Source organism: Paenarthrobacter sp. E2MeOHC11, assembly GCF_058744955.1.
This window is the reverse complement of sequence record NZ_CP196673.1, coordinates 3996506-4052474: the sequence shown is the minus strand read 5'-3', so window position 1 is coordinate 4052474 and position 55969 is coordinate 3996506. Positions and strand designations below refer to the sequence as shown.

Sequence of the window (55969 nt, the reverse complement as noted above, 5' to 3'; positions counted from 1 at the left end):
CAATCCGCGCTCGATGCCGTGGAAGCACACGAACGTTCCGAGCTCCTCCGGCGCGCGCAGAACTACCCGGGCACCAGGCATGACCTCCGTGGGAAGACCGTAGTGCTGGCGGATGACGGACTTGCCACTGGTGCCACCATGCGGGCCGCCGTGGAAGCAGTTCGTTCTGCCGGCGCACGCACCGTAATAGCCGCAGTACCGGTTGCCTCGCTGGAAGCCTCGACGTCGCTGGCACGGGTGAGCGATTTCGTCATGGCCCTGCACACGCCGGGTAAGTTCCATGCCGTGGGCGCCTTCTACGAACACTTCGGTCAATTGTCCGATGCCGACGTGGTGAGCCAGTTGGAAGGCGCCACAGCCGGCGGGCGCAAGTAAGCGCCGTCGTTCTCCAATGCAAAGGCGGGTGCGGTCCGCTGTGGACCGCACCCGCCTTTCCTATGCCCCGATCTAGTGATGGACGCTGTAGCCCAGGGGCCGGCCGCGGGTCTCCTTGGCGAGGATCACGCCAATTGCGGAGATTACGCAGAGGACCATGATGTAGATGCCAACAGAGCCTGACCACTTGGTGGTGTCCAGGAGCGCCTGGGCGATGAGCGGTGCGAAGGCGCCGCCCAGGATTGCTCCCAAGGCGTACCCAATGGAGATTCCGGAGTAGCGGACCTGGGCGGGGAACATCTCCGCATACATCGCGGACATCGGGCCGTAGGACAGGCCCAGGCCGATCGTCAAGACGAACAGGGCGGTTCCGTAGAGCACGATGTCCTTGGAATCGATCAGTACGAACATGGGAATCATCCAGGCGAAGACCAAGCCGTACCCGATCAGGAACGTCTTGACGCGCCCGATCTTGTCGGAGAGCCAGCCGCCCACCATGGTGAAAATGAGCCAGCCAAATGAGGCGACGGTCGTGGCCAACAGCACCTGCGGAGTGGGCATCTTCAATGTCCTGGTGGCGTAGGAGATGAAGAAGGCAATCAGCAGGTAACCGGCTGCGTTGTTGGCGATGAAGATCAGTGCAGCGAGGACAACTTCCTTCTTATTCTTGCGGAAGAGGTCTCCAAGGGGCGCCTTGCTTTCGGCCTTGCGCAGGGCAATTTCCTTGAACACAGGGCTTTCGCCAACGGCACGCCGGATGAGGTAGCCCACCACAATAAGGACCACCGACAGCAGGAACGGCACCCGCCAGCCCCAAGCCGCAAAGTCTTCCTTGGACATGCCCGACTGGAGGAGGAACAGCAGGCCGGTGGCCAGGATCATGCCGATCGGCACACCGATCTGCGGGTAGGCGCCGAAGAGTCCGCGCTTCTTGATGGGCGCGTGCTCCACTGCCATGAGTGCGGCACCGCCCCACTCACCGCCCGCCGAGAAGCCCTGGACCACACGCAGGGTGATCAGCAGGACCGGAGCCCAAACACCGATGGTTGCGTACGTGGGCAGCAAGCCAATGAGCGCCGTAGCTGCGCCCATCATGACCAGCGTCATGACCAGGACGGCCTTGCGGCCCATCCTGTCGCCGAGGTGCCCGGCAACAAAGGCCCCGAGAGGACGGAACAAGAAGCTGATACCGATCGTGGCGAACGACAAGAGCTGCGCAACGCCCGGGTTGGACTTCTCCAAGGGAGATAGGAACAGCGGCGCCAAGAGCGTGGCCGTGAGCTGGGCAAAGATGAAGAAGTCGTACCACTCAATGGTGGTGCCCACCAGTGTCCCGGCCAAAACCCGGCGCTCTTCACGCTTGCTGCTGGGTCCTGACGGAGAGTCGACAGTGGAAGTTGCGGTCATTGGAACTCCATGGGGTGAGAGTGACTGGTCGGCGCTTGACGTGCATTAACCGACAGAACGGTCAGTTAGGAAATAATACTACAGCCTGTGACCCAAAGCACAGACCCTTGGAAGGTTCCTTCAACATAGGATGGTTCGCATGAATCCCCGCAGCGACGTCAAGGGTCCACCGGAACCAACAACCCAGGTACCGCCGTCGCAAACGCTCTCACGGGGAATCCGCGCGCTGGAAATCCTCGCCGCGGCCGAGCGGCCCCTCACCATCGCAGAGCTCACGGAGGCGTTGGGGGTGCACAGGTCCGTCGCCTATCGGATCCTCAGGACCCTGGAGGACCATTCCCTGCTGGTGCGTGACGACTCCGGACGCGTGCAGCCCGGCCCCGGCCTGGCGGTCCTGGCCAGCGGCGTCTCACGGAACCTTCAAACCGCGGCCCTTCCCGAACTGACGCAACTTGCCAACACCCTCCACATGACGGCCTTCGTCGCCGTGTGGGACCACCAGGAATGCGTCACCCTGGTCACCGTCGAGCCGCGGCACTCCGGCGCCGCCCTCGCCCAACACCCCGGCAGCCGCCACCCAGTCAGTACCGGCGCTCCCGGAATAGCCATCCAGTCAACCATGACCGAGGAGCGCTGGCAGCAGGTGGGCGCCGGCAACCCTTACCGCCCCGAAGCCGACGAAGCCCGCCGCCTCGGCTACGCCACCAGCCATGACGAGGTCATCGCCGGACTGTCCTCCATTGCCGCCCCCATCAAGGTTCCGGGCGGACGGCCGGCAGCGATCGCCGTCGTCTATATCCGCCTGGACCAGGACGCCGACGCCGTAGGCAAGGCACTGGCTGCCAGCGCCGCCCGCATCGAAGGCCAGCTCGCCTGAACCTTTCCTTACGGGTCAAACAACGTGCTTCACAGCACAAGACCGGCAGCAACGGGAACTGAATACTCAAGTAAGGGCAGGACACCCGTCCTGTCCCTCTTCGAGTACGAGAAGGAACCCATGAGCCTGAATCTTCTTGACACCTCCAACTGGTTGCCCCTGGAAGGACTTGCGCCTGGCTTCGATGCCAACAAGGCCCCAACAGTGCACGACCTCGCGGGACAACAATTCCGGGTCCGCGGCGATGGCGGCCCCATGACGTTCAGCTTCGACGACGAAGAAGTGCAATGGGCAGCTGCCGGGCAGGCAGGAACAGCTCCCTACGAGGCTTTCCTCGTGGCCGGGCAGCTCTACTACGCCCAGTGGCACAGCGTCGTGGAGCCGGACCTCGCCATTTCCCTGGTCCTGGACCTCACGAATGGAACGGCGATGTATATCGGCGCAACGCTTGGAAAGCCGGCCCCGTCCAGCGTGGCAGTCCAGCACGATTTCCGGCCTGGCACCCTGGACGGTTTCGCCGCCGGAGCAGCCATTGCCGAGAGCACCGGACTCATTGGACGGCGTGTTGAGTGGGTTTACAGCGAGTCGCACGCCTACGAGCACATCTACCTCAGCCCCACCTGGTACACGTGGCAGTGCCTCGCCGGGCCTGAGCGGGGCCTGGCAGATACCGATTCAAACACTGTGTTCCAGGTCCGCCCGGGAATTTTCGTCTTCACCTGGCGCGAAAAGGTTATTCCCTGCGGTTCCGTCACGATTGCCGACCACCGCGATGTCAATGCCATCCGTTCCCACGGCAGCTTGTTCGGCTGGGACGAGTCAGGCACGCAACCAGTGCACTTCACGTTCGGCGCCCACGGAAGGTTGATCAGCATGACCCACCACCGGCCGGAACTGGACCCGGCCCTCTAGCCCTGGAGCACGAAAGGCTGCCCCGGCGGACTCTCTGTCGAGTCCGCCGGGGCAGCCTTTTCCTTGGGGGCTCAGTCTTCCGAGCCGTGGCCGATCCGTGCGTACAGGGCCGGCTGCGAGCGCCGAAGCCGCAAACCCCAGACGACCCCCACCACTCCGGGCAGCAGTACCACTGCAGGGAGAACGAACGATGCGGCGGTGGATTCAGTTTGTCCAAGCAGGACATTGAAGTTGGCCAGGATGAGCACGAAGACAATTGCCAGGAGGACGAATCCCAGGACAGGTGCAATGACCCTGACCCAGAGGCTGGCCCCGTGCTGGTTTCGGCGGAAGAAGCCGATGACAGCCACCGATACCACCGTCATCAGCAAGACCAGGCCCATGGCACCACTGTTGGTCAGCCAGGTGAACATCGTCAGTACGGGGTACAGCTCGCCGAGTTCGGAACCCGCCCCGGCAATGGCGAAGGCTACGGTCACGACGACGGCAATCACCGTCTGCGCGAGGGAACCGGCGAAGGGCGCACCGCTCCCCCGCCTGACCTTGGCAAGCACCGGGGGCAGGACCCGCTCGCGGCCCAGCGAGAAGAAGTACCGTGCCACTGCGTTGTGGAAGCTGACGAGTGCAGCAAAGAGGCTGGTGACGAAAAGGACCTGCGCGATGTCGCTGAGCAGCACTCCGCCGTTGGCGCCAAGGAATGCGAACATCATGTCCGGGCCGTTTGCGGCCGCTGAATCAATGACCGCCGAGGGCCCTGCGCCCACGGTCATGGCCCATGCGGAAACCGCATAGAACACGGCGATGATCCCCACGGCAGCGAACGTTGCCCGTGCGACCGTTCGCTGGGGATCCTTTGATTCCTCGCCGTAGATGGCTGCGGACTCGAAGCCCATGAAGGCAGCGATGCCAAAGGAGAGTACGGCACCGATTCCCGGCACGAACAAGCTCTCCGGGCTGAAGGCCACAGCACTGACCCCCTCGGGAGCGACGGCCAGGCTGATGACGTCGTAAACGATGACGACCAGGAACTCGAGGGCGACCAGGACGCCCAGTACCTTGGCAGACAGGTCCACCCGGTTCACGCCCAGCCACCCGACGATGGCGATGCATACCAGGACGGGGATCCACCACGGAACAGTGACGCCGAGCCGCGCCGACAGGAGCGAGGACACCGTGAAACCGAACAAGCCGTAAATGCCAACCTGCATCAGGTTGTAGGCCATCAGGGCCACAAGGGAAGCGCCAACTCCAGCCGGCCTGGAAATGCCTTGCGCAATGTAGGCGTAGAAAGCTCCTGCGTTGGTGACATAGCGGCTCATGGCGGCATATCCCACAGCGAACAGCGCCAGAATGCCGCCCAACAGCAGGAAGGACAGGGGCACACCCATCACTCCGGTGACAGCGAACGTCGTAGTCACACCGCCCGCCAGCACGGTCAGCGGCGCCGAGGCCGCGATAATCATGAAAGTCACAGCCGGTACCCCAAGAAGCCTCTTGGTGTTTGCGGGCCCGGCGGTCCTGCCCTTAACTGGGTTGTCCACGCTCATAGTGTGCTCCTGCCTCGGTGCCGCGGGAGATGTACGCGGCACGGTGTCGGTCATTCCGCAATCTTCCACCGCGGAAGCACCGAGTGACTTGTCTCACACGGCAGGGTGTTTGTCGGTGGACGCACGCACGTCGCGGCACGGAGGCCCGGTGTAGAATCGTGGGCAAGCTCACGTCCTCTCCGATGGCCCACTGGTCGACAAATAAGTCGAAAGACATGAGGCGGCGCGGGCCATTGAAAGGGAGTTTAATGACTGTCGCGGCTGATACAGGCCCCACAACCGTGGAAACAATCGTGGCGGAGTCCTTTCAGGAATGGAGTCGGGCCATCTCCACCTCCTTCGTGCCACTGCTGGCAACGGGGCCCCGCGATTCAACATTCCACGGAACCATGCGGGCACGGGTGCTGGGACAAATTTCAGTCGTGGAGATCAAGGCCGGCCCCCACACCGTCCTCCGCACACTGGAGCTGATTGCAAAATCCACAGGACGCTTTTTCAAGCTCAGCATCCAGCTCAGCGGTTCCGGACGCTTGGTCCAGGATGAACGCGAAGCGGTGCTTCGGCCCGGCGACCTCTCCATCTATGACACCTCCCGTCCCTACCAACTCACGTTCGACGACGACTTCCGCACCTTGGTGCTGATGTTCCCCCACGTTCTGCTCGACTTGCCCGCCGAGGCCATGGGGCACGTGACGGCACTGCGGATTCCGGGAGACGAAGGCCTGGGCGAGCTCATCAGCCCCTTCCTGGTGAAGCTCGCTGACAACCTCGAAGCGCTCTCCGGGACCAACGGGCTCAGGCTGGTCCATAACGCATTGGACCTTGTCACCACGCTCTTCAATGGCGAACTGGACCAGCTCATCGACACTGGACGCGACCCGCACCTGCTGCTGCTGGGGCGGATCCACGACTACATAGAGGCCAACCTTGGCGACCCCGGGCTCTCCCCGGGAACCATCGCTTCAGCCCACTACATCTCCACGCGGCACCTCCACGATCTCTTCCAGGAAATCGGAACAACGGTGGCCTCCTCCATCCGGCAACGGCGACTGGAACGATGCCGCCGCGACCTCCGGGATCCCGTCCTGGCTGACCGACCAGTGACGGCGATCGCGGCACGGTGGGGGTTCACCGACGCCGCCCACTTCAGCAGAATCTTCAGGGCAGCGTTCGGGAACTCCCCCACGGGGTACCGCAACGAGGCTTAGCGGTTCCAGTGACGGAACGGCAGGATGCCGGCCTCGTGTCCTACGCGGCCGCCGTCGGCGCTGTTCCTTGGTCGGCCAGCGCGGCCATCTCCTCCAGCATTGCCCGCGTGAGGCGGTCCTCCAATTCCGTAAAAGCAGGATCACCCGCACGGTTATGGAGCTCTCCGGGATCGCTGCAGTGATCGTACAGTTCACAGGTTTCCGTCCCGAAATACCGCGTCAACCGGCCCTCGGCAGTGATGACGGTCCTGATCCTGACTGGACCGGGGAGTCCATCGAGGCCGAACGGCTGTTCTTCCTCCACCAATACAGCGTCCCTGTGATGCCCCGCGATCCCCCGGAGTACCGGCACAAGCGAGCGACCTTGGATACCCCGGTAGCCTTCGGATCCCGTGAGTTCGAGCAAGGTGGGTGCCAGGTCGGCGCTGGAAACCAGCGCATCGGTGCGGCACGGTGAACCACCGGGAACATGCAGTATCAACGGAACATTCGTCACGGCACGGTAGTGGACAAAGTGCTTGAGCATCAGGCCGTGGTCGCCAAAAAGGTCTCCATGGTCGCTGGTAAAGACCACGATGGTGTCTTCAGCCAGGCCCTGCCTGGCCAATTCGTCCAGTATGCGGCCTATGTGTTCATCCATCATGGTGATCAAGCCGTATTGGGCTGCCGCCGCGTACCTGTATTGTTCCTCGGTGGCCGCCCAGGTCATGGTCGGGTCGGGGTTCGGCTCGCCACGATGTTCGATCATGGCCCGGACATGCGGGGGCGATGCTGAATGGTCTTGTTCGAACCCGAGAGGCAGCGGCAACGCATCGGGATCGTAGAGGTCCGAATAGCCCGCTGGAGGTGAGAACGGATGGTGGGGGTCCGGGAAGGAGACAAACATGAAGAACGGTTGGTCCTGGCCCGCTGCGTCCTTCAGGTGCTCTATGGCCTTCTCGCTGATGTAGCTGGTGGGATGCACTTCGGCCGGAATCGCCGTCTGATATACCTGTTCCCAACCGACATATGGCCTGGAGGAGTTTTCCGCCCCGCCCAGCGTCCCGGGGTCAACGCCCCGCTCCCGTGCCCAATGCACGTAATGGCCCCCGGGGCGGTCCCCATGCCCGATCACCAGGTCCACATGCTGATAGCCGTAGTAGTCGGCGGGGAGTCCAATAAAGCGCTCGTCGTGGGCGTCACGGTTTTCCCATTGGTCCCAGCCGGGCGCGTGCCCCTGACGCCGGGCATCACCTGATTCCGGGTCCAGGAGCATGGGATCCGTTGCCCGGATCTCGTCGGCCTGATGCGGCTCGAACTCCCAGCCCATGTTTTGGTGGTGCAGTTTTCCGACGCCCACTGTCCGATAGCCACCGGCCGCCAAGGAACCGGGAACTGTCCGGGTCTGGGGATCGAGGGTGATGCCGTTGCAACGGGTTCCATGCGCTGAAGGCCACCGGCCAGTCATCAAACTGGCGCGGTTGGGCATGCAAGTGGGGTTGGCGACCGTCGCATTGTCGAAGACAACACTTCTGGCTGCGAGCGCATCGAGGTTCGGCGTTTTTACGGTGTTGTTGCCAGCGAAACCCAGATGATCTGCCCGAAGTTGGTCGGCAATGAAGAACAGGACGTTTGGCCGGCGTTTGGCCCCTGCACGCATTCCGCCCGTCACGCCGGCCTCTTAATGAGTGACAGCACTTCGGTGCGTTGCCGGGCGAACTCCGGCAGCGATCGCGTACTGATCTGTTCACGCGGAGCCGGAAGGTCCACGTCAACCACCTTCAGGACCCGTGCCGGCCTGGATCCCAGCACCACAACGCGGTCAGCCAGGTACACGGCCTCGTCGATGTCGTGGGTAACCACCAGGATGGTCATGTTGAAGTCGCGCCTGATCTTGAGGCACAGGTCCTCGAGATCGAAGCGCGTCTGTGCGTCCACGGAGGCGAAGGGCTCGTCCATGATGAGGATCTCGGGACGGTAGGCCAGCGCGCGTGCGATCGCCACCCGCTGCTGCATGCCCCCTGACAACTGCCACGGGTACTGGTTGCCGGCGTGGGAAAGCCCGACGGCGGCCAGTGCACTGTCGCACCGTTCCTTCAATTCCGCTGCAGGGAGCCGGAGATGGCGCAGTGGCAGGATGAGGTTCTTCCGGACAGTCAGCCACGGCATGAGCGAGCGGTTGTAGTCCTGGAACACCAATGCCATCTCGGGAGGTGGACCGCTGATGGACCGCCCGTCAATGGACGCCTGTCCGCTGCTTGCCGGATGGAGGCCCGCCAAGCACTTCAGGAGGGTCGTCTTGCCAACGCCGGAAGGGCCAACGATGCAGACAATCTCGCCCGCATTCACCGTAAAGGTGAGGTCTTCGATGACTGTGTGGGCTTTCTCTCCGCTGCCATAGGTTTTGGCGAGATGTGCCACGTCCAGCCGTGGCGTGGTGGTACTGATACGGGTTTCCGGTTGCTGTGCCATGGCGGACTTTCTTGGTCGAGGGGAAAGAGTCGGGAGTTGCCGGATGCTCATGCTGCACGCGCCATGCGCCGTGAGCCGATGTACCAGGACAGGACCCTGTGTTTGAGCAGGCCGAACAGGACGTTGACCAGGAACCCGATGACGCCCAAGAGCAGGATCCCCGCCCACATATCAGCGGTCATGAAGCTCTGCTGTGCGAGCAGCGTCATCGCGCCGATGCCCTGTGAACTGCCCAGCATCTCGCTGGCGATCATCACGATGAAGGCCACCTGGAGGCTCACCTGCAGCCCGGAAAAGATCTGGGGAGTGGCCGCGGGCAGGAGAACATTGAGCAACCGTTCCTTTCGGCTCAGCCGGTAGACCCTGGCGACGTCCATGAGGTCGTTGCTGACGCTCCGGATGCCGTCCACTGTGGCGATCATGGTGGGAAACAAGGCCGCCAGCGCGATGCTGGCCACGCGCATCTCCGGACCGAACCCAATAAGCGAGATGAAGATCGGCACCAAGGCAACAGGAGGAATTCCACGGAGGAAATGGATCAATGGGTCCACCATCCAACGGACCGTGGGAACCAGGGCAGTCGCAAACCCGATCCCAACACCCGCCACCGCTGCGATCGCAAAGCCCACGAACAGGTTGCCCAGGCTCAACAAGACGTCGGACTGGAAGTGTTCAAAGAGCCACAGCTCCTGGAAGCGGACCAGGATAGTCCGCAACGGGGGGAAGAACGGATCCGTGGAATTCTCCGACAAGAGCCACCATGCCGTCAGGAGCAGCACAGGTGTGCCGGCACCAATCAGCCAGTTTCGAATTTTGACGTTCATCATCAGGGCACCACTTCCCGGTAGGACTCATGCCAGTGCAGAACCCGGCGCTCCGCGACCCGGGTGGCACCTTGGAACAACAGACCCAGCAGGCCAAGGACAATCACCAATCCATAGAGACCGGCGTAGTCGCCGGCTGCTTGGGCCTGGTAGATGCTCTGGCCCAGGCCCGGACCACCCCCGAGGAGCCCGGCTACGACCGTGACCACCAAGGCTGCGGGCGCTGCAACGCGCAGGGCAGTGCCGATGTACGGCATGGCGCTGGGAAGCACTACGCGTGCCAGGATTTCGCCCTCCCCCATTCCGTATGACCGCGCCGTGTCCCGCGCTACGGGATCAGTACTCTGAACGCCGTCGACGGTCTGCATGACGATGGGCAGCAAGCAACCAAACACCACCAGGAAGAGCGACATCTCAACTGTTGGACCCAGCACCAAAACGGCCAGCGGAAGAATGACGATGGGCGGTACCGGCTTGAGGAATTCCAGCACCGCCAACGTGGCGTAACGAACGGATTCGAAGCTGCCCACCAGCAGGCCAATCACTATCCCCGCCACGGCCGAAAGGGCCAGGGCAAGCAGTGCGATCCCAATGGTGGAAGCCAACGAAGACCAAAACCAACCCAATCCCAGGGTTGTTGCCAGGTTGGCGAAGACAGTGGTGGCTGACGGCAAGGCATTTCCGGCCACCCTGGCTTCGGCAAGGACCTGCCAAATGACCAGGGCTGCCACGATCCCCAGGACGCTGAACGCCACCGGACGGATGGACGGTTTCATGATGACTCTCCCATGCCCGGTCCGCGCCTAGTTCCCGAAAACGAGGTCGCCGGGAAGCTTCACTGGTGCGCTCAGGAAACCAAGGTCGGCAAGGTTGTTGTTGGCTCGTTCAATGTCCTCGACGCGGACTTCCTCCGGCCAGTAGTTCACGGCGCCGGATTTAACCACGTCGAGCGAAGTCTTGGTGATCTCGGCGCTGAGCTGCTGCGCTTCGTCGGTGTTGCCATTGGCGTAGGCGTTTGCCTTATAGATAGCGGTCTTGAAACCCTCCAACGCCTTCTGCTTCGACTTCACTGTGTTGGCGCCGGAGACCCAGAGCCCGATCGCACCTTGTTCAAAGAACTCGACGCCGGGTGAAGCCAGGAGCCGGTTTCCCTCCGCCACCGCCTTGGACGTGAACGGCGCGACAAGTGAGGCTGCGTCCACGCGTCCTGAATTCAGTGATTGGAGTGCCGACGAAGGATCCAGGACCATCCAGTTCACTTTGGCGGGATCACCGCCGTCGTCCTTGATGAGTTTGCTGACTGTCACTTCCAGCTGGGCCTTGCGTGCCGGGACACTGACGTTCTTGCCCTCAAGGTCTTTCGGCCGGGAGATGGCGGACGCTTTCTGGACCAGCAGGCCCGTGTCATCGACGCGGTTGAGATCGGACTCCTCGCCGGCACCGTCTTTATAGCCGTCGGCAGCTGCCACGATCTTGAGGGGGACGTTCTGGTTCAGGGCATTCAAGAGTGGGATGGAAGGGGTGTAAGTGACATCGATCTGGCCGCTCTGTGCCGCTGCGATGCCGGCTGGAGGGTTGGCGATGACAGATATCTCGACGTTGAGGCCCTGTTCCTTGAAATAGCCCTTGTCGACGGCCAGCCGGATGCCGGCGTCGGACCCGATGCCGATGGTGCCTACCTTGAGGGTGGTGGTCCCGTCCGCGGCGGGAGTGGTTGCCGGGCTTGAACCGCCTCCGCAGGCTGCAAGGGTCATGGACAGGACTGCGGCCAGTGCCAAAGGAATACTGCGTCGCATGTGGTGCTCCTTGATGTACGAATGGTTGGAACGGGTGGGGAGGGTCTAGTTGGTTGTTCGATGGACTACCCGGCCGCCGCTCAGCGTGAGCGTGATGTCCAGGTCGAGAAGCTTTTCGATCTCTTCGTCTTCCGGCCACGGGCCTGAAAGCACACAAAGGTCAGCGGCCATCCCTGGTGTGAGTGCACCCTTGAGATGCTCGGCGTGGTCCTGCCAGGCAGCGTCGATGGTCATCGCAGCGAGGGCCTGAAGTCCGGCGATCCGTTCGGGATCGCCGGGGTCGCCCGGAGTTGAACGCGTACCTCGCCGAACTGCCGCCACCACCGTGCGACGCCAGTCCGAACTGGTGACGGGTGCGTCTGAGGCAAGGTTGAACCGCACACCGGCGTCGGCGGCCGAACGAAGGGGTTGGTGGACAGAGAACCGACCTTCGCCAAGTACCTGGCGCATCATGTCCCCTGCTTCGGCGCGGATCAGTGGATTGGTGCTGTAGCCAATGCCGTGGGCGGCCATGGTGGCCAAAGTGCTGGTATCGGTGAAGGCTCCATGGATGATGTAGTGGCGGTTCCCCGCACCCATGGCACCGCGGCTGACCGCCGTTGCAAGGATGGCCTCCACTGCTGCGGCAGTAGCGGCGTCACCCGTGGCGTGGATGCCGGCCTGCAACCCGGCATCCGTGATGAGTTCAAGGATCGTGTGGAGCTCGGCAACCCGTTCTGCGTCATCGGAGCCTTGGATCACAAGGCGGCCGTGGGTACACGCTTTGCCGTAGGGTTCGCTCATCCAGGCGGTACCGCTGCGAGGGATGCCGTCTGCAAAGATCTTTACGCCCGCGATCCGCAACTGCTGCGGATCGATGCCGCGGTTGGCAAAGGCCTCCGCCAGTCCGGTTCCCAGTCCCTCGCCAATTGCCGTGGCATTCGCGCCGCCAGTTCCGGCGAACAGCATCAGGACGTTCACGCGCAACGTCAGTTCCCCCGCTTCGGCGAGGTCGCCCAGCAGCTCAAGTGCCGCCGTCGAACCTGCGCCATCCATGAGTCCGGCGCTGGCGGGACCCAATCCGGGATCGGTGAGTGATGTGATCCCCAGGGCATGCAGGTGCTCCTGGAATTTCAGCAGGGCCGGACGCAGCGTGGATACGGGCACGGGTGGCATTGCCCGCGAGAGGAGTTCCATGGCGCCGTCCTGGAAGAGGCCCGTTGGGGTGCCGTCCTCCGCCCTCGCTATGACCCCGCCGTCGAGGTCTGCTGTTTCAGCGTTGATCCCTGCCCTCTTCAGCGCTTCCCGATTGGCCAGTAACTGGTGGCCGGTCGAGTCGAAGGCCACTACGGGAATGCCCGGGCGGCATTCGAGCAGGTTGTCCCATGCCGGGCCCATGACGACTTCGTCCCAGCCATGGGCCCGGACCCAGCCATCCCCACCCGCAGGGGCTGCGTTGATGACGTCGACGACCGCCGCCCAGTCCGGCGCGATGCCCGGGTCCACGCGGACGTATCCGAAGGCCGACATGGCTGCCGAGACAAAATGCAGGTGGGCGTCGTTGATTCCGGGAATGACCGCGCCACCGGCGGCATCCACGACGTTGGTATGTGGTCCAATCGCCCGGCGGACATCCTTCCGGCCAAGGGCAGCGATGCGGCCGCCCTTGACTGCAACTGCGTCGGTCATACGGTGTGGCCGTGCCGGGTCCATGGTGTGGACCGAGGCATTGACGATCACTAGATCGGCGAATTCCTGCATCGGTTCTCCTCAGGTCACTGCACACGAATGTGATGCAGACAACGTTCCTGAAAGAAGTATGTCGCTTGACTGGGTCACTTGACTAGGTTTTGGCGTAAAATTTCTTGAAAGGTCTTTTCCGGGCCCACACGGCACGGCCAAGACAAGTCCCGAACGGATACCGCCTACGATCAATGGGACCGCCGGTCGGTGACCCGATCACGGGAATACAAAACAGAAGGGGTGTACGGATGGCCAGGGTTCCCGCTGAAGAACGGCGGCTCCAGTTCGTGGAAGCTGCGGCGAGGGTGATTGCCCAGGACGGCCTCGCCTCGGCAACAACGCGGCGCATCGCCAGTGAAGCCGACGCCCCGTTGGCCGCGCTGCACTACTGCTTCCGCAGCAAGGACGAACTCCTTGAAGAGGTGTACAACTTCCTCAGCAGGGACTACGCGAAGGCGCTCGAACCCGTTGCCGATCCTGGCATGGGGCTGCGCCATATGATTGGCGCCCACGCCCGCCGCATCTGGATGCGCATGCTGGAGAACCCCCACGAACAGGTCACCACGTTTGAACTGCTGCTGCGCCGGTTCCGGGTAGAGGCTGACGACCAGCCACAAGCCCAGCTCATGAACCGCTCCATGTACGACGGCTGGGTCAGCTCTACCTTAAAGCTGTTCCGGGAAGCGGCTGATGCAGCAAACGAGCCCGTTCCCGACAACCTCGAAGACATCACGCGGCTGTTCATCTCGGGCATCGACGGCATCAGCATGCAGCATCTGGCAGACCCCGACGAAGAACGGTCATCGCGGCTGGTGGAACTTATGGCCCGCTCGCTGGCCGCCGGACTGGACTAACCCTGGGGCTGGCGCTTCATGACCAACGAGGTGAGGACGCCCAGCAGCAACAGACCGGCAGCGGCCGCCATGGAAACCACGAATGCAGCGCCGGGGCCCTGCGCTTCGGCAAGCTGACCCGCCAGGTAGGCGCCCAACGCCGTGCCCGCGACGATGCCGCTGGCAAGAGCCGTCATCACCGTAGCCATGCGGCCTGCCGGGGCCACCACGCCGCCGATGCTGAAGACGGTGACCATGACCGGCCCCACGGGAATACCCAGTACCAGCAGGACAAAGATCATCGGCCAAATACCGGCCGGCAATAGCAGCAAGAGCGACAATCCGGACATCGCCAAGGCCGCCGCAACCCACCGCGAAGCCAAGCTGAAGCGCTGCGGCCAGAACGCGACGGACAATGCGGCTACGGCTGAACTAAGGCCCATCACCGCGTAGAGGAGCCCCGCGATCTCGGCCGTGGCATACTCCGCGGAAAAGGCACTCAACGCGTTTTGCGTTGCACCAAAGAAGGTACCCATGCAGACCATCGCCACTACGGGGACGGCCACCACTGCGCCCGCCCAACGCTTGGCGCGTTGCGGACCCGCCTGAGGACCTTGCCCGCCGGCAGGTACGACGCCGGCGCTCACGTTCCGGGGTGCCGGCACCACGGCCTGTTGGCTGGGGTGAACTGCGAACGCGGGCACCAGCGTGATCGTCATGACGGCCGCCAGTGCCAGCGGCAACCACGGCGCCACCATGCTGGCGAGGACGCCGACCAATGCAGGCCCAAGGACAAAAGTGACCTCGTCCGCGGTGCCCTCATAGGACAACGCGGTATCGAGGTCGGCGCGGTTGGCAGCGACGCTTTTGCTGCCGCTGGCTGTGGCAGGGGAAAGATTGCGGGTCGTCAAGGCCATCCAGCGAACCCTGGCCATCGGGCCAACCTGGGGGCAGCTGGCCCCGGCGAGGAACGCGGTGATGAGCACGGCAAGAGCGTCGTTCACTGACCCGTAGCCCGGAGTGAAGTAGGCCGCCGCAAGGAGTCCCAGCACAGCAAGGGTGTTGATGACCGACGCGACCAGGAGAACGATGCGTTGCCCGGCACGATCTGCCAACGAGCCCAGCACGGGGGCACCCAGGGCCGAACCGATACCAACGGCGCCGGCGGCCATACCGCCGATTGCGTACGACTGGCTGACTGCCGTCACGAGCGTCAAGGTCCCGACGGTCAGCATGGCAAGGGGAAGCCTGGCGAAAAGGCCCAACGGGAGGAACCCGGGCCCCGCCAGTTCGGGAAGCCGCGCGAAACGGCCTGGTAGTCGTGAGGGGCGGCGTGCGGGCGCCGATGACAAGGCCTGGGAGGCCACTGAAGAGTTTTCCATTAATCCGGGTTCGCTAAAGTATGCGCATCGTCCCTCCTCCCGATGCGCGCGACCCGGTGTAACGGGTTAAGTCTATCGGATATGTCTCAGACCGGAACTGCTTCGGCAATTCGCACGTTTGATCCGTGGCGTCCCTTGACCACCTGAAGCTGACTGGTAATGCGCTGCTTCATCTCCCCAACGTGGCTGACAAGGCCAACCACCCTGCCGCCGTCGCGAAGTCCTTCCAGGGCGTCCATCACCTGCTCCAGCGCCTGCTCGTCGAGGCTGCCGAAGCCTTCGTCGACGAAAAGCGTCTCGATGTCCACGCCGCCGGCCTCTTGTTGAACGACGTCCGCGAGACCGAGGGCCAGGGACAACGACGCCATGAAGGACTCGCCGCCGGAAAGGGTGGATGTGTCGCGCCGCTGGCCCGTCCATTCGTCCACTACCTCGAGCCCGAGCCCTGACTTTGCCCCGCGCGCTGCCTTGGCATCTGTATATTGCAAGGTATAGCGGCCGTCGCTCATGGCGACGAGCCTTTCCGAGGCGGCTATGGCGACTTGCTCCAGGCGTGCTGCCAGAACATAGGTATTCAGGCTCATGCGATAGCTGTTGTCACCGGAGCCCCTTGCTGTGTCCGCCAAATCAGCCAACAGGCGGGCCTTGTTCCGTGGCTCCATCCCGGCTGCTGCAAGGTCCTGGTACTCCTTCCGGCAGCGAGCAATGGCTTCCACCGAATTAGCAGCCAGCCCTGACTGCAAGGATGCGGCCCGGGCACTGTCCGTTGCACCAGCAGCAGCGAGCTTCGCTTCGGCAAGTTCGGCCTCAAGCAACGGCATTTCGCCAATACTGGCTTCCTTGGCCGCCAGCACCAGGTCCTCGCTGGCAAACAACTCGTCCAAGCGGGACGATTCGGCGTCGAAATCGGCCAAGTCCTTTTCAAGGCCCACAACATCAGCCGGCGGGAGGAGTTCCCCACGTGCTTCCTCGGCCGACTCGAATCCGGATTCCGGCAGGACCTTTCCCAGGGACGCGACAGCGTCATCCCGGGCCTGTCCGGCAACTTCCAGTTGTTGGCCGGCATCGGTGGCTGCTTGCAGAAGTGCGCGCTCAGCCGAGAGCGCCTCCAACCGTTCACGCAGGCTCGTGAAGCCGCCCCTTAAGCCAGCGAGATCCGCTTCAAGGGAAACGTATTGCTCCTGCAGCAGCAGCACAGCCGAGGACGCCTGTGCTTCTGCGCTTACTGACCCGGTAAGTTCTTCCTGTACGCGGACGATGCGTTGGGTGAGGGCATCGTGCTCGACGCGAAGCTTCTCCAGCGAACCTGCTGCCTTGCGTGCCACCGAGGCGGCCGCTTGGGCAGAAGCACGCTTGGAATCGGCTTCGGCGGCGTCCGTTGAGCCTCCCTGCGCCACCAATCCGGCAAGAACCTGGGCTGCCGAGGAGACCTGCCCGGCGAGGAGTCCCGCAGCTTCCTCGCTTACATCAAAGCGCTCCTTCGCTTCCTCCTCTTCCTGGGCGAGGGAAAGCGCCGATCGCACGGCTGCGGCAGGATGAGGGTGGTCTTCGCTGCCGCAAACGGCGCAGGGCTTCCCGCTTTCCAACGACGCCGCCAGCTCCCCTGCCGCGTTGGCAAGGCGGAGCTCACGGATATCGAGCCACCGCTGCCTGAGGTCCTGCGATGCCGACCGGGCGTGGAGATGCTTCGAGGTGATCTCATCCAACTCGTCAGCGGCAGCAGAGTGGCGTGCCACTATTCCCACCAGTTCGACGGCCGCCGCAGCATCGCGTTCCAGTTCTGCCAACTGTTCAGCCAGGGGCTCAAGGGGCTCAATCTGTGACTCCATGGTGGCCACATCGTCACGAAGCTGCTCAAGTGCGGTACCGGCCGCTTGCGCAGCAGCTTGATGTTCAGCCAGTTCATCGCGTTTGGCGGCCAGCCGGGCCGCGATCCCGTCCATACGCTGTTCGTCCGGGAGACGGGCCTCAAGAACCGCGCAGCTTGCTTTGACACCTTCAAGGAGAGCAGCCGGGTCTTCTGCGTTCATTCCCGCCGAAACCAGCTTTTCCCGAAGGTTTGATGCCAGCGCTGCTGCGTCCTGGACCTTGCGCACGGCCGAATCAACGGCTTGGAGTTGGCCGCTGAGAACGGCAGCACGGCGGTGCTTTCCCAGTGTTTCCTTGTTCTCAAGCGCCCGCGGTGCTGCCAGTTCAAGAAGGACACGCCTCTGCATCGCGGCCCCGAGCCGTCCGTGCCGTATCGACTTCTCCTGGGCCGCCTGGAAATTTTCCGCAAGGCGGGCAGCCATCGATTCAGCCTCAGCGGCCTCATCCCGACGCCGCTCCCACTCCTTGTTCGCTTGGGCTTCCACTCCGGCAAGCCACGCCTCGGGCTCTTGCCCGGCGGCTGGAGCGTCGGCGGTATCTCCGGCAGTCCTGGAATCCCCGGATCCGAAATCCCCAGGCCCGAAGTCCTCAGACCCGTCAGGATGAAGACCAAGCTGCCGGCTCTCTGAGGCAACCTTGTCCAGAAGCACCTTGAGTTCGGCAGAGTTCTCCTGCACTGCGCGTGCGGCCACTGCTGCTTGTTGGGCGAGCTGGCGTTCAACGGCTTCAAAACGGTGGGTGCCGAACAGCTTCTGGAGGAGATCCAGACGGTCGCTGGCCTTGGATCTGAGGAACGCGGCAAAGTCGCCCTGCGGCAGCATGACCACCCTGGTGAACTGGTCCCGGTCCATCCCAAGGACGTCGGAAAGCTCGGCCCCTGCCTCGTCATTCCTGGACGACTTCTCTTCCCAGCTCCCGCCTACGCGTTCCCGAAGGAGGGTTTTGGCCTGCTGCGTCGTGAATCCATTGCGGCCCCGGGCACTGGGGCGATCCCATGCCGGTGACCTGGTGACTTCAAAACGCCGTCCGCGTGCAGAGAACTCACACACCACTCGCGGTTCCGCACTGGGTGCCGCGTGGTCGCTCCGAAGCCGCTTACTTTCCTGGCGTGCGCCAGGGACGGATCCGTACAAGGCGAAACAGATGGCATCCAAAATGCTGGTCTTGCCTGCCCCGGTGGCGCCGTTGAGGAGGAACAAGCCCTGCGCGCTCAATTGGTCGAAATCTATGTGCTGGGGCGTCGCAAATGGACCGAATGCTTCGATGTCCAAGCGATGGATTCTCACAGCTCCACCTCCTCCAACCGGACTGCTTCAAGGGCTTCCCGCAAGGCGGCCTCTTCGGCATCGCCTGACCTCCGGTCCCGAACATGTTCCAGGAATCCGCAGCAGACCTCGAGGTCGTCTTTCGCCTCGGCCAGCCGGTTGCTGTAGCTGGTCCTGGTCCGGACCTCGGCTCCCTGAGGATCGAACGAGAGAACCAAAGTGTCGGGGAATCGGGTGCGCACTTTCTCCATCGCCTGTGCAGGCCGCTGCGCATCCGTCAAAGTGACCTGGCAGTAGGCACCTTCCGCCCATGCGTGGTCCGGCGATCCCAGGAGGTCATCCAACTGCCCACGCAACGTGGCAAGGGCCCTGGGTGCGTCCCAACGGACTTCCTCAATTTCAACTGCCCCGCTGGCGTCAATGTCCACCAGCCAGGCGCCCTTATGGTGCTTGGCTTCCGAGAATGAATAAGCAAGGGGTGAGCCGGAGTATCGGACATTCGGGGCCAATTCCTGACGACCATGAAGGTGGCCCAGTGCGGTATAGGCAAAGTCCTCAAAGAGATCCAGCGGCACTGCACCCAATCCGCCGATGCTCAGGTCCCGTTCGCTGTCGGAAGTAATACCTCCGCTGGCAAAAGTGTGCGCCAACACCACAGGGTGGACCGGTCCGGATTCCCTGCGGCGCTGGACATCACTCCGGATCCGATCCACCGCCGCCAATGTGACATCGAAGTGGTTGGCGCTCGCGGCGCCGAGTCGTTCGGCGACGAGCCTGGGTTCGAGATACGGAATGCCGTAGATGGCGACCTCGCCGGCGCTGTTCTTGTCCCCCGTGTTGGCGTCCGTTTCCAACGGGAACACCACTGGTACGTCCAACTCCTCCACCCGTGTCCGCAGGTGTACTCCCCCACGCTCCAGCAGGCGGGAGGCAAATCCCAACCTGATGGCGGAGTCGTGGTTGCCACTGGTCAAGACGACAGAGGCACCAGCGTGCGTGATACGCACAAGCGCGTCATCGAGAAGCTTGACCACGTCCAGCCCAGGCAACGCGCGATCGTAGACGTCGCCTGCTATCAAAACGACATCAACGGCCCTTGTTTCGACGAGGAACACAAGCTGGTCCACAAAGTCGCGCTGGGCATCAAGCATGCCAACGCCGTGGAATGACCGGCCAAGGTGCCAATCGGAGGTATGGAGTAACCGCATATTCCCAAGTTAACCGGGGGCACCGACAATAAAGCGCAGGCAAGCCGCCCGCCGTCGATGCTGTCCGGCTTTTAGCCCTTTTTCCCGTCAAAGAAGTCCCGTGCGTCATCGCCGGCAGGAGCCTGTGGAGACGGTCGCGAAGATGCTGCGTCCGTTGTTGCCGGAGCCGGCACGCTGTTGTCGGCCGCGCTTTCAGCAGCGTCCTCCGTGAGGTCATGGTCAGCGTCGAACGCGTCGTTGACTCCGGCATCGGTGCTTGCCTGGAAATCGCCAGCCTCGGCAGTGTTACCACCCGAGAGTCCCTGGAAGCCACGGAACACGAGTCCGGCAAGGGCCGCGCCCATCAGTGGCGCCACCCAGAAGAGCCACAATCCTTCAATGGCCCATGACGAGCTGAAGAACGCCTGGGCCGTTGCGCGTGCAGGGTTGAAGGGAAGGTTGCCCAGGACCTGGCCGAGCTGAAGCAGCACAGCCATCGCAAGGCCCACGGCGAAGGGAGTCATCGCAGGAACAGCCCGGCGACCGGCCGACGCCCCCAGGAATACTGCAACCAGCAGGGCGGAACCAAGGATTTCGACCAGCAGGACTCCGGCCATCTGCGTTTGTGCCGCAGCATGCTCGCCATACCCCGGCGCCACCACATCGAAGGCAGCTCGGGCGTCCGTCAGCACAGGCACAGTGGTCACCACGAAGTAGATCAGCGCAGCACCAACAACGCTTCCAATGAGCTGCGCAGCCAGGTAAGCGACGGCGGCGACGGCCCGGATCCGGCCGGCAATCACGTTGCCCAACGTGATGACCGGGTTGAAGTGTCCGCCGGAGACGTGCCCGAAGGCCAGCATGGCCACAGTCACCGTGAGGCCGGTGGCCAAGGCGACGGGCACGGGTGCCCCGCTGGGATTTGAAAAGATTCCCACGCCTACCGCTACGACCACGACGAACATCGATCCCAACGCTTCAGCCGACAGCCGGGCAAGAAGCCCCGGCTGGTCTTCGTGAGTTGCCTGTACAGGAGAGGTCATGTCGAATGTGTCCTTAGGGTTGGTATGGAAGCCGGCGTGGGCGGCAGGCAGCGCACTGCACGATGATGTGGACGGCGTAGTTCTCCGACGCAAAGTGGTGGAGCCCTAGAGCATCTTGCCAGCCGAGTCTGGGCAGTTGCTGAATCCCGCCTCCGAGCCTAGCCGCCCAATGCTATGGCCGCGATGGCCGTACCACCAAGGCCCATCACGGCCAGCGTGCTGACCAGGACCAGCCGGGCCGATGCTGCCCCGTTACCAAGGTGCAGCTGGCGTGAGCGAATCCACACGACGGAGGCCAGGACGATGGTGGCCGCAGCCGCCATGAGCGCACAGATCCCCTGGTAATCAAGTCCGGGAAGGCCGGCGACGAGGTTGCCCGTGGAGGGCTCGGACGTCAGCCAACTCCGCCAAATGAACAGGTCAACGACCACAAGGGAGATCAGGGTCCGCCGCCATGCCAAGGTAGTGCGCTCGGGCTGGAGGCCGGGATCGCGGGTTTCCATGCTTACCGGGCAACCCTTTTCATCGGGCCACCAGGATCAGCACGGCAAAGGCGAATGCCGCCACGGCCACCACGATCGTCATGAACAGCATGACGCGGGAGAAAGGCAGTGCTTGGTCGTTGCGCATGGCCGCTTCCATCTGGCCCCACCTGCGATAGGACAAGGCGGCCAAGCCAGCCCCAACCAAAGCCAAAAGTACGCAAAGGACCAGCCGGACGGGCGTCGGCGCGATATTCGGGGCAAGCTGGTCAACGGCAACCGCACCGGCGAGCAAGGCCAGGGAGGTGCGGATCCATGCGAGGAAAGTGCGTTCGTTGGCAAGCGAAAACCTGTAGTCAGGTGTCTTGCCTGTCCGTCGCCAAGCAGGTTCGCGCACGTTGTCTCTCCAAGGTTTCATAGGTGCCGGGCAGCTTCCCCACCATACCAGCGGGGGTTCCCGGGCACGGTAAGTTACTGGCATGAGTGTTGAACCTTCCTCCGCCGCCGCGCCGTCCTTCGAATCCCGTGTCCATGGCTCACTCTTGGGTGGCGCGCTGGGTGATTCCCTTGGCTACGCAGTGGAGTTCGATTCCGTTGCCGCTATTCGCGGGCGCTACGGTTCTGCCGGTCTTACCACTTTTGCGCAGCTCGAGGGCGCAAGCCACTTTTCGGACGACACCCAGATGACGCTCTACACGGTTGACGGACTGGTGGAAGCCCTCGAATGGGCGAACGACGGCGTTGCGGCCGACGAAATCGCCTGCCTGTGGCTCGCGTACCTGCGGTGGCTCAACACCCAGGATGTCGTTGCTGGAGCCTCCGCTCCCGTCCCGCAGCCGCGATGGATCGACGCCCAGGAAGTCCTGCGGCACCGCCGCGCACCGGGCAACGCCTGCCTCAGCGGCTTGGCAACGGGCGCCATGGGTACTGTGGCGCGGCCCGTCAATCCCGATTCCAAGGGTTGCGGAACAGTGATGCGCTCGGCACCCTTCGGGCTCATCCCCCACATTTCCCGGGAGGCCGTTTACAAACTCAGTTCCGACGCCGCCTCGCTCACGCACGGTCACCCCTCGGCTCGACTCAGTGCAGCTGCTTTCAGCCTGCTCATCCATAACATCGTGGCCGGCAGCGATGTCCGCGACGCTGCCAACGAGGCACTCGACTACGTGAACGGGGTTCCCACAAAGGCCCCCGAACTGGGGGAAAGGCTTGAAGTTGCACTGCAGTTGTCACTTCGGCCAACGGTGGTGAGTCCCGAAGAACTGACCACAGCGCTGGGCGAGGGGTGGATAGCCGAGGAAGCACTCGCCGTCGGGCTCTATGCGGTGCTGGCCACCAGCGGCACCTCACCGGCGGAGCATTTCCGCAACGCCATTGCCCTTGCCATCAACCACAGCGGCGACAGTGACTCGACAGGATCCGTCGCGGGCAACATCCTCGGGGCCCACTACGGCGAAGAATGCCTGCCCGGCGACTGGCTGGAGGCTTTGGAGGCACCGGAGGTCATCCGCGGCATGGCAGACAGGCTGCTCGCCGTCACCACCGGCTAGTCAGGCCTACGTCCGGCGAAGCGCGATGTTGTTGCACGCTTCGCAAATATCAGCCGGAATGAGGCCACGGCGCTGCAGGAAGCCGAAAATCGCGCACCCGAGGCAGAAACCAACAAACGCTTCCAACGAGGCAGCCACAATGAGGAGCGCCAGCAGGACCCAGGCCGCCGGCTGGTAGCCGATGAAGAAGAGCACGACGGCGGCACTCGTCAAGGCAGCACCCATGCCTTGGGCGAAGCGCTTCGGAGGTCCGGCCACCAACTTGGCGTGCCCAATCCTGGGCGCCAGCACCTTGACCGAAAGCAGCGCGAGCGGGGATATCCGGGGACCAAAAAGCACACGAAGCCAGAAGCCGACCGCAAGGACCACGAAACCCCAGCCCCAGCCGGTCAGCAGCGTTGCGACAGCCAGCACCACGACCAGTCCCGCAGTGATCCGGGCGGCGTATTCGTTCACGGGGTTGGGGAAAGCGAAAACAGCCCGCCAATCCACCCCGCCGATTGTGGCGGCGCTGGCAGGCCGGCGCTCGGCTGGTGCGGAAAGGGTTGGTTTGGTCATGCCCCAAGGCTAGGAGCGCTGCTGTTGAAGCGGGAAGCATTGTTGCGCAGTATGACCATCTCAGCTGCTGGTTGCAGCTAGGCCCCGCCCACCATTTGCAGGAACTCGCCCTCGGAGACCACTTCGATCTGTTGGCCCTTGGCGTGAAGTTCCAGGACCCGTTTGGCCTTGCCCGTGAGTCGTCCGGCGCGAAGGTCCCCTGCCACGAACCCGTCGCCCACAATGAGCACAGTGGTCCGTGCGGTCACCCGGCTTTCGGGCCGTGCCCCCATGTCGGCCGCCCGTGATTTTGCTTCCGGGCGCGTGATCGCGAGGTCGCCCGTGAACACCACAGTCTGTCCAAAGAGCGGATGTCCAGGCTCCGCCGCGGGGTTGGGCAAAGGGTTGGGGCCTTCCTCCGGCCAGGCAGACCAACCGCTGGGGCCACCGAGGGCTCGTTCGAGGGAGGGTTCGGCAGTGCTTCCAGTCCTGGCCGCGAGCGCCGACATTGTCGCTTTGGAGAGGCCCTGCGCGGGATCGAAGGCCGGCTGCTGGGGCAGGTTCAGGCCAAGGGACAAATAGAGTTCGGCGATGCTGTTGGCGTTGTTCCGCCGGGCGATGTCCACCAAAATACCGGCGCAGGCACGGGCGTCCTCTGCGGCGTCGTGGTGGTTGACCAGGGGTACGCCGGCCTCTTCCGCCGCGTAAGGCAAGGAGTTGGACACCAGTGAGTAGCAGCGGCGGGACAGCATCACCGTGCACACATAGTCATAGGCGGGTCCGGCAAGCCCTGATACTTCCAAGCCTGACCGGATGACGCCGAGGTCGAAGGCTGCGTTGTGTGCGGCGAGTACGTCGCCCCCGATGAAGGCGCCGATCTCAGGGAAGAGTTCACCGAACCGCGGGCGACCTGCAACGTCTTCGGCCCGGATGCCATGGATACGCGTGTTGTGGAATTCGAAGTGGTCATGGTTCTCCGGTGGCCGCATGAGCCAGGAGGCTTCTTCCACCACAACACCGCCGCGGACTTTACTGAGGCCCACCGAACACGGCGACCCCCGGAAGCCGTTGGCTGTTTCAAAGTCGATCGCCGTAAAGTCCAATGCCACTGGACAAGATTACAGCCGGAAAAGGCCGCCCCAGCCGATTTCCCCGGCGGGGCGGCCCTTCCGGCCTGCTTTGTGGTGAACACTACATTCGAGGCTTACGGCGTCGCCCTGCGAAGGGTTGTGTAGGATCCGGCTGCGAGCACAACGCACAGCAGGGCTGCCCATCCACTGACGCTCAACGGGGTCTGTTGGGCGAACCAGCTTCCAACGTGTCCCCACCATTCGAGCCAGGTGGCGAGGGCGGCAAGGCCAATCAGGGCCACTGCCGATCCCAGTGTGGAGACCAACGTTCCGCTTGTCCCCCAGCGCTTGAAAATGGTGGCGAACCAGAATCCGATGATGAACATGAACATCATCACAACGAAGAAGAACGCTGCGGTGGAGTACCAAGGCCCGTCTGTTACCCACGGGATCTTGAAGAAGTAGCCGTAGACACCCCACCCGTTGGTCGCCCCTTCAATCACACCGCCCAACAGGTAAAGGCCCGTCATGCCGAGTGCGATCAGGGAGAACAGTCCCAGGGTGCCGAGATAGAACGCCCTGCGGCTGATGCTCAGGCCCTGCGAGAACGGGAAGACCAGGGTCATGCTCTGGATTCCGAGGACCAGGAAGTACCACATTGGCGCCTGGCTGCCCCCTCCGTACTTGCCTTCCTGAACGGGGATCAGGGCGAAGATGGCGAGCGACATCAAGAAGGACGCCGCCAGGATGGTCAGGGGCCATCCAATGTATGTCCACTTGTTGATCAGCTGCATCCGGGCAACTGCCATAGTCCTGCTCATCGCTTTGCCTCCAACGTGTCATCGGCGAATTCGCCGGGGGTGGGTCCTGGGCCGGCAGCTCCATCACCGCCTGCCCGGATCATGGTTTTACGGACCACCAACTGCTGCAGGGAAACGGGCGACAATTCAAGGCCCAGCTCCTGCGCCTCGGCTCGCTCACTGCCTCCGAGGACCTCGTCCACTGTCACCGATGCCAGCGACCCGAGAGTCTCACGGTGGAGAATCTTCTTGCCCGCCAGGAAGGCATCCACCTTGTCAGCGGAACCGGAGACTGTGACGGCAGAACCCCGGATGTCCTCGGCATCTGCGTCCATGATGATCCGCCCCCTGTCGATCACCACCACGTGTTCCAACAGGTTGGCCACTTCATCGATCAGGTGCGAGGACAGGATGATGGTGCGCGGGTGTTCCGCATAGTCCTCAACGAGGCGGTCGTAGAACAACTGGCGGGCAACGGCGTCGAGTCCCAAATATGGTTCGTCAAAGAAGGTCAGCTCGGCCCGTGAGGCGAGGCCAATGATGACTCCGACGGCTGAGAGCTGGCCCCGGGAGAGTTTCTTGATACGCCGTTTGACGGGGAGCTGGAAGTCTTCAGCCAGACGGTCGGCGAACTCCTGGTCCCAGTTCTTGTAGAACAGCGCTGCGGATCGGAAAGCGTGGCGCGGCTGGAAGTCGTCAGGGTATTTCTGCGATTCGCGGATGAAGCAGATCCGCGACAGCACGGCCTCGTTTTCATAGGCGCTGGCGCCGAAGACAAGGGCTTGGCCGGATGTGGCGAAGGCCTGTGCGGTCAAGATGGACATCAACGTGGTCTTGCCTGCGCCGTTTCGCCCGAGCAGCCCGTAGATGCGGTTCGCGGAGAGGCTCAGGTTGACGTTGTCCAGTGCGTTGACGTCTTTGTAGCGCTTGATCAGGTTACGGGCCTCGACGATGGTTTCGTTCACAGGGCCGCGCTCCTTTCCTTGTCTGTCCCTGGTTCCGGGGCAAGCCCGGAGCTGCGTTCAATCATGGTGTTCAGCTGCTCTGCCGAGATGCCCAGCTTCCGGGCCTCCAGTGCCAGCGGCTTGACGTACTGTTCGAAGAATTCCTCGGTCCGACGCGCTATCAACTGGGCACGCGCTCCCGTTGCAACGAACATCCCTATCCCCCTGCGTTTGTAGAGAATCCCTGAGTCCACCAGCACATTGACGCCTTTGGCAGCCGTTGCCGGGTTGATGCGGTGGAAGGCTGCGAACTCATTGGTGGAGGGCACTTGGGATTCCTCGGCCATGCTGCCGTCCACAATTCCGTTCTCGATGAGTTCGGCGATCTGCATGAAGATCGGCTTGCTGTCATCGATCATGAGCACCACCGCCTCACTGGTTCATTACTCATGTAACTAACCATACAAGCAACGAGGCAACTGTCAAGGCTTCTACGGAAAATCGCGACGACGGCCGTCAAGTAGGCTTGTTGGGTGATCTTTTCTGCGATAAGCGACCTTGCCGTATCCACTTTCGGGGGCGCGGGACCGGTGCAGCCTTCCATGGCTTCGTTCCTGCCGGACTGGTTGAACCCCCAGATCTTCCTGGCCGACCCCGCCCTGGCACCTTGGGTTGTGCTGCTGGTGTGCGGCATTGTCTTTGCGGAGACCGGCTTGCTGGTGGGCTTCTTCCTGCCCGGCGACTCCATGCTGTTCACGGCGGGCCTACTGGTTGCCACAGACACGATCAAATTCAACGTCTGGGCGTTGGCAGGCCTGATCATCGTCTCGGCAATCATCGGGAACCAGACCGGCTACCTCATCGGCTCCAAGGCCGGCCCAGCCATCTTCAACCGCCCCGACTCAAAGCTCTTCAAGAAAGAGAACGTCGAGAGCGCCCACGCCTTCTTTGAAAAGCATGGCGGCAAGGCGTTGATCCTGGCGAGGTTCGTGCCCATCATCCGTACCTTTGTGCCGGTAATCGTCGGCGTTGCCCAGATGGACAAGCGGAAATTCTTCCTCTTCAACGTCATTGGAGCCGTCCTCTGGGGCGGCGGAGTTACCCTGCTGGGCTACGTCCTCGGCGATCGTGTTCCGTGGGTCAGCGACAACCTGGACATCATTTTCATCGTCATTGTCCTGATCTCCGTTATCCCGGTCATTATTGAGGTTGCCCGGGGTTTCATGGCCAAGCGCAAGGCTGCAGCCCAGGGCACCGATCCCGTGGAGGAATTCATCGAGGAACACGAGGGCGGCAAGCACAGCGAGCCCTGAGGCTCCTCCAACGCTCACCTCAGATGAAAAAGGCACCCCGCATGGCGGGGTGCCTTTTTGCTTGCAGTCAGAGGCTACGGGGCTTTGGCCCCGGTCAGCGCAGACACGATCGCGGGAAGCAGGGCACGGAACGCCTGGCCACGATGGCTGATGGCATTCTTCTCCTCGGAGCTCAGCTCCGCACAGCTGCGGTCCATCCCTGCCGGCTGAAGCACGGGGTCATAGCCGAAGCCACCATCACCGCGGGGTTCACGCAGGAGTGTTCCTTCCAGCTGGCCATACTCCACGGTCTCGTGGGCGATGCCCTCGGTACCGGGCACAGCCAAGGCCGCAGCACAGACAAACGCTGCTCCCCGGAACGAATCGGGTACATCGGAGAGCTGGGCCAACAGCAGCCTCAAGTTGGCAGCGTCGTCGCCGTGGGTTCCTGCCCATCGGGCGGAGAAAATGCCCGGAGCCCCACCCAGGACATCCACAGCCAAGCCGGAGTCATCCGCGATGGCCACCAAGCCCGTCGCCTCTGCCACAGCGCGGGCTTTGAGGAGCGAGTTCTCGGCAAACGTCACGCCAGTTTCCGCAACGTCCGGGCCGCCTGCCGCAGCGGCATCCACTACTTGGGTGTCGACGTCGAGCCCTGGGACCTGGCCCCGCAGCAGCTCGCGGAGTTCCTTTAGCTTCCCCTTGTTGTGAGTGGCAAGGACGAGGCGGGGAGCCCCGGATTCCAGTGCGCCGCTCACGGGGCTTCGGCCAAGGTCTCGCGCTGGATAGCGGACAATTGGCTGGTGCCCAGGAGGGCAAGGTCCAGCAATGCGTTCAGTTCGTCCCGGTCGAACGGTGCGCCCTCTGCGGTTCCCTGGACTTCGACGAACTTGCCGGAACCGGTGACCACCACGTTCATGTCCGTCTCCGCACGGACATCCTCCACGTACGGCAGGTCAAGCATGGGGACCCCGTCGATGATGCCAACGGAGACAGCTGCAATCGTGTCTACGAGCGGCTCGGCGTTGCGGGCGATGAGCTTGTTTTCCCGAGCGAAACGGATTGCTTCTGCCAGCGCCACGTAGGCGCCGGTGATCGCAGCCGTGCGGGTACCGCCGTCGGCTTGCAGGACATCGCAGTCAAGGACGATGGTGTTTTCACCGAGCGCCTTGGTGTCGATGATCGAGCGCAGCGAGCGGCCGATCAGGCGCGAGATCTCATGCGTGCGTCCGCCGATCTTGCCCTTGACGGACTCGCGGTCCGAACGGGTGTTGGTGGCACGGGGAAGCATCGCGTACTCGGCAGTGACCCAGCCGCGGCCTTCGCCCTTGAGCCAGCGCGGCACACCCTCGGTCAGAGAAGCCGTGCACAGGACCCGGGTGTTGCCGAACTCGATCAGCGCCGATCCTTCGGCCTGCTTGGACCAGCCGCGGGTAATGCTGATGGGTCGCAGTTGGTCGGGTGTACGGCCGTCAGCACGAATGACGGGTGTGGCTGTAGCTTCAGAAGTCATGGTTCAAGCTTAGCCAAGCTGATGGCACTGCCCGACGCCGGTAAAGCTAGATCGTGTAGTGGACTCCGGCCACGGCAACGGCGACATCGCCGGCGAACACTGGTTTGGCCTCGGAGAGCACCTTGGTTTGTGATGTCCACACAGGGATGTGGGTGAGGAGGAGGCGCCTTGCCCCCGCGTTCGTTGCGGCCTCGCCAGCGCGCTTGCCGGTCAGGTGGACGTCCTTGATGTCGTCGTCCCTGCCTTCCTCGAAGGCCGCCTCGCAGAGGAACAAATCGGATCCCTTGGCCGCGTCTTCGAGCCCTTGGCAGGAATCGGTGTCACCCGAGTACGTCAGGATCTTGGTCACCGGGACGCCGTCCTTCCCGGGCTCCGTAGCCGTCACGCGCAGAGCGTAAGCCTCTTCAACAGGGTGATTAACGGCGTAGGGAGTCACAGTGAACGGACCCACGGTGACAGGCTTGAGTTCGGCCCAGTTGGTGAAGTCGAATTCCTCGTGCATGCCGGGATCCAGTTCCAAGCCATAGGCGGTGGCCATCCGGTCCGCTGTTGCAGCAGGGCCCCACACCGGCAGCCTGTCCCGGCCCCATCCCCCGGGCTTCCAGCGAACAGCCACGTGGAGCCCGCACAGGTCCATGCAGTGATCCGGGTGCAGGTGGGTGAGGAAGATCGCATCGATGTCCTCGAGGTCGGTGTAGCGCTGGATCGCTCCCAAGGCTCCGCTGCCCAGGTCCATGACGATCTTCCACTCGCGCTCACCGTCGTGCGCTGTTACCAAATAGCACGACGCCGGTGATCCGGGGCCTGGGAAGGAACCGGTGCACCCAACAATGGTCAGTTTCACAGTCCACGCCCCAAGGTTGCGCCCGCTCCGGCGTTGAGGGTGTCGCCGGGTTGCACGAAATACGAACGGCGGGACAGGCCGGAACCGGAACGTGCCGCTTCCAGCATCTCGGGAGTAATGCGGGCGAGGCTGCCTGTCGGGTACTGGGCAGCTACGTGATCCACGTGCTTCACGGAGAGGACTTCAGGTCCCAGGAAGCGCCGGGCCAGGGTCTCGAACTGGTCGGCATCGCCGGTGGCGATGAATTCGTGGCTGGGCGTGCTGGACTCTGTCCGCTGGATCCCATGGTTGGCCAAAGCCCGGTAGACGTCCTTGGCGGTCTCCTCGGCGCTGGAAACGAGCGTGACGTCCTCTCCCATGACGAAGGAGATAACACCTGTCAGCAGCGGGTAGTGCGTACATCCCAGGACAACGGTGTCCACACCGGCGCGTTTGAGCGGCTCCAGGTACTCATGTGCAGCGGCGAGCAGGTCCGGGCCGGTAGTGATTCCGGCCTCCACAAAGTTCACGAAGGCGGGGCACGCCACAGATGTGATGGTGAGGTCCGGAGCGGCCGCAAAGGTGTCCTCGTAGGCACGCGATCCCACGGTGGCCGACGTTCCGATGACCCCGATCTTGCCCGAGCGCGTAGCGGAGACCGCACGACGCACTGCCGGCTGGATGACCTCGATGACCGGAATGCCATAGCGGGCCGTATAGCGTTCGCGGGCGTCCCGCAGCACGGCCGCTGACGCCGAATTACACGCAATGGTCAGCAATTTCACGCCCGAGTCCACCAACTCGTCCATCACGCCCAAGGCATTGGCACGCACTTCGGCGATGGGAAGCGGACCGTAGGGGCCGTTGGCGGTGTCGCCGACGTAGAGGATTGATTCATTGGGGAGTTGATCGATGATGGACCGCGCTACGGTCAATCCGCCCACGCCGGAGTCGAAAATGCCGATCGGGCGGGCGCTTACCAGTTCCCCCGCGCTGATGGAGGCCCCACTGTCCGGCGCGATGCCTGGTGAACCCGATGCTGAAGTCATAATTATTCGAGAATAAGGCTTCCCATGGTGTGCGGCCATTACCTGTGGTCTCCGCCTCGTGTCTGATTTGTCACAGGGCAGGAGCACCAACGGGCCGTCGTGATCAGGATTTCCCCTGCCTTGCGGCCATCATGGCTTGAACCAAGGACTCCTGGAGCCACGTAGTGAAGTTGTAGACCAAGGCCAGGTAACTCTCTACGTCCTCCGCCTGGCTCCAGTCCTGCATGCTGTGAATGTGCTCGGCGTCCGCTTCGTCCCGGATATCCAGTCGTTCAGCCAGGACCAGCCGGACGTCGTTCAGCGCCATGGACCAACGAGTAGCATCTTCCGGCGACAGGACGAGGTCGTCCTTGTCCAGTCCCAAGGCGGCAGCCTTCAGGGCCCCGATCTTGTTTTCCCGCACGGAGCGTTCGGTGAGTTGCCGGAACTCCAGCGAGCCGCCGTCGTCGTCCTTCATGACGTTGGGCAAGAGCCGCAGGAGGGCGCGGTCGCTCGGCTGCTTGACGTCCATGTCCAGGCCGATGAGCGCCGCCAGTGGGTCTTCGTTCTCCCGCACGTCCTGCTCCAGCATGGAGATGACGTCGTCCAGCAATCCGCGCAGGAGATCGCGTTCGGCGGGTTCTAGGTATCCGGAGATGCCCTTGAGTCCGTACTTAAATGCCTTAGCCACGCTGCCGGCCGCCCTTTCCGGGTGTTTCATTGCCGCTTGCAGCTTTCTCCACAGTGGCCCACAGACCAAAACCGTGCATGGCCACCGCGTGCTGCTCCACTTGTTCCTTGCTGCCGTGCGCCACAATCGAGCGGCCCTTCTTGTGGACCTCCATCATGAGCTTGTGCGCTTTGGAGTCGGAATAGCCGAAGTAACTCTGGAAAACAAAGCTCACATAGCTCATGAGATTCACGGGATCATTCCAGATCACAAGGTTCCACGGGATATCAGGGGCTGTCAGGACATCGGTGGAGGACTGCTCCGCGGCTTTGGTCCGCTCATCGATGTCCGTGCCATACGCAACGCTAGGGCTCATCTGTCCATTCTATGGCGGCTCGCACTAGAGTGAATTCGTGAGTAGAGCCACGTCCTGGGACCATCCCGCAACTTCCTTGTATACAGACCACTATGAACTGACGATGCTTCAGGCCGCCTTGCACTCGGGTGCAGCGCATCGCCGGTCGGTGTTCGAAGCCTTTGCCCGGCGTTTGCCCGATGGCCGGCGTTATGGCGTGGTGGGGGGCACCGGGCGCCTCTTGGAAGGCATCGCCGACTTCCGGTTCGGCGATGCTGAACTGGCATTCCTTGAACAGAACAAGGTGGTCAACCAGGAGACCCTGGACTTCCTTGCCGGCTACAAGTTCAGCGGCGACATCTGGGGCTACGCCGAAGGTGACGCCTATTTCCCCAACTCCCCCATCCTCATCGTGGAATCCACGTTTGCCGAGGCCTGCATCCTGGAAACCTTCATCCTGTCAGTCCTCAACCATGACAGCGCCATAGCATCCGCTGCCTCGCGGATGACCTCCGCGGCCGGCACCCGCCCCTGCATCGAGATGGGCTCCCGGCGCACCCAGGAGGAATCGGCGACGGCGGCAGCCCGCGCCGCCGTGATTGCCGGCTTCGCCAGCACCTCCAACCTGGAGGCCGGGCGGCGCTACGGCATCAAGACCGTCGGTACGGCCGCCCACTCCTTCACGCTGCTCCATGACACCGAGCGCGAAGCGTTCGAAGCACAGATCGCGGCCTTCGGACCCGGGACGTCGCTGCTGGTGGACACCTACGACGTCGAAACCGCTGTGCGCACCGCCGTCGAACTCGCCGGCGACAAACTCGGGGCAGTCCGCCTCGATTCCGGCGATCTGATTGCGCAGGCACAGTGGGTCCGCCAATTGCTCGATGACCTTGGCAACGTCAACACCCGCATCGTGGTGACATCGGACCTCGACGAGTTCGCGATCGCGGCCCTGCAGTCCGCCCCGGTGGACTCCTATGGTGTTGGCACATCGCTGGTCACCGGTTCCGGCGCCCCGACCGCCAGCATGGTCTACAAGCTGGTCAGCCGCACCAACGACGCCGGGGAATTCATCTCGGTGGCCAAGGCCGCCAAGAACAAGGCGAGTGTTGGCGGACGCAAATACGCCCTTCGCAAACTCAATGACCGAGGCCGGGCCACCCAGGAAGTCGTGGGGATCGGCCACCGTCCCGAAGACGACGGCAACGACCGTGCCCTGCTTCACCAGTTCGTGAAGAACGGCGAGGTATTGCCGGGCTGGACAGGGCCCGAAGGCGTGGTTCGCGCCAAGGAGAGGCACGCCGCAACCATGGCCGAGCTTCCCGCCGTCGTCAATCGGCTGCAGCGCGGCGAGGCCGCCATTCCCACAATCTACGAGGAGAACTGATGTCCCGCGCCCTGATCATCGTCGACGTCCAAAACGACTTCTGCGAGGGCGGCACCCTGGCCGTCGAAGGTGGTGCGGCCATCGCCGGAGCCATCACGGAATATGTAGACGCCAACCAGCAACACTTCGACCACATCGTGGCAACCCAGGATTGGCACATCGAACCGGGCGACCATTTTTCCGATGACCCCGACATGGTGGATTCCTGGCCTCCGCACTGCCGGGCCCGGACCAAGGGCGCGGAGCTGCACGAGGACCTGGACCCCGAGTACATCCAGGCATATTTCCGCAAGGGCCAGTACACGGCGGCCTACTCCGGATTCGAGGGCGTCCTGGCGCCCGAGGATGACGTTCCGTCAGGAGACATCAAGGCAGGTGCAGCCGTAGCCGAAGTCTTCGACGAAGACGCTATTGGCCTGGACGACTGGCTGCAAAGCCACGACGTCGAGGAGGTCGTCGTGGTTGGCCTGACGACGGACTACTGCGTCAAGTCGACAGCGCTCGACGCAGTCCAGGCCGGATATGGCACGACGGTCATTGCCGGGCTTACCGCAGGAATCGCCGGGGACCTCGATGGGGTGTTCGACGAAATGGAAGCGGCCGGCGTCGAAGTTGAACGCGACTGAGACAGCGTAATGACAGCAAAGGGCGCCGCAACCGCGGCGCCCTTTGGCGTATCTGACTGGGTCTGGAGGCGGCTATTTCCGGCCGATGAACCAGTCCTGGAGCTTGCGCAGGCGGGCCTGCAATTGCTCCTCATTGGCTTGGGCGACTGCAGGGCCGCCACACACTTCACGAAGTTTGGTGTGCACAACTCCGTGCGGGGTGCCGGTACGGGCAGCCCAGGCAGCGACGTTCTTGGCCAGCTCGTTCCGAAGATCCATAAGCATCCGGTGGTCAGGCACAGCCGGTGCGGCCGCAGCCGCCAGCGGTGACTGGCGTTTCTTGCGCGACTGCTGATCGTGCTGGCGTTGACGCAGCAGCGTCCCCACCTGCTCGGCGTCGAGGAGCCCGGGAATGCCCAGGAAGTCCAGTTCATCATCGGAACCGATGTCCGCTCCCGTGCCGAACTCGCCACCATCAAAGAGGACGCGGTCAAACGACGCTTGGGAGTCCAGTGCTTCGAACTTGCCCTTGGTGAGCTCGTCCGATGCTTTGTCCTCCCGGTTGGCCTCGGCCATGAGGTTCTCTTCGGGATTGAAAAGGCCGTCCTCGTCCTTCTCCGGGCGGTCCAAAGCGTGGTCGCGCTCTGCCTCCATGGTGTTGGCGAGAATCATCAACGGCGGCACGGACGGCAGGAAGACCGACGCCGTCTCGCCCCTCTTGCGGGCACGCACAAAACGTCCCACGGCCTGGGCGAAGAACAACGGTGTGGAGGTGGAGGTGGCATAGACGCCGACAGAAAGGCGCGGCACGTCAACACCTTCGGACACCATCCGGACAGCCACCATCCAGCGCTGTTCACCCGCGGAGAAGTCCTCGATCTTGCTCGAAGCCTTGGAGTCGTCCGAAAGGATCACCGTGGGCGACTGGCCCGTGATTTTCTTCAACTGGCCCGCATAGGCGCGGGCGTCGTCGTGGTCCGTGGCAATGACCAGCCCACCGGCGTCCGGTACCGTCCGCCGGACCTCGCTGAGGCGCTTGTCCGCCGCTGCAAGGACAGCGGGGATCCACTCACCGGTGGGGTTCAACGCCGTGCGCCACGCCTGTGAGGTGATGTCCTTGGTGACGGCAGCTTCACCCAGCGAGGCAGCCATTTCGTCACCGGCACTGGTACGCCACCGCATCTGCCCCGAATAAGCCATGAAGAGCACGGGGCGGACCACGTGGTCCCGCAGCGCATTGCCGTAACCGTAGGTGTAATCGGCTTTCGAACGCCGGATACCGTCACGGTCCTCGGCGTATTCGACGAACGGAATAGGCGAGGTATCCGAACGGAACGGGGTACCTGTCAGGGACAAGCGCCTCGCAGCCGGATCAAATGCCTCACGCAGGCCGTCTCCCCAGGACAGGGCTTCGCCGCCGTGGTGGATTTCGTCCAGGATCACCAAGGTGCGCGCCGCTTCAGTCTTGGCGCGGTGCAGCATTGGCTTGCTGGCTACCTGCGCATAGGTGACGGCCACGCCCACGAAACCGCGACCGTGCTGGCCATCGGAGTTCTTGAAGTTGGGATCTATCGCGATCCCGACCTTGGCTGCGGCATCTGCCCATTGCCTCTTCAAGTGGTCCGTGGGAGCAACGATGGTAATCCGGTTGACCACGCCGCTGTCCAGCAGCGTGGTGGCGATACGCAGGGCGAAGGTGGTCTTGCCGGCGCCCGGCGTTGCCACGGCGAGGAAGTCCTTCGGGTTGCGGGTCATGTAGAGGTCAAGGGCCTCCTGCTGCCAAGCGCGAAGCTTGGGCGCGGTGCCCCAGGCGGCCCGTTCAGGGTACGCCGGAGGCAGGGATGGACCACCAAAAAGTGTCTCTGTCATGCTGACTCCCCCGGCCTGATGGCAACGACCATTAACCCCGGCTCCTTGGGCACACCAAAGCGCACAATAAAGCGGTGACGATCAGAAGGGACCCGTGTTCTCTTCCCACCCACTACTTGGAGTTGCCCGGGCCGCCGTTTTTTCCACCGTCGTTGCCGGGGCGGAGGCCTTCGTAGATCTCCTTGCACTCCGGGCAGACAGGGAACTTCTGCGGATCGCGGCCCGGGGTCCAGACCTTGCCGCATAAGGCAATGACGGGCTCGCCGGTCAAAGCCGACTCCATGATCTTTTCCTTGCGGACATAGTGGGAAAACCGCTCACGGTCGCCGGGTTCCACTTCCTGGCGCGTTTCCTCGCGCTCAATGGTGGCAGTGGACGTTCCGGCTCCGGAAAGCTCGCGCATGGGGTCGTTTTCGAATGGATCCGGAGGAAGCGTAGTCATGCCAAACATCTTACCGTCTACAGCCCCTGCCACTCCGGCTTGTTGTCGTAGGTGTGCCGATAGTAATCAGCCAGTTTCAGCGAGGACGCGGCTGCCTCGTCCACCAAAATAGTGGCGTGGGGGTGCATCTGGAGGACGGAGGCCGCGCAAATGGCGGCTACCGGCCCCTCTACGAAGTCGCGCACAGCCTGCGCCTTTTGGGCGCCCGTTGCGACCAGGACCACATGCCGGGCATCCATGATGGTCCCCAGGCCCTGCGTCACCACGTGGTGGGGAACATCGTCAATGGTGTCGAAGAAACGGGCATTGTCCTTGCGCGTCTGCTCAATCAAGGTCTTGATGCGCGTCCGGGAGGCCAGGGAAGAACCGGGTTCGTTGAAGCCGATGTGCCCGTCGGTCCCGACACCCAGGATCTGGAGATCCACGCCGCCCACGGCCTTGATGGCGTCCTCATAGGCCTGGCATGCAGCCTCAAGGTCCTCGGCCGCACCGTCCGGTCCATGGACATTCTCCGGCTTGATGTTCACGCGATTGGTAAATTCGCGCCGGATCACCTCGCGGTAGGACTCCGGGTGACCGGCTTCAAGGCCTACGTACTCGTCCAAGGCGAAGCCGTGGGCTTCACTGAAGTCCAGTCCCCCGGCGTCGTAACGGCGTGCCAGTTCGTCATAGACAGGCAGCGGAGAGGATCCCGTAGCCAAGCCCAGCACTGCATTCGGCTTGCGGCGCACCAACGCTTCAATGGCATCGGCTGCAAGTGCACCGATCTGCTTGGTGCCAGGGAGAATGACAACTTCCATCGTCACGGCCTTTCTAAGTAGGGTCTAAGAGCTTTCTGACACAGACGTTATCCCATGTCCCACCTATGGGCATGGTTGTTACGGAGCTAGCGGTTCACGCTGAGCTGGGCGAACATTTCCGGACCCCGCGCATCCAACCATTTTCCCCCGAGACGGACGCCGACGACGAACAGGATGACGCCCAACAACGGACCTGCCACCAGGTTGATCCAGCCGGCTTGAGTACCCCCAGTGAAAGCCTGGACGGCCACCAATGCAAGTTCCGGCACCAACAGCAGGGCCAGGACGCCCATGCCCACAAACTGAACGGCCAAGGTCTGGGCGACGTTGCCCGGCGGTTTCTTGAAAGGGCTGTCGCCCGGCAGTGGTACGGCGATGTTGTAGCGGGCCGAAATGACCGATGAAAGTCCCAACCCGGTGAACAAGGTTCCGATGGACAACCCCAGCAGGTTGGGCAGCCACTGCCAATCGCCGGTGACAAACAGCGGCCCCACGGTGAAGATCAACACTATTGGAAGCGATATGGCCAAGCAGGCCAAGGCGCGGCCCAACCTGTCGTCGACTCCCCGAACCCCCGCAGCGAGGTGGAGGGCGAACGCGGTGTTGTCGTAGGAGACATCAGCGCAAATGGACCAGGCCATGACGAAAGCCGTCAGGGGTCCCAGAATCATCAGCAAGCCATAATTACCGCTCTGGGAGCCGCTGAAAAAGAAGAGCACCGGGAACAAAGGAACAATCACCAAGGACGCGGCGTACCTGGGATCCTTCAACCAGTAGATCAATGCCCTGGCGGCAACAGCCCCGGACGGCGTTCCGGGAAGCAGGCCGAACAGACCGAGTTTCCCGCCCTTCCGGGCAGATCCTCCGGAGTACGGCGGGGTCACCAAGGCCCGCTTCAGAAGCACATGCCAGCACAGGAGCAGACCGGCAATTGTGGCCACCGAGATGAGGAGCTTCAACCCCGCTGCGGCCACGCTGCCTGAGTCAAGGTCGCCACCGAGGGACCATGCAGCACCAAGGGGTGTCCACGATACTGTCCTGGCAAGCACCGGAAGGTAATCGGCACTGCCACGCACGCCGTCCACAACTCCCAGCATGATGGGACCCAGCAAGACCAAGGGTATGAAGACGATGATGCTGCTGACATCCTTGAAGCGGCGTGACGCTGCCAAGCCGGCTGTCGCCGTCGTCACCACTTTGGACAACACTATGCACGTCAGCGCGCCAAGGATTGCACCCAGCAAAGCGCCGGCCACGGCCGGAACACTCCGCCACCAGGTTCCTACTGTCCCCAGGGCGGCCAGCAAGGTGGCCATGCCGGGGATGCCGATGAACCCTGCAAGGGCCAGGCCGGTCAGGAGTTGTTTGGCCGGTATGGCGAACGTGGTGAACCTCGCGGGGTCCAAGGTCATGTCCGCTGCGGAAGCAACGAGCGGGATGATCGCCCAGCCCAGGACCGTGGCTGCTCCACCCAATACCACCACGGTGTGGGCGATCTCCGGATCAGCCCACCGCAGCGCTATGAGGCCTCCAATCAGGAGCACCAGCAATCCCAACGCGTAAAGCAGTCCTAAAGCCATGCCAACCAACTGCCACGGACTGCGTTTGAATCCATTAAGCAGCAGACGCCACTTCAGGCTCAGAAGGTGCGCAACCATTCCAATCCCTCCGTCCGGTGTCCGCCGCCTACCAACTGAACGAAGCGGTCTTCCAGGGTTGAACCGTTGCGGACCTCGTCAACCGATCCCGCTGCCAGAACCCGGCCACCGGCCACAACCGCCACGTGACTGCACATGCGCTGGACCAGGTCCATGACGTGGCTGGACACGATGACAGTACCTCCGGATGACACATAGCCCTCCAGAATTCCCCGGATATTGGCAGCCGAGACAGGGTCGACGGACTCAAAAGGCTCATCAAGAACAAGGAGACGGGGCGCATGGATCAGTGCAGAGGCCAGGGCGATCTTCTTGGTCATGCCGGCGGAGTAATCAACCACCAACGAACCGGCATCGGCCTCAAGGTCCAGGGCGGCCAGCAACTCAGGAACCCGCGAACCAACAACGTCGCGGTCCATGCCGCGGAGAAGTCCGGAGTAGGTCACCAATTGCTCGCCCGTCAGCCTGTCAAAAAGGCGCACACCATCAGGCAGGACGCCCATGAGCTTCTTGGCCTCCAACGGCCGCGCCCATACGTCGACGCCGTGGATCAAGGCCGTGCCGAAATCCGGTCGAAGAAGACCTGTAGCCATGGACAATGTTGTGGTCTTGCCAGCGCCGTTGGGGCCGACCATTCCGTAGAAGGAACCCGCAGGCACTTCGAGGCTCACACCATCCACGGCGATCTTGTCGCCGAAGCGCTTGGCCAGGCCCCGGATGGACAGCGCGGCCAGCGGCGCACCCTCGCCGGAAGCCTCAGGAGGCAAGGGCGCACCAGTTGGCTGTGGCGGTAGTGCTGCAGGGGCTTGTGGCGGCGCGGAGCCTTGTGGCGGTGCGGACGTGGGCGTGGGTTCATGGCGTGATTCCGTCATGTGACCAGCCTAACCTCGCTCACGGAACCCGAACCCGGTTCTAGAAGCCGTGGCGGGGGACGGCACGTTGGTACTGCGGAACCCAGGGGATGTCGTGGCCCAGCTCATAGGCTGCCCTCAGCCACCAGTGGGGATCGCGCAAGGCCGCCCGGGCCATGAACACGGCATCCGCCCTGCCATTGGCAACAATGTCCTCGGCCTGGGTTGCACTCGTCAGCAGCCCCACCGCTCCGGTGGGGACGCCGGCGTCGCGCTTTACCAGTTCCGCAAACCCTGCCTGGTAGCCGGGCACCGCCCGGATCTTCTGGTGCGCAACGGCGCCGCCGCTGGAGACATCCACCAGGTCAACACCGCGCTCAGCCGCAGAACGGGCCAGACGGACTGACGCCTCACCATCCACTCCCCCGTCAGCCCAGTCCGAAGCCGAGATCCTCAGCAGGAGGGGCATGGAATCGGGAATGACTTCCCGCACAGCGTCCACCACGCTGAGCATGAGCTTGTTACGCCCCTCCTCGCTTCCACCCCAAGTGTCGGTTCGAGTGTTGATGAGCGGGCTTTGGAACTGGTGAAGCAGGTACCCGTGGGCGCCGTGGATCTCCACGGTGTCAAACCCCGCGGCAACGGCGCGGGAGGCAGCTGCCGCAAAGTCGGCCACAACGCCCTGGATGTCTTCCTCGCTCATTGCTGCAGGCGCTGCATAGCCGTCGAACGGCAGGTTCGTCGGCCCAACGGTGACCCATCCGCCGTCGGACGCCGGAACGGAACCAGAGCGGCCGGAAAAGGGCCAATAGGTTGAGGCCTTGCGCCCGGCATGGGCCAACTGGGCCCCGATCTTACAATCCACGGCCCCATGCCGGTGGACGAAGTCAACAACGCGTTCCCAGCCGGCAGCCTGCTCATCGGAGTACAGGCCGGCGTCCAAGGGGCTGATTCGCCCAACGGGGTTTACTGCTGCGGCCTCGCTCATGATCAGCGCGGCACCACCGGTCGCGAACGAGCCCAGGTGCATCAAGTGCCAGTCGTTGGGGACGCCTTCGCCGGTCTCAGGGTGGCAACTGTATTGGCACATCGGCGAGACCCACCCACGGTGCGGGATGGTGAGTGATCGCAGCTGAAGCGGAGAGAACAGCGCGGACGGCACTAGAAGAGAACCCTCGCGAGTCCCTGGCGGGCCTTGGCCACCCTTTCGTCCTGGGTTCCAACGACCTCGAAAAGCTCAAGAAGCCGCACACGCGCAGTCTCGCGCTCCGGGCCGAAATTCCTGCCAATGAACGTGATGATGCGGTTGAAGGCGTCCTCGATGTGCCCGCCGGACACGTCGAGGTCTGCAACACCCAGCTGCGCGTCGATATCATCCGGTTGCTGGGCGGCAAGGTCGCGGAGGTTTTCTGCCTCGGGAGCAGAGAGGTTCTCCAACCTGGCCATCAATTCAACCTGGGCCAGGCCGGCTTTGGCGTCAGCGTCAGCCGGCTGCTCAAGGAGGGCTTGCTTGTACGACGCTGCTGCTCCGGAGTAGTCACCGGCCTCGATCGCGTCAATGGCAGCCTGGTGCAGTGGCGGAAGGGGCTCCGGTTCGGCTTCTTCACCCTGCGCAGCGGCGTCACCGATGCTCCCGGTGACCCCGTTCGCGGCAGCTACTTTCAGGAGTTCCTCCACCAGGTCCCTGATCTGCGCGTCATCTGCGGGACCTTGGAAAAGGGGAACGGGCTGGCCCTTGACCACGGCAACGGCCGTGGGGACTGCCTGCACCTGGAAGGCCTGCGCCAACTGCGGGAAGGCGTCAACGTCGGCGGCCGCGAGAACCAGCCGTCCGCCGTAGCTTTCAACCACCCGTTCAGCAGCATCCAGGACTGCGGGAGATTCCGGCGCGTAACGCGACCAGAGAAGGAAAAGCACCGGAATCTGCGCAGACAGCTGCACCAGATCCTGGAAATTCGTTTCGGTGGCATCCACACGAAGGGGCGCCGTGCCGGCGTCGCCGTTGGGCGTTCCACCGCCGTCCGCGCCGCCATCCGCCGACGCGGCGGCCGGAGGCGCCTGGGGCGCGGCTGGACGGCGCAGAGACGAGAGGTCTACGGCGCCGCGAAGGTTGAGCTGGCTGGCAGCGGCTGGAGTGGGTCGGTATCCGGGCGAACTCATACCGTCCACTCTAGCCGCTGCCCTGCTGCGGCAATGCCTACTTGAAGCTGGCTCCCACCAGGCCGCGGGTAGCCGCAACGAGCTTCATGGGGTCGGCCGATCCTGCCGGCGGAATGTAGACGGCAACGGATTCGGCGAAGTTCAGGACCATGCCCGTGGTGGTTTCCTTGCCACCGGCGAAGACGGCGGAGTCGTCTTCAAGCAAGAGCTTGTCGCCCGCTGCCTTGGGCGTGCCCTCGAAAGCGAAGTCCAGCCGCCCAACCACCAGCGCGCCGCCGTCGGCTGTACGCAGCACCACGGTCTGGTTGGTCACGGGAGTGTGGGTGAACTTGAAGTTGGCGCTGGTCCCGTTCTTCACGGTGTCCGCCTGGTAGGTGAGGGCACCTGCGATGTACGGCGATGCCTGGCCATCGGCAAGCTTGCTCCGGTTCGGGGAGTCAGGCGTGGTCAACATTTCGGCCAGGATGCCCAGTGCCTCGTTGCCGCTGTAGGCCAAGCCGGTGTTGTCGCCGGCCGGCACAGGTTCGGTCCCCTCGCGGGGAACCGGGAACGACGGGAAGTTGGTGCCTGGCTGCAGCGGCGCGCTGCCCCAGAGCTTGTAGTTCTCGCGGGGCGACAGCTGGACCAGCGTGAGGACCTGCGGGACCACGTTGCCCTCGCCCTGGGTCAGGGCGAAGACCGTACGGGGCCACTCGCGCTTGGTGCTGATGACACTGCTCTGAAGCTTCGTGGCCCGGACAGGCATACGCGCTTCGTAGGCGGACACAGCAGTGCGGATCTTGTAGTTCTGCGTACGGATCTGCAGTTCCATCTTGTCCACGCGGGGAGCCAGTTTGGCCGCATCCTTGGCGGCATCAGCGGCGTCGACGGTGCTGGCGACCTGTTCAAGGATCCGCTGCAACTGGGATTCCAGCAGGACGGGAGTGCCACCTTCACCTTCGGCAGGAGCTGCGGCGGAAGAAGTGGATGTTGCCTCGGGTGTTGTGGTTGCCTGTGCAGCCACGGCCGTACCGCCGACCATGACCGCCGCGAGTGCCGCAGCAATTGCCGTAACCCGGAGCGCTGGACCTTCCGTTTCGGAACCACGACGCCGACCCGCGTCACCCGAAGGTGACTGGACGGGCAAGGTAGTGGTTTCCCCGCCGTCATGCGGTCCCTCATCCTGGCCGTCCTTGCGGCGGTTGCTGAGGGCCTTGGCGATGAACGGCAGGGCCGCTCCTGCGAGGATGATGATGATGCCCAGAACAATCAGCGGCACAGCCCAGGGGGTGGTGGCGTTGTTCGGGAAAGTCATGGAAATCGACGACGGCGCAGGCTTGGTTCCGTCGCTGGCCACCAGCAGGGACCACTCGCCATCGGCAGGAGGGTTCCAGGTGTAATCCAGCTCGCCGCTGGCGTCTTCAGTGCTGACCCACAGATCGGATCCGGCCGGTGATGGCGCGGCGGCTTCACCATCGGCAGAGGTCACCTCCAGGGACTTCTGGTCTGCCGACACGCCCGTCAGCGTAGTGTGGGCAGTTTCACCCACCCAGGCTTCGACGTCGTCCGGGCGTCCAGTAGCAACCATGAAGTTGCCTTCACCTTGGATCTTGATCTTCACCGGCCCGTCGTGGAGGGCAATCAACTTTTGGTCGATCACGGTCAGCGGGGCAGCTTTGGTATCGCCGGGAACCGAGGCGGTCACGGTCTCGGCGGGGGCCCAGAATGTCAGCTGGCCAATGCCGGCCAGCATCGTCAGCAGGCCCAGCAGCACCAGCACGGCTGCAGTCTTCAAACGCACAGGATCACCTATCATCAGCGGTCGTTGAACTTCAAGGGTAACCGTTTTGTTATCAGAGAGTCAGATCGAGGTGATCTCGCCAACATCCGGAAAACCCCGCCATCGCGCCGCCAAGGCGGCATTCCACGCTCCTGATAGTGTGGCGATGATCATGATATACGGGCCGTTCTGCGCCTGAATCAGCCCTTTACCTCTACTGAAAAGGCAGCAAAACCGCGTGAAAGACCACTTGGAGCCCCGCCCCGCCGATGAGCCCGGGTCAAGTGCGGTGGATGCCCCGTCAGACGGCGCCGCCGCAACGGTTCCTGTACGTACCGGACGCCTGGCCGCCCTTGGCCGGAGGTTAAGGCAGCCCATTCCGGGAGCCCGCACCCGCGTCCGCTTCGAGATGCCCCCGGAAGACGAAACAGACGAAGTATCTGCAGGGCTCCGGCCTGAAGACGACCACGGCTTCGGCGCCCCGGGCCCGCGCATGTCATCCCAGCACCCCCTCTATGTCGGTTTCATGGGGACAGCCGGCGTCGGCATTGCCCTTGCAGTGTTCTATATCGCCAGCAACACCACCCAGCTCATCCTGTGGATCGTTGCAGCCCTCTTCATTGCCCTCGGGCTCGATCCCGTGGTCCGCTGGCTCGAGTCCCGCAAGGTCCCCAGGCCGGCCGGCATCCTGATCTCCGTCTCTGCCCTGGTCCTGGCCGTGGCCGGGTTCTTCGCAACGTTGATTCCCACGATCGTTGAACAGGTATCGGAAATCGTGCGCCAAGCTCCGGAATGGATCCGCGGCTTCCTCGACTCGGACTTCTTCCGCAACGCAGACAGCCAGTTTGGCGTCCGGGACCGAATCACCACCGAACTGGATAAGTTCGTCAAGGATCCCGAGGCCATGGGCGGGATCTTCGGTGGCGTGGTCGGTTTCGGCTCCACCGTGGCCAATGGGCTCTTCGGTTCCCTGATCGTGCTGGTCCTCAGCCTTTACTTCCTGGCGGCCTTGCCGTCGATGAAGAAATGGGCCTACCGCCTGGCTCCCCGATCCCGCCGGCCCCGTGTTGAGGCCCTCTCCGAAGCGATCACCGATTCCGTCGGTAACTACGTGATAGGCCAGGTCTGCGTAGCGCTCCTGAATGCAATCTTTGCTTTCATCCTGATGACCATCCTGGGTATCCCGTTCAGCGTTCTACTGGCTTTCGTCGTTGCCTTGCTGGCGTTCATCCCGCTGGTGGGCGGCATGATTGCCGCGGTCGTGGTCATCCTGGTGGCCCTTACCGCCGGCTGGCAGACCGCCGTGATCTACGCGATTGCCTACTTCGCCTACCTGCAATTCGAGGCGTACTTCATCTCCCCGCGCATTATGCAGCGCGCGGTGGCGGTCCCGGGTGCCGTAGCGGTGATCTCGGTGATTGCGGGCGGCAGCCTTCTCGGAGTCCTGGGCGCGCTGATCGCCATTCCTACAGCGGCCGCCATCATGCTCCTGATCAAGGAAGTCTTCATCATGCGCCAGGACCGGCACTGACGTCGTCCGCTGCCGGGTTTTTGTACAGATAATGCCCCTTAACCGCGAGGTTAAGGGGCATTATCTGTACAAAAACCCTTCGCTACCGGACTATCCGTTCGCTACCGACCCCGCCCACTCGCGGGGCAGGCCCTCAACGCCGGCACCTGCGGGAGTGACGTCGTCGACGATTTCATTCAGGACGCGCGCCGCGTACTTCTCGCCCACCCACAGGTGCTTGGCACCGTCGACGCCGACCAGCCGGGCCTGCGGCACCAGGCTGAACCGCTGGGCTGCTTCGGCAGGCTGCAGGTAGTCGTCGTGCTCCGGTACCAGGACCGTGAGCGGCTTGGCGGAGGCGGCCCACTCCTTGAGGTGCACGTCCGTGGCCCTGTGCAGCGGCGGAGACAGCAACACGGCCCCTTCGATCTCCGAGGCCACCGGCTCCACAGCGCCGTACATCAAGGCGAGCTCAGTGCCGAAGGACCAGCCCACCAGCCAGCGGTTCGGCAGTCCGCGGTCCACGGCGAACCGCACAGCGGCCTCGACGTCGTAACGCTCACCGATGCCTTCCTCGAACTGGCCCTCGCTGGTTCCCCGCGGAGACTGCGTGCCGCGCGTGTTGAACCTCAGCACGGCAACTCCGGCAAGCGCAGGAAGCCTGTACGACGCCTTGCGGTAGACGTGCGAATCCATGAACCCCCCGTGCGTCGGCAGCGGATGGAGGGTGATCAGCGTAGCGGTAATCTCCCCTGATTCCGGCAGGGCCAACTCACCCAGCAACACCTTGCCGTCTTCGGTGGTGAACTCCACATTCTCGCGGCGGGCCGGGAGGACCGTGGAAGCACGGATCTCCGCAGGCGCATCCTGCGGGGTGAACACGAACGAGGCGGGGTCGAAAGTCATGGTTCCAAGCCTAGCGAATCAGCGGTATCGGTACGTCCGGCCCGTCCAGCAGTTGGTGTGCCAGTGCCTGCGTTCGGCCAGCCCGGCGGCCTGCCCGAACAAGTGGCTGTCGGACCACACCACCAGGTGGGCGATGCCCGGGACGATCGCGGTGGAGCAGCCGGGACAGATGTACTGTTTTTCCGCTTTTTTGGCCGTCATGGTCCGGACCATCCAGTCGCCGTCCGGCGCGCTCTCACGCCGGGCAATCCCGCCGCGCGCACGCTCAAGGTCAAGCTCGGGCGCCGGTTCCGTCCATTTGCCGCCGGCGCTGCCGGTGCGTGTGCTGGACGCGTTGCGACGAGGGCGGTTGGAGCGGGGCATGCTTCCATTCTGCCTCAGCCACTCTGTCGTAGATGGTGAGACGGTAATGTGGGGCGGGTGCGACTCGTCATAGCCCGTTGTTCTGTTGATTACGTTGGCCGCCTCAAGGCCCATCTCCCCCTCGCCACCCGGCTGCTGCTGGTCAAGGCTGATGGCTCGGTGCTGGTGCATTCGGACGGTGGCTCCTACAAGCCGCTGAACTGGATGAGCCCTCCGGCCACGCTGCGGGTTACCACTCCGGAGGAGACCGAAGTGGAGGAAGGCGTGGTGGAACAGTGGACGGTCCAGTCCGCTAAGACCGATGACCGCCTCATCATCAATATCTACGAGCAACTGCACGACACGTCACACGATCTCGGTACCGATCCAGGCCTGATCAAGGACGGCGTGGAAGCGGACCTGCAACGGCTCCTTGCAGAGCAGATTGAAACTCTTGGAACCGGCTACTCCCTTATCCGGCGTGAATACTTCACGGCCATCGGCCCGGTGGACATCCTGGCCAGGGATGCCAGCGGCGCCACGGTGGCTGTCGAGCTGAAGCGCCGTGGCGATATCGACGGCGTCGAGCAGCTGACGCGCTACTTGGAACTACTCAACCGTGATCCCTTGCTGGCGCCGGTGCGCGGCATTTTCGCCGCCCAGCAAATCAAGCCACAGGCGAAGGTTCTTGCCAACGATCGCGGTATCGACTGCGTCACGCTGGATTATGACGCCATGCGAGGCGTGGATGACAGTGAGTCGCGGCTCTTCTAGGCCCTCCCCCAACGCGTGTGCCGCAGGCCACTAGAATCAAAATCATGACTGCCGCAGATCGTTTCCCCAGTTCTCCCGCGCCCAGCCACCAGATCCTCAAAGGAACACTGGTCAGTGACGGCGAGGTGGTTGAGGACGGCCTGGTGGCCATCGATGGCGACCGGATCGCCTATGCCGGCCCGGCCGGCGGTTTTGATGCCCAGGAATTCGAGGGCTTCCAAAGCGCCATCCGCCTGGGGGTGCCCAGTGGCAGCTACCTCATTCCCGGCCTGGTGGACGTTCACTGCCACGGCGGCAACGGCGGCGATTTCCCTGGCGGGGAAGAAGCTTCGGCCCGCAAGGCTGTCGACTTCCTCCACCGTTCAGGGACCACGACATTCCTGGCCAGCATGGTCACCGCTCCCCGGGAGGACCTCCTCCGCGGCATTGAGCTCTACGTGAAGCTCGCCGACGAAGGATTGGTAGCCGGAATCCACCTTGAAGGCCCGTTCCTGTCCCATGCCCGCTGTGGAGCCCAGAACCCGGACTACCTGCTGGAGCCCGACCTGGACCTCATGGACGAACTTGTGGGCGCCGCAGCCGGCAAACTCGCCACGATGACCTACGCCCCGGAGCTTCCGGGCGCCGCAGCACTGGTGGATCTCATGACCTCCCACGGCGTCACGCCCTCCTTGGGGCACACGGACTGCGACGACGCAACGGCAGCCGCGTCGCTTGCCGCCGCCCGCGAGGGACTTGAGTCCGCAGGGTTCGACGGCGTCAGTTCGCTTCCTACCGTCACTCACCTCTTCAATGGGATGCCACCGATGCATCACCGCGCTCCTGGCCCCGTCGCGGCCTGCCTCCGGATGGCCCAGGAGGGCAAAGCGGTTGTGGAGCTCATCGCCGACGGCACCCACCTGGATCCGAGCACAGTTGCCACCGTCTTCCAGCTTGTAGGCGCCGCCAACATCGTCCTGGTGACTGATTCCATGGCCGCTGCCGGCCTATCCGACGGAAGCTACATGCTCGGCCCCTCCCCCGTGACGGTCAGCGACGGCGTGGCCACTCTTGATGCGACAGGCTCCATCGCGGGTGGCACCGCCACCCTTCTGGAGGTCGTCCGTAAAACCGTGGCGGCCGGCGTCGCACTTCCCGATGCCGTTTGTTCTGCAACAGCAGTACCTGCAGCCGTACTCGGACTTTCCGATGAGATAGGCGGGCTTCGCCGCGGCTTGCGGGCCGATCTCGTTGTGACAAACGAGGACCTGGAACTATCAGGCGTCATGCGTAACGGACGGTGGTTGTCCTAGCGTGAATTGAATGCGCCCGCGTTACCTTCTTTTTACCGAAAATTTTCCCGAATTGCCCAAAAGACCGTTGACCTCCGGCAGGGCACATGAAAGTGTTGTAGCAGTCTTTGTGTAGGTGGTTTTCATGCTCGCAAGACGAGTTGCGAGCGTGAAGCTCCTGCGAAACCAACCGGGCCTTGCCTGGACGGAATCCAAGGTCTTCTCGCGGAGTAACAAAGCCGGTACGAGGTGTATCGGACTGATGTTCCACAATGAGGAGAAATACATGGCACTGGGAACCGTCAAGTGGTTCAACGCTGAAAAGGGCTTCGGCTTCATCACCCCGGACGACTCGGATGGGGACGTTTTCGTTCACTACTCCGAGATCCAGACCGGTGGCTTCAAGACCCTCGACGAGAACCAGCGCGTTCAGTTCGAGATCGGTCAGGGCGCCAAGGGCCCCCAGGCAACCGGCGTTACGGTCGTCTAGCCTTACCCGTTGAATTCTGCTTGTTGCAGTTTCAACAAACACGTTGACCCCGGCTTTTGGCCGGGGTCAACGTGTTTAAGGGCGGTTATGTCTGATATTTCGACAACAACTGTTACTAACCGTGAAGAAAGACGAAATCCCCGTTGTGAATGGGCGTTGACAATTCAAGCAACCAAGGTCCGGAGCAGCCGAGCCGAATGCCGTACCGACAATCCAGGAAGATAGGCGCGGCTGAGTGCACGTCCCATTGCAGGAAGGTGCAGGGGGTCTTGGTAATACATGTACAACGTTCGGTACTCCGGCTGGAATCTCGACTTAAAAGAAGCCAGGGACCTGAATCCATAAACGGGTTCCAAGGCTTGACCTACGGCGTCAAGAATTCCGGCCAGGCCTTCGGCACGCTGTTCGATTTCGCCCCTCTCCCGGGCCAAGGGAGAGCCTGACAGGGAGATGACCTCCACGGAGCTGCGCAGGTGCAGGATGGCTGAGGCAACCAGGAACTCCATGACACCCGGGAAGGTATCGCCACGCCGCCTCATGAAGTCCAACGTCCAGCTGACGACCCGCCCCTCTTCATAGACCGGCAACCAGCTGGTGACTCCGTAGACGAACCCCGCTTCATCCACGGCGACGCAGCAGAGGACGTCGTCGTCCTCCAGTTCGTCCAGGCCGCCCAGGGTGAAGCCCATCTCAGGAATCTTCTTTTGGGCTGCCCACTCCTCCGAGACCTCCGTGACCTGGGAGCGCACGCCGTGGGAGAACTCAGAGTAGCGGCCCCAACTGGCCGTTATTCCCAGCTTCGTGGCCCGGTTCAACGACGTCCTGACGTTCTGCCACTCCTTGCCGCGGAATTCCAGGTCCCTTATCCGGAGGCGGGTTTCCTGGGCAACAGCCACCCGGCGGAACCCGCGCGCCTGCAGGATGGGCCACAGTTCGTCGGTGCAGGAATAGAAGCACGGGATCAGCGCCTGTTGGGAACAATACTCAAGGAAGCCAGTGGCAGTGTCCAAGTGGTGTCTGCTGGCGCCAAACGGGCCAGCCAGCGTCAACGCCACGTGTCCGTGCTGTTGGTAGGCCACTCCCCCGGTTCCTCCGGCGCTGAACCAATACTTGTTGGGTTCCCAGAGCGCCATCCAGGACAAGGAGTCGCCGCCGGACCTGACCAGCGCGCGCGCCCTCTCGCGGGCCTGGTGGTCGAGCCCTCCGGAGTGGTGTCCACGGATGAGCAGGATCCATACGCCCACCAACGCCACCAACCAGAAGACCGTGCCGGAGTAGGAGAAGAGGAACACCTCCACCACATCACGTTCGGCGAAGACTTTCCGGTAAACGCCCGGAAGTGGAACGGGGAGGTACTGCCTGGCCAGCTCAGCGGCCAGGCCCAGCAAACCGCCGTCGCGATCCATACCGCCGGAGGCCAGCCACACCACGATGTATCCGAGGCTTAGCCCTGCCCCGGTCATACCCACCAACCAGAAGATCCTGCGCCGTAGACGATCCGAAGACACCACCCGAAAGTGACCACGGTACGCAAAAAGGAGTACAGCAAGGATAAGCGGCACCAAGACCAAGGGGATGAGATGGACTACCGCCGAGTTCAACATGGACACGTGGGGACGTCCCTGGAGCCTGGGCATTCCGGCAAAGAGGCCAAGGTAGATCGCCGACAATGCCACCACCACCAGCTGGACACCGATCGCGATCCCCAAAGCCAGCCTGCGTCCACGCCTCATACCGTCGGCGCAAATGAGGAGCAGAACCACAGGCACCACGGCCAGCGCTAAACCGAACGGGCCCGTGTAGCCCTGGCGACCTACTTCCAGACAGGCAACGTCAATGGTTCCCCCGCACGTGCTCTCCAATTGGCTGAGCGTGGGCAAAGGATTCAGGATGACGTCCCTCAGCAGGGCCAATGGCCCGGACGGGCTCTTCGCGGCCGCAGTCACAATGGGTCCCACTGCGAAGATTGCCATCGTCAACGACAGGAGGTTCCGCACTTCCCTGCCCGTGGACCGATGCAGGTGAAGATGTCCCTGGCTGCTTTGCATCCACCACCCCGCGGCCAATCCAATCAGCGCGCCAAGGAATCCCACCACTGTCTCGGCGTGGCCAACGTACAACACCAGGAGCAACGAGACCGAAAGGGCAACTGTGCGCAATCGTCGTTGCCACAGTGTGGGAAGCAGTGCACTGGCAGCCAAGGTAGTGGCTAAAACTGCACCGTAGGGGCCGATCAGCCGGGTGTCTGCCATCCGGGAAAGCCAGCCGTCATCGGAATGCTGTGCCACCTGGGTGACCAAGAGGAACGCTGACACGCAAGCGAACTGGCTGCCCAGGAGGACCGCGGCCGTTGTGAGCGAACCCAACTGTCGTTCAGCAAGGCCCAAGAGGAACAGGATCATCAGGATGGCCGTGGCATAAGCCAACGGGTTGGTGGTGAAGAACAGCGACGTCCAGATGGACCACCACTCGCCGGACTTCAAGCCATCCAGGGATACGCCGGCAAGGGAAAGCCACGGCTCCGGCGGACCGGACAGGATGCTGCCAGATACCAAGGACACGCCCACGAACAGGACCAGCATCAACGAGGTGAACGGCGTGGCCCGCACGTGCCTGCCCGCGTGCAGCAGTGCCGGCTTGATCACACCCTTGAGGGCAATACTCACTGCGTCAACCCCCACCGCGCAGCCAGGAAGCCCAGGCCACCGGGCATTCCCCTGACCACGGCGTCCCAGGAGTGCCCGGCATGCTGGATGGAGTGTTCTTCGGTGTGGAAGCCCGCATCCCTCGCGGCATTGGCGAGCTCATGCATGTAGTCGATGAACTCGTGGTCGGTTTCGCCAGCAGTTAAATAGACGCCGCTTCCTGGGTACTTGCGTTGCTGCATCAAGACCAAAGGCGTCCTGGACTCGAAAGCCTCCACGTCGCCGTCGAACGAGTCTTGAATGGTCTTGTTCCGATCCTTGGCAAGCGCGGGTTCACGTTCTGCCGAGAACCCAAGCACCGAGGGAAAGAGCTCCGGGTGGGCTGTACCCATTTGCATGGCACACGTTCCGCCGAACGAGAAGCCGCCCACCGCCCACAACCGGGGGTCGTTGGAAACATCCAACGTCGACTTGATCCAGGCAGGAACATCTTGGGAGAGATATGTATCCGCTGGGGCAATCCTGCTGTCCATACACATGGTGTTGGCGCTGGCTGAACCATTCGGATCCACCACCACCGTCACCGGAGCGAGGCCATGGTGCGCTTGGGCAAAGCGGTCAAGTTGTAAGCGGAGCTGGCCACCGGTCAGCCAGTCTGCAGGCCCGCCTGGCTGACCGGAGAACAGCACGAGAACAGGCAGGCTCGGACGGAGCTCCGTCTGATAGGCGGGAGGAAGGTAGATGTACGCTTCGCGTGCCGTGAAACCGGAGACGGTTCCGGGGATGTCAGCTTTGCGCAGGATTCCGTTTCCGGGCATGGACTCCGGGGCTTTCCACCCTTCGAGGGGCAGAGAGGGCTTGCCGTCCGGGTTCCGTTTGAGGCTGGCCTCCAACGGTTGAATCCTGGCTATCGCGGTTCCCAGCAAGTCGGCTACAGAGTTGTTCAGGCCGAAGTAGATATTAACCTGGACCGCGCTGAGAAGGACGACGCCGAACATCGCCAGGACGCTGAGTGAGCGCCCCTTGGCGGAATTGCGGGGAAAGCGCGCCGCGCAAAGGAGGATGGCTGCCACGGCCGGCACAGACCAGGCCAACGTCTCAAAGGGCAGGTTCTCCGAGAATGTGGCCATGAGATCCACCAGGATCCAATGAACCAATGCCACAATGCCAGCGGACAGAGCCAGCGAGGCCACAACGACCAGCGGCCAGGAACGTCGACGCCGCCAGAGGAGGTACGCCCCACCGGCAGCACCGCAAGCGATGCTGAACCAGAGGAACGGACCACCAACCAGGCTGACGTCGGAAAGAAAATCCATAACGCCTAACGCCAGGTACCTACGCCGATGACCGGACCGGCCTCCAGCCAGGAAGACAGCCCTGCATAGGCGTCAAAGTTCATGGCAAGCATGAACTTCTTACCTTCGTACTGCAACTCAACCACCACGACGCCGGGCTGCACCTTCACGAGTTCATCTTCCGTGGGCTTGCGGCGACCCAGAAGTTCCAGCGAGCTGCGCGTAAATCTATGCTTGGGGATCACGCTCAGGGACATCAAGCGGAACCACTCCAGCTCATTGTCCTGATAACGACAAACCCCCATCTGCCAGCTGTTTCCAGCCGTGCAAATGGAGGCGTCTACCGTGCCCAGGGCACGCCGTAGGTTGAAGCGGCGCACCCCGAACAGGCACAGTGAAATGATCAGCAACGTGAACGCTGTTGCCAAAGCGATGAACGGAATAAGGGAATCGTCCATCAAGGTCGTGCTATCGGATCCCCGCTGTAGCCGCTTCGCCCAATTTGGCGTTGTCAGCAACAATGACCACGCGATCGTTGTCGACGGAGAAGAATCCGCCGTCCACTACTACCGCAATGCGATCACCGGAAACCGGCTGGATTGCCAGCTCGCCCGCAGCCATGATGGCCAGAAGGGGCGAGTGGCCCGGCAGGATTCCGATTTCACCATCGCTGGTGCGGGCCTTCACCATCTTGGCCGCACCGGACCACACGAAGTGGTCCGCTGCGACAATCTCAACCTCGAGCTCAGCCATACTACTTGGTCTGTTCCTGGATCTTGGCCCAGTTACGCTCGACGTCATCCAGGCCGCCGACGTTGAAGAACGCCTGCTCTGCGATGTGGTCCAGCTCGCCGTCGCAGATGGCCGTGAAGCCTTCAACCGTGTCCTTGATGGAGACGGTGGAGCCCTCTACGCCGGTGAACTGCTTGGCGGTGTAGGTGTTCTGCGAGAGGAACTGCTGGATGCGGCGTGCACGCGACACGACGATCTTGTCCTCTTCAGAAAGTTCGTCAACACCGAGGATGGCGATGATGTCCTGGAGTTCCTTGTTCTTCTGCAGGATCTGCTTAACACGGACAGCCGTGTTGTAGTGGTCCTTGCCGATGTACTGGGGATCCAGAATACGGGAGGTCGACGTCAGCGGGTCAACGGCCGGGTACAGACCACGGGATGCGATTTCACGGGAAAGTTCCGTGGTCGCGTCGAGGTGTGCGAAGGTCGTTGCCGGAGCCGGGTCGGTGTAGTCATCAGCCGGCACGTAGATGGCCTGCATCGACGTGATGGAGTGACCCTTGGTGGAGGTGATGCGCTCCTGGAGCAGACCCATCTCGTCAGCAAGGTTCGGCTGGTAACCCACAGCGGACGGCATACGGCCGAGCAGCGTGGAAACCTCCGAGCCTGCCTGCGTGAAGCGGAAGATGTTGTCGATGAAGAGCAACACGTCCTGGTTCTGGACATCGCGGAAGTACTCCGCCATGGTCAGAGCGGACAGGGCCACGCGCAGACGCGTTCCCGGCGGCTCATCCATCTGGCCGAAGACAAGGGCGGTGTCCTTGAGAACGCCGGCCTCTTCCATTTCAACCCAGAGGTCGTTGCCCTCACGGGTACGCTCGCCAACACCGGCGAATACGGAAGTACCACCGAAGTTGCGGGCAACACGGGTGATCATTTCCTGGATCAGAACGGTCTTGCCAACGCCGGCGCCGCCGAACAGGCCGATCTTTCCACCCTTGATGTACGGGGTGAGAAGGTCGATGACCTTGATGCCGGTCTCGAGCATCTCCGTGGAGCCCTCGAGCGAAGCGAAGGCCGGAGCCTTGCGGTGGATCGGCCAGTAGGCGTCAGCCTTGATCTCCGACTCGTCAACATCCAGCGGCTTGCCGAGGACGTTGAAGATGTGGCCCTTGACGCCGTCGCCGACGGGCACGGAGATCGGAGCGCCGGAGTCCTGCACGGTGGTACCGCGGACGAGGCCGTCGGTTGCCTGCAGGGAGATGGCGCGAACGAGGTTGTCACCCAGGTGCTGGGAGGTCTCGAACGTGATGGTCTTCGTCTGGCCGTTGAGAGTGATCTCAGTGGTCAGAGCGTTGTAAATCGAGGGGATTGCGTCAGCCGGGAATTCGACGTCGACAACCGGACCAATAACACGGGCAATGCGGCCGGTGGCACCGGCCGTTGCTACGTGTTCGGTAGCAGTGGCAGTCATCTCTCTCACTTCACTCAGTAGATGGCGTGGGGTTAAGTTTATCTGTTTGTTGCAGGTGCGGCTTCGAGCCGAATCCGATGCAGGCTAGGACGCGAGGGCGTCGGCGCCGGCAACGATTTCGGAAAGCTCCTGCGTAATCTCGGCCTGGCGGGCCGTGTTGCGAAGGCGCGTGTACTTCTTGATCAAATCCGTAGCGTTGTCACCGGCCGACTTCATGGCACGCTGGCGGGCTGCGAGCTCGGAAGCAGCGGCCTGCAGCATGGCTGCGAAGATGCGGGACTCGATGTAACGCGGAAGCAGTGCGTCGAGCACCTGCTCTGTTTCCGGTTCAAACTCGTACAACGGCAACAGCTCGGATTCCGAGGCTGCTTCCTCTTCGACGACCTCCAGCGGGAGCAAACGGATGACCGTGGGCTCCTGCGTCACCATGGACTTGAAGCGGGTGTAAACAACGTGGATTTCATCCACGCCACCCTCTTCGAAGTCAGTGGAGAAGTCTTCAAGAAGTGCAGCTCCGACTTCCTGCGCGGTTTCGAATTCCGGTGCGTCCGTGCCGCCGGTCCATACGCGGGCGTATGACCGGTTGCGGAAATCGAAGTACGCCTGCGCCTTGCGGCCAACCAGGTACGCCTTGACTTCCTTGCCTTCTGCGTGAAGAAGCTCGGTGAGACCTTCAGCCTGCTTAAGCACGCTCGCGGAGTACGATCCTGCAAGGCCACGGTCCGATGTAATGATCAGGACTGCGGCGCGGCGGATCTGCTCCGGCTCGGTGGTCAGCGGGTGGTCGATTTCGCTCTGAGTTGCGACAGCAGAAACGGCGCGGGTAATCGCGTTCGCGTAGGGCAGTGAAGCTGCTACGCGGGCGCGGGCCTTACCGATGCGCGAGGTAGCGATCAGTTCCATCGCCTTGAAGATCTTGCGCATCGACGTCGTCGAGCTGATCTTCTGACGGTAGACCCGAATCTGGGCTCCCATACTTATCCTTTCCTAAGTTCCCGATGTGCTGCCCTGCCGGGGTCCTTGCGGACCCCGGCAGGGCAGATCATCGAAACTAGCGCTTCTGCTTGACGATCTTTTCCTGGTCGACGTCGCCGCCGGAGATCGCTGCGTGCTCTTCGTGGCCGGCGCCAACCAAGTGGTTGTCGCCTTCGCCGAAGAAGCCCTTCTTGAAGGAAATGATCGCTTCCTTCAAGGCTGCAGCGGTGTCGTCATCCAGGACGTTGGTCTGAGCCAGCGT

General features: G+C 62.9%; 55 protein-coding genes (2 of these 55 cut by a window edge). 13 read left to right on the top strand and 42 right to left on the bottom strand.

What is annotated here, in order from left to right:
• Nucleotides 1–375: the 3' portion of a phosphoribosyltransferase gene (locus tag ACSSVG_RS18845; RefSeq protein ID WP_253468505.1), read on the top strand. It extends 294 nt beyond the left edge of the window; only the last 375 of its 669 coding nucleotides appear in the window; its start codon lies beyond the left edge, outside the window; its stop codon occupies nt 373–375.
• A gap of 72 nt (nt 376–447) precedes the next feature.
• On the opposite strand, the gene ACSSVG_RS18840 is transcribed toward ACSSVG_RS18845, so the two are convergent.
• Nucleotides 448–1782, bottom strand: a complete 1335-nt coding sequence (locus ACSSVG_RS18840) for an MFS transporter (protein WP_231343467.1) — start codon at nt 1780–1782, stop codon at nt 448–450.
• Between the two features lie 130 nt (nt 1783–1912).
• On the opposite strand from ACSSVG_RS18840, the gene ACSSVG_RS18835 reads away from it, so the two are divergent.
• Nucleotides 1913–2659 (top strand): IclR family transcriptional regulator, encoded by a 747-nt coding sequence (locus ACSSVG_RS18835; RefSeq protein ID WP_374110806.1) that lies wholly within the window; start codon nt 1913–1915, stop codon nt 2657–2659.
• A gap of 120 nt (nt 2660–2779) precedes the next feature.
• The gene (locus ACSSVG_RS18830; RefSeq protein WP_492415855.1) at nt 2780–3571 is read left to right on the top strand and encodes a MoaF C-terminal domain-containing protein; all 792 of its coding nucleotides are present in this window, start codon (nt 2780–2782) and stop codon (nt 3569–3571) included.
• A 71-nt stretch (nt 3572–3642) separates the two neighbouring features.
• Here ACSSVG_RS18830 and ACSSVG_RS18825 read toward each other — a convergent pair whose 3' ends face one another.
• Nucleotides 3643–5118 (bottom strand): APC family permease, encoded by a 1476-nt coding sequence (locus ACSSVG_RS18825; RefSeq protein ID WP_492415854.1) that lies wholly within the window; start codon nt 5116–5118, stop codon nt 3643–3645.
• A gap of 248 nt (nt 5119–5366) precedes the next feature.
• Here ACSSVG_RS18825 and ACSSVG_RS18820 point away from each other — a divergent pair, with 248 nt between their 5' ends.
• Nucleotides 5367–6326 (top strand): AraC-like ligand-binding domain-containing protein, encoded by a 960-nt coding sequence (locus ACSSVG_RS18820; protein ID WP_492415853.1) that lies wholly within the window; start codon nt 5367–5369, stop codon nt 6324–6326.
• Between the two features lie 40 nt (nt 6327–6366).
• Here ACSSVG_RS18820 and ACSSVG_RS18815 read toward each other — a convergent pair whose 3' ends face one another.
• The 6 genes from ACSSVG_RS18815 to ACSSVG_RS18790 are packed head-to-tail and all read right to left on the bottom strand — an operon-like array spanning nt 6367 to nt 13137.
• Nucleotides 6367–7977: a sulfatase-like hydrolase/transferase gene (locus ACSSVG_RS18815; protein WP_492415852.1), complete on the bottom strand. Its 1611-nt coding sequence runs from the start codon at nt 7975–7977 to the stop codon at nt 6367–6369.
• Nucleotides 7974–8828 (bottom strand): ABC transporter ATP-binding protein, encoded by an 855-nt coding sequence (locus ACSSVG_RS18810; protein WP_492415851.1) that lies wholly within the window; start codon nt 8826–8828, stop codon nt 7974–7976. Before ACSSVG_RS18810 ends, ACSSVG_RS18815 begins: the two co-directional genes overlap by 4 nt.
• A complete protein-coding gene (locus ACSSVG_RS18805) occupies nt 8825–9604 on the bottom strand; it encodes an ABC transporter permease (protein ID WP_492415850.1) in 780 nt (259 codons plus the stop codon). Before ACSSVG_RS18805 ends, ACSSVG_RS18810 begins: the two co-directional genes overlap by 4 nt.
• Nucleotides 9604–10377, bottom strand: a complete 774-nt coding sequence (locus tag ACSSVG_RS18800) for an ABC transporter permease (RefSeq protein ID WP_492415849.1) — start codon at nt 10375–10377, stop codon at nt 9604–9606. The genes ACSSVG_RS18805 and ACSSVG_RS18800 overlap by 1 nt, the downstream gene beginning before the upstream one ends.
• Before the next feature lie 27 nt (nt 10378–10404).
• Nucleotides 10405–11397 carry an ABC transporter substrate-binding protein gene (locus tag ACSSVG_RS18795; RefSeq protein WP_253468512.1) on the bottom strand — a complete coding sequence of 331 codons (993 nt, stop codon included), beginning with the start codon at nt 11395–11397 and terminating at the stop codon, nt 10405–10407.
• Nucleotides 11398–11442: 45 nt separating this feature from the next.
• Nucleotides 11443–13137, bottom strand: coding sequence for an amidohydrolase (locus ACSSVG_RS18790; protein WP_492415848.1), 1695 nt, complete (start codon nt 13135–13137; stop codon nt 11443–11445).
• A 230-nt stretch (nt 13138–13367) separates the two neighbouring features.
• On the opposite strand from ACSSVG_RS18790, the gene ACSSVG_RS18785 reads away from it, so the two are divergent.
• Nucleotides 13368–13973, top strand: coding sequence for a TetR/AcrR family transcriptional regulator (locus tag ACSSVG_RS18785; RefSeq protein WP_231340895.1), 606 nt, complete (start codon nt 13368–13370; stop codon nt 13971–13973).
• Here ACSSVG_RS18785 and ACSSVG_RS18780 read toward each other — a convergent pair.
• From ACSSVG_RS18780 to ACSSVG_RS18755, 6 genes are all read right to left on the bottom strand, one after another.
• Nucleotides 13970–15334 (bottom strand): MFS transporter, encoded by a 1365-nt coding sequence (locus ACSSVG_RS18780; protein WP_492415847.1) that lies wholly within the window; start codon nt 15332–15334, stop codon nt 13970–13972. The genes ACSSVG_RS18785 and ACSSVG_RS18780 overlap by 4 nt on opposite strands.
• Before the next feature lie 86 nt (nt 15335–15420).
• Nucleotides 15421–18489: an AAA family ATPase gene (locus tag ACSSVG_RS18775; RefSeq protein ID WP_492415846.1), complete on the bottom strand. Its 3069-nt coding sequence runs from the start codon at nt 18487–18489 to the stop codon at nt 15421–15423.
• On the bottom strand, nt 18486–19676 hold the full coding sequence (locus ACSSVG_RS18770) for an exonuclease SbcCD subunit D (RefSeq protein WP_492415845.1): 1191 nt from the start codon (nt 19674–19676) through the stop codon (nt 18486–18488). Before ACSSVG_RS18770 ends, ACSSVG_RS18775 begins: the two co-directional genes overlap by 4 nt.
• Before the next feature lie 71 nt (nt 19677–19747).
• A complete protein-coding gene (locus ACSSVG_RS18765) occupies nt 19748–20698 on the bottom strand; it encodes an aquaporin (RefSeq protein WP_492415844.1) in 951 nt (316 codons plus the stop codon).
• A gap of 158 nt (nt 20699–20856) precedes the next feature.
• Nucleotides 20857–21201: a DUF202 domain-containing protein gene (locus tag ACSSVG_RS18760; RefSeq protein ID WP_492415843.1), complete on the bottom strand. Its 345-nt coding sequence runs from the start codon at nt 21199–21201 to the stop codon at nt 20857–20859.
• A 19-nt stretch (nt 21202–21220) separates the two neighbouring features.
• The gene (locus tag ACSSVG_RS18755) at nt 21221–21577 is read right to left on the bottom strand and encodes a YidH family protein (protein ID WP_175538584.1); all 357 of its coding nucleotides are present in this window, start codon (nt 21575–21577) and stop codon (nt 21221–21223) included.
• An 82-nt stretch (nt 21578–21659) separates the two neighbouring features.
• Between ACSSVG_RS18755 and ACSSVG_RS18750 the strand changes: the two genes are divergently transcribed.
• Nucleotides 21660–22730, top strand: coding sequence for an ADP-ribosylglycohydrolase family protein (locus ACSSVG_RS18750; protein WP_492415842.1), 1071 nt, complete (start codon nt 21660–21662; stop codon nt 22728–22730).
• Between the two features lie 6 nt (nt 22731–22736).
• Here ACSSVG_RS18750 and ACSSVG_RS18745 read toward each other — a convergent pair whose 3' ends face one another.
• The 5 genes from ACSSVG_RS18745 to ACSSVG_RS18725 all read right to left on the bottom strand — a co-directional run bounded on the left by ACSSVG_RS18745 (nt 22737) and on the right by ACSSVG_RS18725 (nt 26500).
• Nucleotides 22737–23288, bottom strand: coding sequence for a DUF4395 domain-containing protein (locus tag ACSSVG_RS18745; RefSeq protein ID WP_492415841.1), 552 nt, complete (start codon nt 23286–23288; stop codon nt 22737–22739).
• A 77-nt stretch (nt 23289–23365) separates the two neighbouring features.
• Complete coding sequence (locus ACSSVG_RS18740) at nt 23366–24376, bottom strand: 3'-5' exonuclease (RefSeq protein ID WP_231340903.1); 1011 nt, start codon at nt 24374–24376, stop codon at nt 23366–23368.
• A gap of 95 nt (nt 24377–24471) precedes the next feature.
• Nucleotides 24472–25158: a hypothetical protein gene (locus tag ACSSVG_RS18735; RefSeq protein ID WP_253468525.1), complete on the bottom strand. Its 687-nt coding sequence runs from the start codon at nt 25156–25158 to the stop codon at nt 24472–24474.
• A complete protein-coding gene (locus tag ACSSVG_RS18730; protein WP_492415840.1) occupies nt 25155–26102 on the bottom strand; it encodes an ABC transporter ATP-binding protein in 948 nt (315 codons plus the stop codon). Before ACSSVG_RS18730 ends, ACSSVG_RS18735 begins: the two co-directional genes overlap by 4 nt.
• Nucleotides 26099–26500 (bottom strand): GntR family transcriptional regulator, encoded by a 402-nt coding sequence (locus ACSSVG_RS18725; protein ID WP_231340906.1) that lies wholly within the window; start codon nt 26498–26500, stop codon nt 26099–26101. The genes ACSSVG_RS18730 and ACSSVG_RS18725 overlap by 4 nt, the downstream gene beginning before the upstream one ends.
• A gap of 129 nt (nt 26501–26629) precedes the next feature.
• Here ACSSVG_RS18725 and ACSSVG_RS18720 point away from each other — a divergent pair, with 129 nt between their 5' ends.
• Nucleotides 26630–27394: a DedA family protein gene (locus ACSSVG_RS18720; protein ID WP_231340927.1), complete on the top strand. Its 765-nt coding sequence runs from the start codon at nt 26630–26632 to the stop codon at nt 27392–27394.
• Nucleotides 27395–27468: 74 nt separating this feature from the next.
• Here the strand turns inward: ACSSVG_RS18720 and rdgB are convergent, their stop codons facing one another.
• The 6 genes from rdgB to clpS all read right to left on the bottom strand — a co-directional run bounded on the left by rdgB (nt 27469) and on the right by clpS (nt 31783).
• A complete protein-coding gene (gene rdgB, locus ACSSVG_RS18715) occupies nt 27469–28131 on the bottom strand; it encodes an RdgB/HAM1 family non-canonical purine NTP pyrophosphatase (RefSeq protein WP_253468530.1) in 663 nt (220 codons plus the stop codon).
• Entirely contained in the window at nt 28128–28886 is a 759-nt protein-coding gene (gene rph / locus ACSSVG_RS18710) for a ribonuclease PH (protein WP_256491571.1), read from the bottom strand. Before rph ends, rdgB begins: the two co-directional genes overlap by 4 nt.
• 46 nt (nt 28887–28932) lie before the next feature.
• Nucleotides 28933–29730 carry an MBL fold metallo-hydrolase gene (locus ACSSVG_RS18705; RefSeq protein WP_159702039.1) on the bottom strand — a complete coding sequence of 266 codons (798 nt, stop codon included), beginning with the start codon at nt 29728–29730 and terminating at the stop codon, nt 28933–28935.
• Nucleotides 29727–30758, bottom strand: a complete 1032-nt coding sequence (gene murI / locus ACSSVG_RS18700; RefSeq protein ID WP_492415839.1) for a glutamate racemase — start codon at nt 30756–30758, stop codon at nt 29727–29729. Before murI ends, ACSSVG_RS18705 begins: the two co-directional genes overlap by 4 nt.
• Before the next feature lie 103 nt (nt 30759–30861).
• Nucleotides 30862–31428: a DUF2017 domain-containing protein gene (locus tag ACSSVG_RS18695; protein ID WP_231340909.1), complete on the bottom strand. Its 567-nt coding sequence runs from the start codon at nt 31426–31428 to the stop codon at nt 30862–30864.
• A complete protein-coding gene (clpS, locus tag ACSSVG_RS18690; RefSeq protein WP_231340910.1) occupies nt 31421–31783 on the bottom strand; it encodes an ATP-dependent Clp protease adapter ClpS in 363 nt (120 codons plus the stop codon). The genes ACSSVG_RS18695 and clpS overlap by 8 nt, the downstream gene beginning before the upstream one ends.
• Nucleotides 31784–31859: 76 nt before the next feature.
• Between clpS and ACSSVG_RS18685 the strand changes: the two genes are divergently transcribed.
• Together ACSSVG_RS18685 and ACSSVG_RS18680 are read left to right on the top strand one after the other, a co-directional pair.
• Entirely contained in the window at nt 31860–33149 is a 1290-nt protein-coding gene (locus ACSSVG_RS18685) for a nicotinate phosphoribosyltransferase (RefSeq protein ID WP_492419249.1), read from the top strand.
• On the top strand, nt 33149–33775 hold the full coding sequence (locus ACSSVG_RS18680) for an isochorismatase family protein (protein ID WP_492415838.1): 627 nt from the start codon (nt 33149–33151) through the stop codon (nt 33773–33775). Before ACSSVG_RS18685 ends, ACSSVG_RS18680 begins: the two co-directional genes overlap by 1 nt.
• 72 nt (nt 33776–33847) lie before the next feature.
• On the opposite strand, the gene ACSSVG_RS18675 is transcribed toward ACSSVG_RS18680, so the two are convergent.
• The 8 genes from ACSSVG_RS18675 to ACSSVG_RS18640 all read right to left on the bottom strand — a co-directional run bounded on the left by ACSSVG_RS18675 (nt 33848) and on the right by ACSSVG_RS18640 (nt 43329).
• A complete protein-coding gene (locus tag ACSSVG_RS18675; RefSeq protein WP_231340913.1) occupies nt 33848–35623 on the bottom strand; it encodes a DEAD/DEAH box helicase in 1776 nt (591 codons plus the stop codon).
• Nucleotides 35624–35735: 112 nt separating this feature from the next.
• Nucleotides 35736–36074, bottom strand: a complete 339-nt coding sequence (locus ACSSVG_RS18670; RefSeq protein WP_089595519.1) for a DUF3039 domain-containing protein — start codon at nt 36072–36074, stop codon at nt 35736–35738.
• An 8-nt stretch (nt 36075–36082) separates the two neighbouring features.
• Nucleotides 36083–36865: a glucosamine-6-phosphate deaminase gene (nagB, locus tag ACSSVG_RS18665; RefSeq protein WP_159702380.1), complete on the bottom strand. Its 783-nt coding sequence runs from the start codon at nt 36863–36865 to the stop codon at nt 36083–36085.
• 86 nt (nt 36866–36951) lie between these two features.
• Nucleotides 36952–38523: a transporter gene (locus ACSSVG_RS18660; RefSeq protein ID WP_231340914.1), complete on the bottom strand. Its 1572-nt coding sequence runs from the start codon at nt 38521–38523 to the stop codon at nt 36952–36954.
• Entirely contained in the window at nt 38505–39395 is an 891-nt protein-coding gene (locus ACSSVG_RS18655) for an ABC transporter ATP-binding protein (RefSeq protein WP_231340915.1), read from the bottom strand. The genes ACSSVG_RS18660 and ACSSVG_RS18655 overlap by 19 nt, the downstream gene beginning before the upstream one ends.
• A 40-nt stretch (nt 39396–39435) precedes the next feature.
• Nucleotides 39436–40536 carry an NADH:flavin oxidoreductase/NADH oxidase gene (locus tag ACSSVG_RS18650; RefSeq protein ID WP_492415837.1) on the bottom strand — a complete coding sequence of 367 codons (1101 nt, stop codon included), beginning with the start codon at nt 40534–40536 and terminating at the stop codon, nt 39436–39438.
• Nucleotides 40536–41534: a tetratricopeptide repeat protein gene (locus ACSSVG_RS18645; protein WP_231340917.1), complete on the bottom strand. Its 999-nt coding sequence runs from the start codon at nt 41532–41534 to the stop codon at nt 40536–40538. Before ACSSVG_RS18645 ends, ACSSVG_RS18650 begins: the two co-directional genes overlap by 1 nt.
• Nucleotides 41535–41571: 37 nt before the next feature.
• Nucleotides 41572–43329 carry a DUF8094 domain-containing protein gene (locus ACSSVG_RS18640; RefSeq protein WP_492415836.1) on the bottom strand — a complete coding sequence of 586 codons (1758 nt, stop codon included), beginning with the start codon at nt 43327–43329 and terminating at the stop codon, nt 41572–41574.
• A gap of 202 nt (nt 43330–43531) precedes the next feature.
• Between ACSSVG_RS18640 and ACSSVG_RS18635 the strand changes: the two genes are divergently transcribed.
• Entirely contained in the window at nt 43532–44824 is a 1293-nt protein-coding gene (locus ACSSVG_RS18635) for an AI-2E family transporter (protein WP_231340919.1), read from the top strand.
• Nucleotides 44825–44914: 90 nt separating this feature from the next.
• Here ACSSVG_RS18635 and ACSSVG_RS18630 read toward each other — a convergent pair whose 3' ends face one another.
• Together ACSSVG_RS18630 and ACSSVG_RS18625 are read right to left on the bottom strand one after the other, a co-directional pair.
• On the bottom strand, nt 44915–45709 hold the full coding sequence (locus ACSSVG_RS18630) for an alpha/beta hydrolase (protein WP_253468545.1): 795 nt from the start codon (nt 45707–45709) through the stop codon (nt 44915–44917).
• 18 nt (nt 45710–45727) lie between these two features.
• Nucleotides 45728–46072, bottom strand: a complete 345-nt coding sequence (locus ACSSVG_RS18625; protein ID WP_231340921.1) for an Rv1322 family protein — start codon at nt 46070–46072, stop codon at nt 45728–45730.
• A 57-nt stretch (nt 46073–46129) separates the two neighbouring features.
• On the opposite strand from ACSSVG_RS18625, the gene nucS reads away from it, so the two are divergent.
• The 3 genes from nucS to ACSSVG_RS18610 all read left to right on the top strand — a co-directional run bounded on the left by nucS (nt 46130) and on the right by ACSSVG_RS18610 (nt 48586).
• Complete coding sequence (gene nucS, locus ACSSVG_RS18620; protein ID WP_090818602.1) at nt 46130–46825, top strand: endonuclease NucS; 696 nt, start codon at nt 46130–46132, stop codon at nt 46823–46825.
• A 44-nt stretch (nt 46826–46869) separates the two neighbouring features.
• Nucleotides 46870–48117, top strand: coding sequence for an N-acetylglucosamine-6-phosphate deacetylase (gene nagA, locus ACSSVG_RS18615; protein WP_492415835.1), 1248 nt, complete (start codon nt 46870–46872; stop codon nt 48115–48117).
• Between the two features lie 265 nt (nt 48118–48382).
• The gene (locus tag ACSSVG_RS18610) at nt 48383–48586 is read left to right on the top strand and encodes a cold-shock protein (protein WP_018776337.1); all 204 of its coding nucleotides are present in this window, start codon (nt 48383–48385) and stop codon (nt 48584–48586) included.
• Nucleotides 48587–48750: 164 nt separating this feature from the next.
• Here ACSSVG_RS18610 and ACSSVG_RS18605 read toward each other — a convergent pair whose 3' ends face one another.
• The 7 genes from ACSSVG_RS18605 to atpA all read right to left on the bottom strand — a co-directional run.
• Entirely contained in the window at nt 48751–51267 is a 2517-nt protein-coding gene (locus ACSSVG_RS18605; protein WP_492415834.1) for a bifunctional lysylphosphatidylglycerol flippase/synthetase MprF, read from the bottom strand.
• Entirely contained in the window at nt 51249–52547 is a 1299-nt protein-coding gene (locus ACSSVG_RS18600; RefSeq protein ID WP_492415833.1) for an alpha/beta hydrolase, read from the bottom strand. The genes ACSSVG_RS18605 and ACSSVG_RS18600 overlap by 19 nt, the downstream gene beginning before the upstream one ends.
• A gap of 5 nt (nt 52548–52552) precedes the next feature.
• Nucleotides 52553–52984 carry a DUF2550 domain-containing protein gene (locus ACSSVG_RS18595; RefSeq protein WP_231340925.1) on the bottom strand — a complete coding sequence of 144 codons (432 nt, stop codon included), beginning with the start codon at nt 52982–52984 and terminating at the stop codon, nt 52553–52555.
• 10 nt (nt 52985–52994) lie between these two features.
• Complete coding sequence (locus ACSSVG_RS18590; RefSeq protein WP_014922172.1) at nt 52995–53279, bottom strand: F0F1 ATP synthase subunit epsilon; 285 nt, start codon at nt 53277–53279, stop codon at nt 52995–52997.
• A gap of 1 nt (nt 53280) precedes the next feature.
• Nucleotides 53281–54732: a F0F1 ATP synthase subunit beta gene (atpD, locus tag ACSSVG_RS18585; protein WP_231340926.1), complete on the bottom strand. Its 1452-nt coding sequence runs from the start codon at nt 54730–54732 to the stop codon at nt 53281–53283.
• An 84-nt stretch (nt 54733–54816) separates the two neighbouring features.
• Nucleotides 54817–55707, bottom strand: coding sequence for a F0F1 ATP synthase subunit gamma (locus ACSSVG_RS18580; RefSeq protein WP_011775258.1), 891 nt, complete (start codon nt 55705–55707; stop codon nt 54817–54819).
• Between the two features lie 76 nt (nt 55708–55783).
• Nucleotides 55784–55969: the 3' end of a F0F1 ATP synthase subunit alpha gene (atpA, locus tag ACSSVG_RS18575; RefSeq protein WP_231343299.1), read on the bottom strand. 1452 nt of this gene lie beyond the right edge of the window; 186 of the gene's 1638 nt are visible here — the last part of the coding sequence; the start codon falls outside the window, past its right edge — the gene reads right to left on this strand; its stop codon occupies nt 55784–55786.

What these genes read in the sequence shown, in the direction of transcription:
- ACSSVG_RS18810 (WP_492415851.1), bottom strand. Translation starts at nt 8,828, where the DNA reads ATGAGCATCCGGCAACTCCCGACTCTTTCCCCTCGACCAAGAAAGTCC.
- ACSSVG_RS18655 (WP_231340915.1), bottom strand. Translation starts at nt 39,395, where the DNA reads ATGACGGAATCACGCCATGAACCCACGCCCACGTCCGCACCGCCACAA.
- atpD (WP_231340926.1), bottom strand. Translation starts at nt 54,732, where the DNA reads ATGACTGCCACTGCTACCGAACACGTAGCAACGGCCGGTGCCACCGGC.
- ACSSVG_RS18750 (WP_492415842.1), top strand. Translation starts at nt 21,660, where the DNA reads ATGAGTGTTGAACCTTCCTCCGCCGCCGCGCCGTCCTTCGAATCCCGT.
- ACSSVG_RS18800 (WP_492415849.1), bottom strand. Translation starts at nt 10,377, where the DNA reads ATGAAACCGTCCATCCGTCCGGTGGCGTTCAGCGTCCTGGGGATCGTG.
- ACSSVG_RS18780 (WP_492415847.1), bottom strand. Translation starts at nt 15,334, where the DNA reads ATGGAAAACTCTTCAGTGGCCTCCCAGGCCTTGTCATCGGCGCCCGCA.
- ACSSVG_RS18785 (WP_231340895.1), top strand. Translation starts at nt 13,368, where the DNA reads ATGGCCAGGGTTCCCGCTGAAGAACGGCGGCTCCAGTTCGTGGAAGCT.
- ACSSVG_RS18770 (WP_492415845.1), bottom strand. Translation starts at nt 19,676, where the DNA reads ATGCGGTTACTCCATACCTCCGATTGGCACCTTGGCCGGTCATTCCAC.
- ACSSVG_RS18825 (WP_492415854.1), bottom strand. Translation starts at nt 5,118, where the DNA reads ATGAGCGTGGACAACCCAGTTAAGGGCAGGACCGCCGGGCCCGCAAAC.
- ACSSVG_RS18760 (WP_492415843.1), bottom strand. Translation starts at nt 21,201, where the DNA reads ATGGAAACCCGCGATCCCGGCCTCCAGCCCGAGCGCACTACCTTGGCA.
- ACSSVG_RS18595 (WP_231340925.1), bottom strand. Translation starts at nt 52,984, where the DNA reads ATGGACGATTCCCTTATTCCGTTCATCGCTTTGGCAACAGCGTTCACG.
- ACSSVG_RS18600 (WP_492415833.1), bottom strand. Translation starts at nt 52,547, where the DNA reads ATGGATTTTCTTTCCGACGTCAGCCTGGTTGGTGGTCCGTTCCTCTGG.
- murI (WP_492415839.1), bottom strand. Translation starts at nt 30,758, where the DNA reads ATGACTTCAGCATCGGGTTCACCAGGCATCGCGCCGGACAGTGGGGCC.
- ACSSVG_RS18790 (WP_492415848.1), bottom strand. Translation starts at nt 13,137, where the DNA reads ATGCAGGAATTCGCCGATCTAGTGATCGTCAATGCCTCGGTCCACACC.
- ACSSVG_RS18660 (WP_231340914.1), bottom strand. Translation starts at nt 38,523, where the DNA reads ATGGTTGCGCACCTTCTGAGCCTGAAGTGGCGTCTGCTGCTTAATGGA.
- ACSSVG_RS18735 (WP_253468525.1), bottom strand. Translation starts at nt 25,158, where the DNA reads ATGAGCAGGACTATGGCAGTTGCCCGGATGCAGCTGATCAACAAGTGG.
- ACSSVG_RS18840 (WP_231343467.1), bottom strand. Translation starts at nt 1,782, where the DNA reads ATGACCGCAACTTCCACTGTCGACTCTCCGTCAGGACCCAGCAGCAAG.
- ACSSVG_RS18640 (WP_492415836.1), bottom strand. Translation starts at nt 43,329, where the DNA reads ATGATAGGTGATCCTGTGCGTTTGAAGACTGCAGCCGTGCTGGTGCTG.
- ACSSVG_RS18625 (WP_231340921.1), bottom strand. Translation starts at nt 46,072, where the DNA reads ATGCCCCGCTCCAACCGCCCTCGTCGCAACGCGTCCAGCACACGCACC.
- ACSSVG_RS18795 (WP_253468512.1), bottom strand. Translation starts at nt 11,397, where the DNA reads ATGCGACGCAGTATTCCTTTGGCACTGGCCGCAGTCCTGTCCATGACC.
- ACSSVG_RS18630 (WP_253468545.1), bottom strand. Translation starts at nt 45,709, where the DNA reads ATGACTTTCGACCCCGCCTCGTTCGTGTTCACCCCGCAGGATGCGCCT.
- ACSSVG_RS18645 (WP_231340917.1), bottom strand. Translation starts at nt 41,534, where the DNA reads ATGAGTTCGCCCGGATACCGACCCACTCCAGCCGCTGCCAGCCAGCTC.
- ACSSVG_RS18725 (WP_231340906.1), bottom strand. Translation starts at nt 26,500, where the DNA reads ATGATCGATGACAGCAAGCCGATCTTCATGCAGATCGCCGAACTCATC.
- clpS (WP_231340910.1), bottom strand. Translation starts at nt 31,783, where the DNA reads ATGAGCCCTAGCGTTGCGTATGGCACGGACATCGATGAGCGGACCAAA.
- ACSSVG_RS18820 (WP_492415853.1), top strand. Translation starts at nt 5,367, where the DNA reads ATGACTGTCGCGGCTGATACAGGCCCCACAACCGTGGAAACAATCGTG.
- ACSSVG_RS18580 (WP_011775258.1), bottom strand. Translation starts at nt 55,707, where the DNA reads ATGGGAGCCCAGATTCGGGTCTACCGTCAGAAGATCAGCTCGACGACG.
- ACSSVG_RS18830 (WP_492415855.1), top strand. Translation starts at nt 2,780, where the DNA reads ATGAGCCTGAATCTTCTTGACACCTCCAACTGGTTGCCCCTGGAAGGA.
- ACSSVG_RS18745 (WP_492415841.1), bottom strand. Translation starts at nt 23,288, where the DNA reads ATGACCAAACCAACCCTTTCCGCACCAGCCGAGCGCCGGCCTGCCAGC.
- ACSSVG_RS18610 (WP_018776337.1), top strand. Translation starts at nt 48,383, where the DNA reads ATGGCACTGGGAACCGTCAAGTGGTTCAACGCTGAAAAGGGCTTCGGC.
- ACSSVG_RS18590 (WP_014922172.1), bottom strand. Translation starts at nt 53,279, where the DNA reads ATGGCTGAGCTCGAGGTTGAGATTGTCGCAGCGGACCACTTCGTGTGG.
- nagA (WP_492415835.1), top strand. Translation starts at nt 46,870, where the DNA reads ATGACTGCCGCAGATCGTTTCCCCAGTTCTCCCGCGCCCAGCCACCAG.
- ACSSVG_RS18675 (WP_231340913.1), bottom strand. Translation starts at nt 35,623, where the DNA reads ATGACAGAGACACTTTTTGGTGGTCCATCCCTGCCTCCGGCGTACCCT.
- ACSSVG_RS18835 (WP_374110806.1), top strand. Translation starts at nt 1,913, where the DNA reads ATGGTTCGCATGAATCCCCGCAGCGACGTCAAGGGTCCACCGGAACCA.
- rph (WP_256491571.1), bottom strand. Translation starts at nt 28,886, where the DNA reads ATGACTTCTGAAGCTACAGCCACACCCGTCATTCGTGCTGACGGCCGT.
- ACSSVG_RS18670 (WP_089595519.1), bottom strand. Translation starts at nt 36,074, where the DNA reads ATGTTTGGCATGACTACGCTTCCTCCGGATCCATTCGAAAACGACCCC.
- nagB (WP_159702380.1), bottom strand. Translation starts at nt 36,865, where the DNA reads ATGGAAGTTGTCATTCTCCCTGGCACCAAGCAGATCGGTGCACTTGCA.
- ACSSVG_RS18765 (WP_492415844.1), bottom strand. Translation starts at nt 20,698, where the DNA reads ATGACCTCTCCTGTACAGGCAACTCACGAAGACCAGCCGGGGCTTCTT.
- ACSSVG_RS18680 (WP_492415838.1), top strand. Translation starts at nt 33,149, where the DNA reads ATGTCCCGCGCCCTGATCATCGTCGACGTCCAAAACGACTTCTGCGAG.
- ACSSVG_RS18805 (WP_492415850.1), bottom strand. Translation starts at nt 9,604, where the DNA reads ATGATGAACGTCAAAATTCGAAACTGGCTGATTGGTGCCGGCACACCT.